Origin of the sequence: Natronospira elongata (assembly GCF_034931365.1) — a bacterium.
In the GTDB taxonomy this organism is placed as follows: domain Bacteria; phylum Pseudomonadota; class Gammaproteobacteria; order Natronospirales; family Natronospiraceae; genus Natronospira; species Natronospira elongata.
In genome coordinates this window covers 1-57671 of sequence record NZ_JAYGII010000017.1, presented here as the reverse complement: position 1 = coordinate 57671, position 57671 = coordinate 1, and the positions used below count along the sequence as shown (strand labels likewise).

The following is a 57671-nucleotide window of genomic DNA, read 5'->3' as shown; positions in this document are numbered from 1 at the left end:
AGAAGAACACAGCCGATGGCGGCCCGCAATCAACAGATACTCACGACTCTCCACATCGCCCGCATCACAGTTGAAGGAGCGACCCCATGAACGGAAAACACCCTGTGATCGACAACCAGCCGGTGATCATTCCTGCGAAAACCTGTTCACTACAGGCGCGTCTATCCGCCCCGGCCCAACTGGATTCACTCGCATTGATCCTGGAATCAGCCAGCACCAAACGGCGGGACATTCGCCACCTAGGCCAGGCGCTGAATCGCTTTGGCATTGCCAGCCTTAGTCTGGATCTCCTGGAGGGCTGCGATGCAGATAACGGGATCTCACCAGCATGGCAGCATTTCAACTTGCCGCTTCTCTCGAACCGCCTGCGGCATGTCATCGACTGGATTGAAGAGGAGCCCTCACTGACTGGACTACCCATTGCAATCGTCGCTTCCGAATCTGCTGCAGCCGCCGCGCTGGTTTGTGCGGCACGGCAACCACACCGAATTCAATCCCTGTTTCTATATGATAGCCGCCCGGATCTTGCCGGCAGTCACCTCGCCCGAGTCCGTGCCCCAATTCTGTTCGCCCAGGGCGAGAATGATCATGCCACGCGTCATACCCTGCAGCGCACTATCTCACGCCTCGAATGCTCATTCAGAAACGCCATATTTGCGGGCACGGGCCGCCTGACATCCAGCAAGATGGCCTGGCAAGCTCTTATGGAGCTCGCCTGCAACTGGTTATCGGTGCAGTCCCGCCATCCGCCCCCGCCGGCACCTGTCTGCAGAAACCCCCTGATCATGCTCGGCCCTCAGACATCCGCCCGGGAGAAGCTGGGCTATTCAGGAGATATAGCCAGATGAAAACCGGTCAAGCCTGTATCCGCAGTGTGGTCTGCATCGAGGCAGAGGCCTCCATCCGTGAGGCGGCCCGACTAATGCGTGAGCATCATGTGGGCAATCTTGTCATCCTCGGAAGCGGGACGGATCGTCAGCGCCCGGTGGGCATCATCACCGACCGTGACCTGACTGTGGAAGTTATCGCCATGGAGGTGGACATGGACAGTGTCAGTGCCGGAGATCTTTTCGCTTCTCCGAAGCTCATTACCGCAGGTGTCGATGAAGAGCTGGAGCAAACCCTGGAGATAATGCGACGGCACGGTATCCGTCGGGTGCCGGTAGTGGAAGCCGACGGCCGCTTGGCCGGCATTCTCGCTCTGGATGATGTGGTGGAAATACTTGCCGAGCAACTGTCGATGATTGTAGGTGTAATTTCCCGCCAGCCTGGTGTCGAGGCTCGCCGGCGGGGCTAAAATCAAAGGTGAACCATGCAGATGTTGATCGGTGATATCGGCGGAACACGCCTGCGGCTGCGCTTGTTGGAATCGACAGGCAGAGAGTGGCAGATTCGGCATGAATCCATTCGCCGGAGCGAGGAATTTGACAGCCTGGAAGCTGCCTTGCGGAGCTTTCTCGAAGAGTTATCCCGGAGCGAGCGAGCCAATATCGTTGAGGCCTGGCTGGCGGTGGCCGGCCCCGTGTCCAACGGCCGGGTGCGGTTTACCAATCTGCCCTGGGAGAGCGAGGCACGTTTGCTGGAAACGGCGCTCAAACTGCCCAGAGTTCACCTGATCAACGACCTGGAAGCCCTGGCGCACGCCCTCCCCCATATTCCTCAAAGGCAATTGATCCCCATTCAGAAAGGCCCTCAGGAAAGCGGCCCACGCCTGCTGGTATCCGTCGGTACCGGGCTGGGAGTGGCGATCTGGTTTGTGGAAGCGGGTGGGATTCGCGTGTTGGCATCCGAAGGCGGTCACATCGATTTCGCCAGCCAGTCAAGGGAGCAGCATGCACTATGGAAGTCTCTGTCGAAATACCATGGTCATGTCAGCTACGAGCGATTGCTGTCGGGCTCGGGCCTGATGGAAATCTACAAGTACCATTGCGAACAACAGTCTTGCATGCCCTTTAATGGCCACACTCTCACCGAGGACCCGGCACCGCTGATCTGTCAGCGAGCGGAGAACCGCGAGGACAAGGCGGCCAATGCTGCCATCTGTTGCTTCAGTGAGATTCTTGGTGCATTCGCCGGCAATGCCGCGCTGATCAGCCTGGCCACTGGCGGTGTCTACCTGGCCGGCGGCTTGCTTCGCCGCTTACACCCCTTCCTCTCGGACCATCACTTCATCCAGGCCTTTCACCGGAAAGGCCGCCTTCAGGCATTGATGCAGACCATCCCCATCCATGCCGTAACCACACCAGAACCAGGTCTGGAAGGCATCGCCCGCCTGGCCATCCGGGAAAGCCTTGCTGGCAGCGAGCGAAACACGGGGGGCCCGGAGCAACCCAGCAACGCTGGTATCCACGCGGGGGCGTATTATCGCCTGCCTTGAGCCCGGAACTCCCTCACTCTTCACCCACGGGCATCATCCACGGCCGTCCATGATTCGGAATTTACCGGCAGCGAAATCATGGCGCGATGATGTTCGCCCAGATAGGACTCCAGGGTTTGCCGATAAAGCGATTCATAGGCCAGTACACGCTCACCCCAGCCGAAGGACGAGGACTGGGCCATGGCGTTGGCAATGATTTGTCTCCAGTCATCTGGTGACTGCCAGGAAGCCAGGGCCCGGTCCACCGCATTCAGCAGTTTCTCGCTGTTGACCGCTTCCATTTGAAAACCGTTACCGCGCTTTGGATCCACACCGACATCGATCACCGTATCCAGCAATCCACCCACCGGACTGACCACGGGAATGGTGCCGTAGCGCATGGCACACAACTGGGCCAGACCACAGGGTTCGAAGCGGGAGGGCATAAGCAGCATATCCGAGGCAGCATATACCTGGTGGGCCAGGGCTTCATCGAAACCCTGCTTGAAGGCCACCCGTCCCGGCCAGCGATGGGCCGCCGCCTTGAGTGCCCGGCTGACAGCCGGTTCCCCATCACCGAGCACCACGACATCAAGGTCGTTTTCCATCAACGCCGGCAAGGCCGCCAGCAACAAATCCGTACCCTTCTGCTCGGCCAACCGCCCCACCCAGGCCAGCAGCGGGCGACCCGGCTTGCGCTGAACAATCAGACCCAGACGCCGCCGGAGTCGATCTTGTTCCGCCTGTTTTGCCTTGCGGGTCTCGTTCAGATCAGTGCCATCATAATGATGGCTCAGCGAGGGGTCGGTGACCGGGTTCCAGGCTTCAGTATCAATGCCGTTAAGGATACCCGTGAGCTTGTCCGAACGGGATCGTAGCAATCCATCCAGACCGGCACCGAACAGGGGCGTCTGTATCTCCCGGGCATAACCCGGGCTGACAGTCGTAAGCCGGTCGGCAAAAACCAGCCCGCCCTTGATGAAGGCCACATCGCCATGAAACTCCAGCGCCTCGGGGTCATGAAGATCATCGGGAAGACCAAGCCGGGCCAGTATCTCGGGCGGAAAACGGCCCTGATAGGAAAGGTTGTGAATGGTGAACACCGTGGGCCGTTCGCAGCCGTTCATCCGCATCCAGACCGGTACCAGACCCGTGTGCCAGTCATTGCAATGCACCAGATCCGGCTCCCAGTCCAGACCCAGCGCCCCACCCGCGATATCCGCCGCCATTCGGCTCAGATGACTGAACTGTACGGGGTTGTCAGCCCATGGCTTGCCGCTTCGATTCAGATAAGGACGCCCCTCCCGCCTCAGTAGAGCAGCGGTCTCCACCATCCAGACGGGAACCGCTCCATGACCATTCTTATAGGCAAGCAAGCGACCCTTGAAACCCCGCGCCCGAGCTAGAGGCCTGGCCTGTTTGGAAAGACGCGAAGAATAGGCCGGAATCAGAACGCGCACATCATGGCCGCGCGCGGCCAGTGCCCGGGGCAAGCTACCCATGACATCGCCCAGTCCGCCCACCTTGACCAGGGGCGCCATTTCCGCAGCCACCATCAGTATCTTGAGTCGTTTCATGATCCTTCCCTCCATTCCAGGTAAACGGCGCCCAGGGGTGGCAGACACAAGGCAGCGGACCAGAGCCGGCCCATCCAGGGCGTATTGACCGCTTGTACCTGCCCGAGATTGCCCACGCCACTGCCGCCATAGCTGTCGGCATCGCTGTTGAGCACCTCCCGCCACACACCCCCCTCGGGCAAACCGATACGGTAGTTCTCACGTACCACGGGGGTGAAGTTGAAGAGCGCAAGCACATACCGAGCTTGCGCCCCTTTCCTCCCGGGCTCCCGGCGCATGAAGCTAATCACCGACTGGTCGGCGTCATGGCAGTCAATCCACTCAAAACCACTGGCATCGAAATCACCCCGGTGCAGAGCCGGTGTGTCTCGGTAAAGCCGGTTCAGGTCCCGGACCAGCCGATACAGGCCGGCATGCTCCGACACCTGTCTGAGCGATTCTGGCAGGCTGCCTTCGTGAGACCACTCAGTGGGCTGACCGATCTCATTGCCCATGAACATCAATTTCTTGCCTGGATAAGCAAAGAGGTAGGCATACAGCAGCCGGAGGTTGGCGAAGCGTTGCCAGCGATCACCCGGCATGCGGTTCAGCAATGACCCTTTTCCGTGAACCACCTCATCATGGGAAAAGGGCAGTACGAAGTTTTCGCTGAAGGCATACAGAAGGCCAAAAGTCAGACGCTCGTGATGAAAACGGCGATGGACCGGATCATGAGTAAGGTACGCCAGTGTGTCGTGCATCCAGCCCATATTCCATTTCATGGAAAAGCCCAGGCCGCCCAGATGCACCGGTCGGGTCACCCCCGGCCAGGCCGTGGACTCTTCGGCAATGGTCATGCTGCCGGGGCATTCCCGGTGAGTCATGGTGTTCAGGGCCTGCAGAAAGGCGACCGCTTCCAGGTTCTCACGCCCGCCATGAACATTGGGCAGCCACTCCCCCGCCTCGCGTCCATAATCCAGATACAGCATGGCCGCCACGGCATCGATGCGAAGCCCGTCCAGATGGAACTCCTCCAGCCAGTAGAGCGCACTGGAGAGCAGGAAACTCATTACTTCATTGCGGCCGAAATTGAAGGCCAGCGTGTCCCACTCGGCTGTTTCACCCAGCCGAGGGTCAGCATGCTCATAAAGAGCAGTGCCATCGAAACGGCCCAGACCATGGGGGTCACGGGGGAAATGGGCCGGCACCCAATCCAGAATCACGCCGATGCCGGCCTGATGCAGACGATCGACAAAATAACGGAAATCATCCGGATTGCCGAAACGGCTGGTGGGGGCAAAATAACCGGTGGTCTGGTAGCCCCACGAGGCATCGAAAGGATGCTCCGTTAGCGGCATCATTTCCACATGAGTAAAACCGCTCTCCTCCAGGGCATGCACCAACGCATCCGCGAGCTGACGATAACCGAGAAAACTCCCATCCGCATTGCGGCGCCAGGATCCGGCATGCAGCTCATAGATACTGACCGGCGCATGACGCCAGTCCGGCCGCTCTCGCATCCAGTCGTCATCGCCCCACTCATGCCCGGGTTCGGCGGGGACCAGGCAGGCGGTACGGGGCCTGACTTCCCAGTGCCGGGCATAGGGGTCCCCCTTGTCGGCCACCTCCCCGTTCTGACTACGGATCTGGAATTTGTAATGAACGCCGGCTTCCAGGCTGGGAATGAACAGCTCCCACACGCCGGTATCGTCATGCACGGACATGGGATGACAGATGCCATTCCAGTGATTGAAATCCCCCACCACACTGACCCGCTCGGCATTGGGTGCCCAGACAGTGAATCGGGTACCACGGATGCCGTCGCGCACTGTTGGCTTCGCACCCATGATCTGCCAGGCCCGGCAATGGTGCCCATCATTGAAGGCCGCAAGGGCCTCCCGTTCCAGACTCAGCGGAAACTGGTAGGGATCATGAAGGCGGACAATCTCGCCATCGGCCTGCTTGCAGACCAGTACCCGGTGCCCGCTGTCGCCGATGCCGCTCTCCGGCAGGGCGCACTCAAACAGGCCAGCGGGGTTAACCGCCCTCATTGCCACTCGCCCCGGTTCAAGCCAGACCGCCTTTGTTCCCGGCAGCCAGGCTCGGTATCGCTTGCCCTGCTCTCCCAGCACGGCATGGGGCGAGTGATGCCGTCCCTGGCTCAGGCGCGTGACATCGTTGTCGACAAGCGATCGGGCTGGCATGGCTGGGTTCATCAACACGGGCCTTTTCATGTTCGGATCTCCCATCATCCAGCGGACCCGATACGCGGACGTTGACGGGCGTCAACACCTGAGCGGATGGGGGGTGCTCGAATGGAGCCACCGACCAACGGCAGGAGCGAGCAGAATGGTGGTGGAGAACAGCCCGGTCAGCGAACGTTTTGTCAGCCTGATTACTCGGGACACGCTGGCCCTGGTACTGGCCGGGGGCAAGGGCACTCGCCTGGGCTCCCTGACATCAGACCGGGTCAAGCCGGCGGTCCCCTTCGGCGGGCATTTCCGCATCATCGATTTCCCCCTGTCCAACTGCATCAACTCGGGCATCCGGCGTATCGGCATCCTGACCCAGTACAAAGCCCATTCCCTGATCCAGCACCTGCAACAAGGCTGGGGATTTCTGCGTTCGGAACTGGGGGAGTTCATCGAATTACTGCCAGCCCAGCAGCGCACCGGTGAGGCCTGGTATCGCGGCACCGCCGACGCGGTTTACCAGAACATGGACATCATCCGTCTGCACCATCCCCGATACCTGATGATTTTGGGCGGTGACCACATCTACAAAATGGATTACGGCGCCATGCTCGCTTTCCACGTTAACAACGATGCCGAGGTCACAGTAGGCTGCATGCCGGTGCCGGTAGAGCAATCCAGTCGATTCGGCATCATGGATGTGACCGATAACCATCGCATCACGCGCTTTATGGAGAAACCGGAACATTACGAGGGCATGCCCAATCATCCGGATCAGGCCCTGGCTTCCATGGGGATTTATGTTTTCAACACGGAATATCTTCTGTCCCGCTTGCTGGTGGACGCCAACAGGGAGGATTCCAACCACGACTTCGGCGAGGACATCATCCCCGGTGCTGTTCGGGAAACCGACTGCTATGCCTACCCTTTCCGCGACATGGCGAGTGACGGCCCGGGCTATTGGCGGGATGTGGGGGACATCGACTCCTACTGGTCCAGCAACATGGAGCTCGTCGGTCTCCGACCGGAGCTGAATATCTATGACCAGGATTGGCCCATCCTGACCTGGCAACGTCAGGCACCGCCCGCCAAGTTTGTGCTGGACGAGGAAGGTCGCCGTGGCGAAGCCCATAACTCCATGGTGGCCGGTGGCTGCATCGTCTCCGGCGCCCAGGTCAGCCACTCCCTGCTCTCCTCTTTCGTGACGGTGGATGAAGGTTCGGTGGTCGATCAGTCCGTGATCCTGACCAATGTGCACATTGGGCGTAACGTCCGACTCTGTCGGACGATTATTGAGATCGGCTGCCATATTCCGGACGGCATGCAAATCGGTTACGACCTGGAAAAGGACGGCCAGCGATTCGAGCTAAGCCCCGGCGGCATTGTGCTGGTGACCCCGGAAATGCTGGGGCAGGCGGTCCACCATGTCCGATAAAACGTTGCGGGTCGTGATTTGCTGGCATATGCACCAGCCCGAATACCGTGAAGTCTTTGGCGGCCAATTCCTGGAGCCCTGGACTTATCTCCATGCCATCAAGGATTACGCGGACATGGCCGCCCACCTGGAGCAAGTGCCAGGTGCCTGTGCAGTATTCGACTTCTCCCCAATACTGCTGGACCAGTTGGAGGACTACAGCGGGCGCCTCCAACGCCACCTGGCGGATGGCACACCCATCGGTGATCGTCTGCTGGATGCCCTGTCCCACCCGGTTTTGCCATTGGATGAAGATGCGCGCCGAGGGTTGGTGCGTGCCTGCTTGCAAGCCAACCGGCAGCGACTCATCGAGCGCTTCCCACCCTACCGGCGGCTGGCCGACATGGCCACCTCGGTGCTGGCGGAGGGCGACAACCTGGCCTATATGGAAGATCGCTTCATTCTCGACCTGCTGGTCTGGTTCCATCTGGCCTGGCTGGGTGAAACCCTGCGCCGGGACGACCGCCGCGCCGACCAACTTCTTAGCCGTGTCGGCAGCTTTAGTTACCAGGATCGACAATTGTTGCTGTCTCTTATCAGCGACACCCTGCGAGACTTGCTGCCCCGTTACCGGCAACTGGCCGAGAGCGACCGCATCGAATTGGCCAGTTGCCCCTGGGCCCACCCCATTTTGCCACTGCTGATGGACTTCAATACCGCCCGGGAGGCGCGGCCACAATCGCCCTTGCCCGTGGCCTCGCAATACCCCGGGGGCCGGGAGCGGTCAGCATGGCACCTGGAGACCGCCATCAAGCATCATCGCCAGTGTTTTGGCGATGACGCCCAGGGATGCTGGCCCGCGGAGGGGGCGATCAGTGGCGAGACGGTCAAGCTGCTGGGCCAAGCCGGGTTCAGCTGGACCGCCAGCGGCCAGGCAGTACTCTGCAACAGCCTGGGCCGCCCCCATCCCGATTCCGATGACATCCATCGTCCATGGCGACTCAGCGAGCAAGGACCGGCAATCTTCTTCCGCGATGACGGACTGTCGGATCTCATCGGCTTCACCTACAAGGACTGGCATGCCGACGACGCCGTTGCCAACTTCATTCACCACCTGGAAACCATTGCCGCGGAACCGGCAGAACCCGGCCGGGTAGTCTCGGTGATCCTGGATGGGGAGAATGCCTGGGAGCATTACCCGGAGAACGCCTACCATTTTGTCGGCACCCTCTACCGCAAATTAGTGGCTCACCCCGATATTGAGCTCACCACCTTCTCCCGTTGCCTGCGCGATCCCGCCGTGTCCATTCGACAGTTGAAGGGCTTGCGGGCAGGCAGCTGGGTGCATGGCAATCTGGATACCTGGATGGGCGATGAGGACAAGAACCGGGCCTGGGAAATGCTGGTGGCCGCCAAGCAGCAGTGGGACCGCTTGCCAGACGACATGCGCGAACGCACTGGCCGGCAGCTGGCTGTCTGCGAAGGCTCCGACTGGTTCTGGTGGCCGGGCGACTACAACCCCGAAATGGTAGTGGCACGATTCGAACGGCTGTATCGCCGCCACTTGGCCGACCTCTACCGCCTCATGGGACAGCCATCGCCGGACTACCTGGAACAACCCTTCTCCAGGGGCAGCGGCCAACCGGAGGGGGGCGGGACCATGCGGCCCGCCCAGTAATCATGGACCGCAACTTCGTCTTTGGCCGCCGTCGTGCCGGGGTACTGCTCCACCCCACCTCCCTGCCGGGTCCCGGCCCGGTGGGCACCCTGGGCAAGGCCGCCATGAGCTTCATCGACTTCCTCAGCGAGGCCGGCGTCAGCGTGTGGCAAACCCTGCCGCTGCTGCCGGTGAACGAGAGCGCCTCACCTTATCAGCCGTATTCCCTGTTCGCAGGGAACACGGCCCTGATTGATGCCGAGCAGGTGGCCGAGGATTTCGACCTGCCAAGTCCAGGGGTCGGGGCGGCCGGCCCGGAACTCATTACGGCCGCCATGAGCAAGATCAGGCACCAGGAAAACCGGGCCATGGGCAATGCCTTCGAGGCCTTTCGCCACCATCACCGTGAGTGGCTGCATCCCTGGTGCCAGTTTCAGGCCTTGCACTGTCTCTTTCGCGGCACGGCCTGGCCGCATTGGCCGGCCTCCTTCCGCCATTACGAACCCGATCCGGTATTGCCTCTGGACAACGGACTCCAGGACGCCATGGACCGGGAAGCCTTCTGCCAGTTTCTCTTCCATCAGCAATGGCGACGCCTGAAGACGGCAGCCAACCGGCGCGGCATCGCCTTGTATGGCGACCTTCCTTTCTACCCGGCTGCCGACAGTGCGGACACTTGGCAGTACCCGCAGTATTTTGATCTGGACGAATTCGGACACCCAAAACGAATTGCCGGCGTGCCCCCCGATGCGTTCAGCGAGACCGGGCAGAGCTGGGGCATGCCCGTCTACGATTGGACCCGCCTTCAGAACGATGGTTTTGGCTGGTGGCAGGAACGCCTGATGAACCAGCTGGAGCTGTTCGACATCCTGCGCCTGGACCATTTCCGGGGCCTGGAAGCCTGCTGGTCACATCCGCCTGATGCAGAAGCTGCGGACGGCGAATGGACGCCGGTACCGGGCGAGGCCCTGCTACGGCAACTCCACCGTACTCTGGGCGACTTCCCTTTGGTGGCCGAGGACCTCGGTCACATCACAGCGGCGGTGGAACAGCTTCGCGACCAGTTCGCCCTGCCCGGCATGCGCATACTGCAATTCGGATTCGATGGCAGCGACGGCAACCCCCATCACCCGGACAACCACGACAGCCATTGCCTGGTCTATTCCGGCACCCATGACAACAACACTCTCATGGGCTGGTGGTCAGAGCTTGCCGAGGACCAACGGGATCGGGTGCTGGCAGCATTGTCGGAGCAGGCGCTGGGCCCCGAACAGGCCTTGCACTGGCGACTTGTGAACTGCTGTCTGGAATCACTTGCCCAGTTGAGCGTGATCCCGATGCAGGACCTGCTGGGGCTGGGCAGCGAGGCGCGAATGAACACCCCGGGCACCATGGCGGGCAACTGGTCCTGGCGCATGAGCGGCAAGGAAGCACTGTCGTCCCTGGCCCCCTTTGTTCGGCAGCGAGTGACCGCCAGTGGCCGGGATGGGTCCACCATCACCCCTCAGTCGACGGCAACTCGGACAGCCACGCCATCTTCCCCATCTCAAAGGGATGGCTGAGCAGCTCATGGCGGGGATAGAGACGCACCCGTAATTGATAGAGGCCGTTCTCCGGCGAATCCAGTACCAGACGGAATACCCGTGCTGCCTCCACTTCTTCCTCGGTGGCGGAAAAGGCATGCGCCAGGGTTTCGGGCGTGTCCTCGTCACCACCCCGGGCACTGAGGAGGCATTCCAGCACCACGTCCCCGGGTTCGAGACCGTTCAGCCAGACCAGCACCTCCAGTGTCAGCTGCTCACCGGTCTGCATCGATGTGGGGGGTGGTGATCGCCACTGCATGTCCAGGTTCTCCCAGCATTCAGCAACCCTGGCCTTCCAGACGGCCAGACGCTCGGCCTCCACCGCCTCATTCGCCATCAGCCTTTCACCCTGACGCGCCGCCGGCACATAAAGACGCTGGGCATAGTCCCGCACCATGCCCTCGGCATTGAAGCGGGGCAGCACGCTGATCATGGAACGCTTGGAGCGGGCCACCCAGTCCGGAGAATAACCGCCGGGGCCGATGCGGTAATACTCGGGAATCACCTGCCCTTCCAGCAGATCCAGTAAATCCTCCGCCTCCACCCGATCCCGTTGTTCGGGAGACAGCTCACGATCATGGGGGGTGATGGCCCAGCCGTTGTCACCGTCATAGCCTTCGGCCCACCAGCCATCCAGGATGCTGAGGTTGATGACACCATTCATAGCCGCCTTCTGCCCGGAAGTACCGCTGGCTTCCATGGGATACTCTGGCGTGTTGAGCCAGACATCCACCCCCGTAACCAGCTTGCGCGCCAGGGCGATGTCATAGCCCTCAATCAGAAAGACCCGGTTCAGGAACGGGGGCCGGGCGGCAAACTCATGGATGCGCTTGATCAGCGATTGCCCCGGCACGTCCTGGGGATGTGCCTTGCCGGCGAACAGCATGATGACGGGTCTATCCGGGTCATTGAGCAGGCGTCCCAGTCGCTCGAGATCCTGAAAGATCAACAGGGCGCGCTTGTAGGTGGCGAAGCGACGGGCAAAACCGATGATCAACGGCCGGGTATTCTCCGGCGAGAAAACGGCCTCCATGCCCTCGATCCGCGAGCGGGGATAATTGTTGCGGCAATACTGGCGGAACAGACAGCCATGCAGGGCACCCAGCATGTCGCTCTTGAGTGACTGGGTGAGGCTCCAGAAGCGGTGATCGGCAATACTCCCCACCGCCTCCTCCCAGAAATCCACATCACCCAGATGCTGGCGCCAGTCCGGGTAACGCCCGTCAAAAAGATTCACCCACTCCCGGGCCATAAACGTGGGAACATGCACGCCATTGGAAACCCAGGTAATGGGGTTGTCCGCCGGATCCAGGTCCGGCCACACATGGGCTTCCATCCCGGCCGCCACGTCGCGATGCACCGCACTGACACCGTTGTGCCGGCGTGATCCACGCAACGCCAGGGCGGTCATGTTGAAGGCCTCCGTTCGTTGAGGCGATTCACCCAGGGCCAGCAGCCTGGCCATGGGTACGGACAGGGACTCGGCCAGGGGTTCAAGGTAGCGCTCGGCCAACTCGTGGGTGAACAGATCATGACCGGCGGGCACGGCGGTGTGCGTGGTGAAGACCGTCGCCGCCGCCACCGCTTCCAGGGCGGCCGGGAAGCTCATACCCTGACTCACCCGCTCCCGGCAGCGTTCCAGGATCTGAAACGCGGGATGGCCCTCATTGATGTGCCAGACCGTGGGCTCGAAACCCATGGCGCGCAGGGCGCGCACGCCACCCACCCCCAGCACCATTTCCTGTTCGATGCGCATCACCCGGTCACCGCCGTAAAGCTGATAGGTGATACGCCGATCCTGCGGCCGGTTGTCAGGCAGTTCGGTATCCAGCAGCAGCAGTTTCAGACGCCCCACATTGATCTGCCACAAGCGGATGGTCACCCGGCGATCCGCCAGTTCCACGGCCACCCGGATCTCCTCACCGTCCGCGTCTGTCACCGGCGTGACCGGCAGATCTTCCACCCGGAAGGGCCGGTAGATCATTTCCTGCGTGCCATCACGATCCAGGCGCTGGGTGAAATAGCCCTGCCGATACATCAGGCCAACCGCAAGAAAAGGCAGATCAAGATCGCTGGCCGCCTTGCAGTGATCACCCGCCAGAATGCCCAGGCCGCCTGAATAAAGCTGAAGGCTCTCGTAAAGCCCGTACTCCATACAGAAATAAGCTACCAGATCGCGATCAGCTTCCAGGCCACTGACCGCCTGCAGTGGTCGGTCCCGCTCCGCAGACAGATAACTGTCAAAGGCATCCAGGACGCTTTTGTACTGGAACAGAAAATCCGGACTCTTCGCCAGCTCTTGCAAGCGAGTCTGGGAGACGCGCCGCAGAAAGATCTTGGGATTATGCTCGCAACGGCTCCATAGCTCCGGGTCGATGCGGTGAAATAGCCCACGAACCCGGCGCTCCCAGCTGTAATAGAGATTACCGCTCAGTTCATCCAGCCGGGCCAGTGCTTTCGGCAGTCTTGGTCTGACTTCCAGTGAATGATCATGCCCTGCCATCGCCCTGCTCCCCGCCGGTGCAACCGGCTCAGCAACCTTGATAAGGATTTCCGCATTGCACTCAATGTAAGGAGCAGGAGCAACGATCATGTTGACCGCCGTCAATGCAGAAAGTGGTGCAGGCGATAAAGATGGAGCAATGATTCCTGCCAAGCCCCACGGGGGAGGAGACGGACATGGAAATCACACTGAGCGTACTCAAGGCCGATATCGGTTCCATCGGTGGTCACATCCAACCTTCCAGGGCACTGGCAGACAAGGTGCTCGAGGTGGTGCAGCACAAGGGCCGCAAGCACTTGCTGGACAGCCGGGTGAGCTGGACCGGCGATGACATTGCCATATTAATGACCCACCAACAGGGCCCGGGTGCCGCCGTCATCCATGAAATGGCCTGGGAGGCATTTCTGGCCGGTACCGAAGTAGCCAAGTTACAAGGCCTGTATGGGGCCGGCCAGGATCTGCTGTCGGATGCCTTCTCCGGCAATGTGCGCGGCATGGGCCCGGGCGTGGCAGAAATGCGTTTCCAGGAACGGGATGCCGAACCATTCGTGCTGTTTGCGGCCGACAAGACCGATCCGGGGGCTTTCAATCTGCCCCTGTACCGGGCTTTCGCCGATCCCATGAACACCCCCGGCCTGCTCTTATCCCCCTCTCTCACCGAAGGCTTCCATTTCGTGATCATGGATGTGGCCCATACCGGCAGGGACCGGGTGATCGAACTGCAGGCCCCGGAGGATCTGCACCGCATCGCCGCTCTCTTGCGCGACCCGGAACGGTATGTGGTGGAATCGATCTGGTCGCGCCATTCGGGCGATCAAGCGGTGGCTGCCTCCACTTCCCGCCTGCACAACATCGCCGGCAAATACACGGGCAAGGATGACCCGGTGATGCTGGTGCGAGTGCAGAAAGATTTCCCGGCCACCGGGGAAATCCTGGCACCCTTCAGCACTGGGCATTTCGTGGCCGGGGGCATGCGCGGGTCGCACAATATGCCGCTAATGCCGGTGCCTCTGAATGCCGGCACCAGCTATTTCGACGGCCCGCCCATCGTCACCGGGGCTGCCTTCTGCGTCCATGACGGAAAGCTCACCGACCCGGTGGATGTCTTCGCCCATCCCTTCTGGGACCGGATTCGCGATCAGGTGGCCGACAAGGCCGTGGATATGCGTCGGCAGGGCTTCTTCGGCGCGGCCATGCTGCCCATGGACGAGCTGGAATACACCGGCATCACCACCACCCTGGATGGTCTGGACGATCGTTTCCACGTTCGTCCGGATGGGCCGGAACCACTCCGTCAGGCCTTCTGAGCCGACCCGACGATGGCCTGAGCCGGCAGCAACACAGTCGGCCGGGGCTGCCCGCCCCGGCCGACTGGCATCCATCATATTTTCCTGATAAACTCCCTGTTTTGATCTAGAATGCTGGGTATCCGTTGCTCCCCATGGATTCGGAGGGCCGTCCATGGCGCAAGACGCTTCCCAGCCACATCAGACCGATCTGGATCAGCTGCTGCAGGCATTACCGGTTCTGGTGGCCCATATCAGCTCCGATTTCGAGATCCTATACGCCAATCATGGCTACCGAGACTGGTTCGGACTAGATCCAGCAGCCCAGTACGGCAAGCATCTCAAGGATGTCATTGGACGCCAGGCCTTCCGAGTCCTGCTACCCCATTTCAATCAGGCCCTGGCCGGCGAGCGTGCGGAATTCCACGGCGAAGTTCCCTATGTCCGCGGTGGTCCCCGGTTCATTCACGGAACCTATATTCCTAGCCACGACGACAGCGGACGTATCAACGGTTTTTATATCCTGTCGGTGGACCTCAGTCGTGAGCAGGCGCTGGAACGGCAATTGACCAGTACCACCCGCCGCGCCGAAACCATCATCAACACCGCCATGGATGGCATCATCACCATTGACGAAACCGGCACAGTGCATAGCTTCAATCCGGCTGCGGAGCGGATATTCGGCTATGGAGCCGGCGAGGTGATCGGCCAGAACATAAGGATGCTGATGGCAGGGCGAGACCACGACCACCATGATCAATACCTTGCAAACTACCTCAAGACCGGAGAGGCCCGCATCATTGGCATTGGTCGAGAGGTATGCGGCCGCCGCCGCGATGGCACACTCATCGACCTGTTGCTGTCGGTCGCGAAATTCGAAGAGGCTGGCCGGCGCATGTTCGTCGGCTTCACCCATGATCTCACCGAACGAAACCGGGCCCGGCTTGAGGCACAAAGGAATCTGGATCAACTCGCTCACCTGAACCGTGTCAATGGATTGGGTGAACTCGCCGCCAGCCTGGCCCACGAAATTCGCCAGCCACTGATGGCTATCCAGGCCTCGGCCCATACCATCTACCATAGCCAGGGCAGCAAGGACCAAGAACGCGCGTTCAATGAGGCCCTGAAGCGTATTGAACGCCAAAGCAGTCGGGCTAATGACATTCTCAAGCAACTAACCGCCTTTCTCCGGAAAACGGATGACAGCCCTGGTGAACAAGTCGACATTGCTTCCCTGGTTCGTGAGGTATTTGGGCTACTGGATCCCGACGCTCGCATGACGCAGGTGCGCGTCGAACTGGAAGCACCCGATCAACCCTGCCTTGTCACGGCCAACCGCGTGCAGCTCCAACAGGTCTTGTTCAACCTCATCAGCAATGCTCTGGATGCCATGGAAGTTATATCCACACCACATACCATTCGCATCCGCATTCATCAGCTTGATGGGAGGGACACCTGCCATGTGGAGGTCATGGATTCCGGTCCAGGCCTGGACGAGATGACCATGGATAAACTCTTTGATCCTTTTTTTACCACCAAGGTCCACGGCCTGGGCCAGGGCCTGCCCATCTGTCGTTCCATTATCCGTCGCCACGGAGGTGAACTTGAAGCAGGCAACCATCCTGAGGGAGGCGCCCACTTCCGCTTCACCCTGCCGCTGTCGGGAGATCAGCATGCGCGAGACTGACGGCACAGTCATCATCATTGATGATGATGTGGATGTGCGAGAATCGCTGGCAGCGACCCTGTCAGCCGAAGGCATAAGAACGCGATGCCACGCTTCGGGGGCATCCCTGCTCAGGCAGCCATTGCCCGATGGGCCGGCCTGCTTGCTATTGGACCTTCGGTTACCGGAGGAGAGCGGCATCCAGATTCAGGAGAAACTGCAGGCCAACAATTCCCGGCTTCCGGTTATTTTCCTCAGCGGACAGGCCGATGTGCCCTCGGCCGTCACTGCTCTCAAGCATGGTGCCTTCGATTTTTTGGAAAAAGGCAGCTTCACCCCCCAGCAATTGGTCTCACTGATAAGCGATGCACTGCTACAACACAAGCAGGAACTTGAACAGCAGGAACGTCAGGCGATAAAGCGAAGTCAGTTGGCAGAACTCACTCCCAGGGAGCGCCAGGTTGCCCGGCAGGTTGCCGATGGCAAGGCCAACAAGGTGGTGGCGGTGGAATTGGGAATCAGCGAAAGAACGGTGGAAGTCCATCGGCATAACCTCATGCAAAAGCTGGACCTTCGTTCAGTTGCTCGGTTGGCGAAGTTCGTGGGTGAATTCGACGAACTGAAACCGGATTGAAGATTACCCTCCGTGGCTTCCCGAGCCCAGGCCTGATCATGCTGGAATCCTCTTTCTGTTGACGCCGGTCACCACCTGATTGGTGTAGACCAGGTTAACTTGAAGGAGCCCATCCAATCAGATCTCAGAGCGACCAATGAAACCACAAATACACATCGTTGATGATGATGCAGATGTTCGCGCCAGTATGAGTGGCCTTGTTTCAAACCTCGGCTGGGTGGTAAAAACCTTCAGTTCCGCCTTTGCTTTCCTCCGTACCGAGCCCCATGAAAACACCAATCTTGCCTGTCTTATTCTGGACCTGGAGATGCCGATCATGAACGGCGCCGAATTACAGGCAACCCTGAAGTGGCAATCGGTCGACTTTCCGACCATTGTAATGACCGCCAACCCGGAATCCGTCCTGTCTCAACGGGCCCGGGCTGAGGGCGCCTGCGCAGTCCTCCAGAAACCGTGCGATATGAACAAGTTGGTCGCCCATATTCATGCCGCTACCGCATCACTAGGGGAAAATACCTAGTGGTAACCCCCTATGGGCGAAGGAATCATTCCGGCCTAAGCTTTTCTCCTGCGGTATAGGAATATGCCAACCTCACGGAGAATCAGCATGCAGGCGACCATCGAAAATACCGGACTGTTCAGTTCCCGTTTACTGCCGGGTGAATCGGCCACAGGCCGGACACCCCCCCAAGGCCCGCCTCTCACGGATACAATCACATCCTTCGTCGGGGCGAACACCTGTTTCGTACCGGAGATCAAGTAGATCGCGTTTATCGGGTGGTGGGCGGCATATTTAAAAGTTATTTCATCCATGAGGATGGTGATGAGCAGGTCATCGGTTTTCACCTGCCCGGTGACCTGATCGGTTGCGATTGCCTAGCGGACGAGCTCGCCGCCTTCTCCGTGGTGGCCCTCGATACATCCAGCGTCCAACGGCTCTCACACCACGAAGGGAATGGTGTGCCCGGCCTGGACCAAAACCAGCAGAAGATGATGCTGAGCTGGATGCAGGAGGAAATCCTCCGCCTGGCGCGCTTGCTACACATGGAACGAGGGGGCACCGATCCTCGCCTGGCCCGATTCCTGCTCGATTTCTCCGAAGCCCAGCGACGCCGCGGATTCAGTGCCCGAGAGTTTCACCTACCCATGGGGCGCCGGGATCTGGCCCGCTACATCGGACTGGCGCCGGAAACCGTGTCTCGAATTTTCAGCCGGCTGCGAGCACGCGGTGTACTGGCCGTTGCGAACAACCATGTCCGCATACTGGATCATGCCGCCTTGGAACAGGTCGCCCGTGGTCACAGCGACAACAGCGCCACTCCCCTGGCTGGATGATACCTGACTGGCTGATAACGAACTGGCACCCGTAAGGCATGAATTGAAGGGCCATTGACCCAGATCAAACACATTCCTTTCCACTCTGGGTAGTTTGAATCCAGCACATCGACACCTGGGAGGTGTCCTCATGTCTGGATCGACGGCACCGAGCCGTAAGCGGCAGGACCCAGACCCACAGGCTTTTTCCTGGGCCGAGGCTCGTGCCCGTCTGAGTGACCTGGGTGAGGGCCGGATCAATCTCGCCTTCGAGGCCCTGGACCGGCACATGGATGGTCCCGCCGCCGAACGGACGGCCTTGCGCTTTCTGGCCCGCGACAGTCTTGAGGCGCGGGATATCAGCTACCGCGCCCTCAATGAACGCGCCAATCGTTTTGCCAATGTGCTTGATGAACTGGGTATCCGGCCGGGCGAGCGGGTCTACGGCCTGTCCCAGCGCATTCCGGATCTGTACGCCGCCTTCTTTGGCGCCATCAAGCATGGCTGCGTGTTCACCCCGCTCTTCCCTGCCTTTGGCCCCGAACCCATCCGTCAACGGGTGGAGATTGGCGAGCCGACAGTGCTGGTCACCACCGAACGCCTCTATCGCCGCAAGGTGGCCGAATGGATCACCCAGACGCCCTGCCTGCGGGAGGTGTTGCTGATTGGCGATGTGAGCGATGTGGACGAGGCGCCCGAGAACACCCGCGATGCCGGGGCACTCATGGATCGGGCCTCGAGCCAATACAGCACCCGACCCATGGCCCCGGACGCACCAGTGTTGCTGCATTTCACCTCGGGCACCACGGGTACGCCCAAGGGCGCCCTGCATGTGCACGAGGCGGTCATCACCCACCATGTCACCGGCCAGTACGCCCTCGATCTCAGACCCGGCGATGTCTACTGGTGCACCGCCGATCCGGGCTGGGTAACGGGGACTTCCTACGGCATGATCGCGCCGCTCACCAATGGCACCACCCTGGTAGTGGACGAAGCCGAGTTCGATGCCGAACGCTGGTACCGCATTCTTCAGGACCAGGCGGTAAAGGTCTGGTACACGGCCCCGACCGCCATCCGCATGCTCATGCGGCAGGGGCCGGAACTGGCCCGGGCCCATGACCTGTCCACCCTGCGCTTTCTGGCCAGCGTGGGCGAACCGCTCAATCCCGAAGCGGTGCACTGGGGCCGGGAAGTCATCGGCCTGCCCTTCCACGACAACTGGTGGCAGACCGAAACCGGCGGCATCATGATCGCCAACCGGCCGGGTCTGCCCATCCGGCCCGGCTCCATGGGCAAGCCCATTCCGGGCATCGAGGCCGCCATTGCCCGCCAGGGTGAATCCGGCCTTCAAATCCTCCATGAGCCCGATCAGACCGGGGAACTGGTTCTGAAACAGGGTTGGCCGTCCATGTTCCGGGGTTACCTGAACCAGGAAGAGCGCTACCTCAAGTGCTTTGACGGCGAGTGGTATCTCACCGGGGACCTGGCCCGTCGCGATGCCGATGGCTATTACTGGTTCATCGGCCGGACCGATGATGTGATCAAGTCCGCCGGCCATCTCATCGGCCCCTTCGAAGTGGAAAGCGCCCTGCTGGAACACCCCGCGGTGGCCGAGGCCGGTGTCATCGGCGTGCCGGATGAAGTGGCCGGCGAGACCGTCAAGGCCTTTGTCACCCTCAAGCCCGGCCATGCGCCGGACAAGGCCCTCCAAAAAGAACTGCTGGGCCTGGCCCGCCAGCGCCTGGGCCCGGCCGTGGCGCCACGACAGATCGAGTTCCGTGACCAGCTTCCGCGCACCCGCAGCGGCAAGATCATGCGCCGCCTGCTGCGGGCCCGTGAACTGGGTCTTCCGGAAGGCGACCTCTCCACCCTGGAAGGGGGCAGCAATGACTGAGATCAGCCGGGCCCACAAGCCCAAGATGTCCCGCGAACATGCCTTCGCCCTGCTCCATCAGATGCTACGGATTCGCCGATTCGAGGAACGCTGCGTGGAGCTGTACACCCAGGAAAAGATTCGTGGCTTCCTGCATGTCTGCATTGGCGAGGAAGCGGTGGGCACCGGGGTCATGCACAATCTGCGCGCGGACGAGGCGGTCATCTCCACCTATCGCGAACACGGCCACGCCCTGCTCAATCGCATTTCCATGGAAAGGGTCATGGCCGAGATGTACGGCAAGCGCGACGGCTGTTCCCTGGGCCGGGGCGGGTCCATGCACCTGTTCGATGCCGAGAGGCGCTTCTTCGGTGGCAACGCCATCGTCGCCGGCGGCCTGCCGCTGGCCGTGGGCCTGGCCCTGGCCGACCGCCTGCAGGGCATCGAGCGGGCCACGGTCTGCTTCCTGGGCGATGGGGCCGCCGCCGAAGGCGCTTTCTACGAGAGCCTCAATCTGGCCGCCCTGTGGCAATTGCCCGTGCTCTTCGTCTGCGAGAACAACCATTACGCCATGGGCACCCCCATCGAGGTGGCCCATGCCGAGACCGCCATCCACCGCAAGGCCGAGGCCATCGGCGTGCCGGCCCGTCAGGTGGACGGCATGAGCGTGGTGCAGGTGGAAGCCGCCGCCCGCGCTGCCCTGGAGGAGATTCGCGGTGGCCAGGGGCCGCGCTTTATCGAGTGTGACACTTACCGCTTCCGCGCCCACTCCATGTTCGACCCCCAGCTTTACCGCGATCAGGAAGAAGTGGCGCAATGGAAAGAACGCGATCCCATCGATCGCCTGGCCAACTGGATGCAGCAGGCCGGCCTGCTTGACGAAGAACAGCAGGCCAGTCTGGACCGGGAAGTCACGGAAGAAGTCGAGGCCGCAGTTCGCTTTGCGGAAGACTCCGAATGGGAAGCGGTCACTGACCTGCATGAACATGTGATGGCGCCCGCCCCGGCCAGCCTTGAACCACCCCCCGAGGCCGAAAAAGGCGAAACGGAAATGAGCCTGCGTGAAGCCTTCGCCCGCGGGCTTGAGGAGGCACTCAGCCACGACAAGCGTGTCTTCATCATGGGCGAGGACATCGGCCGCTATGGCGGTTGTTATGCCGTTACGCGCGGCATGCTGGAGCACTTCGGCCCGGAACGGGTACGCGACACACCCCTGTCCGAGAACGCCTTTACCGGTGCGGGCATTGGTGCAGCACTTGGCGGCATGCGCCCGATCGTGGAGATCATGACGGTCAACTTCAGCCTGCTGGCGATGGATCAGATCGTGAACACGGCGGCCACCCTGCTGCACATGTCCGGTGGCCAGTTTCCGGTACCGCTGGTAATCCGCATGGCCACCGGTGCCGGTCGCCAAGTGGCGGCCCAGCACTCCCACAGCCTGGAAAACTGGTATGCCCATGTGCCCGGCATCCGGGTGCTCTACCCGGCCACCGTGGAGGATGCCCGCTACATGCTGTGGTCGGCCCTGCAGGACCCCAACCCGGTGCTGATCTTCGAGCATGTGATGCTGTACAACCACAGCGCCGAACTCACCCCGCAGCCGGATGGCGTGGACATCGACAAGGCGGTGATCCGGCGACCCGGTCGTGACATTTCCCTGATCACCTGGGGCGGCTGCCTGTACAAGAGCCTGGAAGCCGCCGAGTTGCTGGCCAGGGACGGGATCGAGGCGGAGGTGATTGATCTCCGGGTCCTGCGCCCGCTGGATCGCGACACCCTGATCGAATCCGTCAGCCGCACCCGGCGTGCCGTAGTGGTGGACGAAGGCTGGCTGACCGGCAGTCTGGCCGGCGAGATTCTGGCCATCCTTTCTGAACAGGCCTTCTGGGAGCTGGACGCGCCACTCGCCCGGGTCTGCAGCGAGGAAGTGCCCATGCCCTACCCCCGTCACCTGGAAGAATCGGCCCTGCCCCAGGTGGACAAGATCGTCGCCACCGCCCGCCGGATCCTGGGGGAACAGGCATGAGCGATTTTCGCATGCCCTCCATGGGCGCGGACATGGAATCCGGCAAGCTGGTGCGCTGGAAGATCCGGCCCGGAGACCGGGTCAAGCGTGGCCAGGTGGTGGCAGCGGTGGAAACCGCCAAGGCGGTGCTGGATATCGAGGTCTTCGAGGACGGCACGGTACGCGAACTGCTGGTGGAGGAAGGCAGCGAAGTGCCGGTAGGCGAGCTGCTGGCACGGATCGACGGCGACGAGCAAACGGCCGGCGAGACCGCCGAAGCCGCCACCGCGCCCCGGCCCCGCAAGGCGGCTCCGGAAAGGGCCGGCCCGGATGACAGCCACCTGCCCCGAAAACCCGCCCAGCCGACCAGACCCGGCCCCGGGCATGAGTCACGGCCTGCTGCCTCGCCCGCCGCCCGCCGCCAGGCCCGGCAGCGGGGCCTGGAGCTTAGCCGGCTCCGAGGCAGCGGTCCGAATGGAGCCGTCCTGGTGCGTGATCTGGACCAAGCCGACGACCGTACGGCCGCCGCACCATCACAGGGCTTTGAGCCGGAAGCCATGCGGAGCGCCATTGCCACCACCATGAGCCGTGCCAAGCGGGAGATTCCCCATTTCTATCTCAGCCAGCAGGTGGACCTGAACACCGCCGAGCAATGGCTGGAGAACTGGAATCATGACCGCCCCCCGGCCGAGCGGCTGTTGATGGCGGGCCTATTCATCCGCGCCACCGCCCTGGCGCTGGCCCGTTTCGGTGAACTGAACGGTCACTACGGGCCGGATGGCTTCCGGCCATCCAGCGACATCCACCTAGGCCTGGCCATCCACCTGCGCGGGGGCGGCCTGGTGGCCCCCGCCATTCTCCACGCCGACCGCATGAGCCTTGGCGAAATCACCGCCGCCATGCAGGACCTGGTGCAGCGTGCCCGGCGCGGCGGTCTGCGCGGCTCCGAGTTCAATCAGGGCACGGCCACCGTGACCAGTCTGGGAGAACGTGGCGTGGACCGGGTCATCGGCGTGATTCAGCCGCCCCAGGTGGCCATGATCGGCTTTGGCCGGCCCCGTCCCCGCCCCGTCGCCATCGACGACGCCCTGGCCGTGCACGCCACGGTGGACATCAGCCTGGCCGCGGATCACCGGGTCTGTGACGGCCATGTGGGGGCGCGCTTTCTCAACGACATCGACCAGCGGCTGCAGCACCCGGAGGGATTGTGAACAGAGACGCACTCAGACAGGCCATTCTCGAAGAACTCTCGGATATCGCCCCCGACATCGACACCGCCGGCGTAAAGGACACGGAAATCCTGCGGGAGGAATACGATCTGGATTCCATGGATGTCATGAACCTGCTGATCGCCATCCACAAGCGCCTGCAGGTGGATATCCCCGAACGGGATTACGGCCGCATGCAGACCCTGGGGGAACTGCTGGACTATATTGAGCGCCAATCCCAATAAGCGCATCCACAAGAGAGACTTGACATGTTCAAGACCGTGATGGTGCTGGGGCATTTCCGGGGTATTCGCCTGGAAGTGCACATCAGCTGGCTGGTCATATTCGCGCTCATCCTGGTGACATTGAGCACCACGCTGATGCACCACTATCCGGAGTGGCGCCTGCAGACGGCGGTGCTCACCGCCCTGTTCACCGCCCTGGCCTTTTTTGCCTCCATCCTGGCCCATGAGCTGGGCCACAGCCTAGTGGCCATTCGCCGTGGCATACCGGTCAAGGCCATTACCCTGTTCATCTTCGGCGGCATGGCCCAACTGGGCAAGGACAGCGACAACCCCGAGGACGAGTTTCATATCGCCATCGCCGGCCCCCTGGTCAGTTTCGGGCTGGCGGCAATCTTCCTGGCGCTGTCCTTCCTGTTCAGCCCCTTTCTGGAGCCCGCCTCGGTGGCCTTCGGCTGGCTGGGCGTGATCAATCTGGTGGTCGCGGTATTCAACATGATCCCGGGCTTTCCCCTGGATGGTGGACGGGTATTCCGCGCCGCCATCTGGCGTTTCACCGGGGATGCCCGCAAGGGCATTCGAGCGGCAGTCATGGGGGGCCGTGTCGTGGCCTACAGTCTGTTCGCGGTGGGCCTCTGGAATGGCCTGTTTCTGGGCAACCTGCTGGGCGGGCTCTGGATCATTCTGATCGCCTGGTTCCTGCTCACCATGGCCGATGTGCATGGCAAGCAATTCGATCTGCGCCAGCAACTCGTCGGCATCCAGGCCAGGGACCTGGCCGATTTTGAGTTATATCCCATTGATCCGACCACCAGCATCCGCGACTGGGTGGATCATTACCTCCTGCCCCGGAGTGAGCGAGCGGCCCTGGTGGGCAATCAGGACAGCATCCACGGTCTGATCACCCTGAGCGACATTCGCCGCATCCCGCCAGCGGACTGGCCGGATACGCCGGTGAGTCGAGTAATGACCGGGCTGGATCGATTGCGCACCGTCCGGCCGGACACCGGCGTGGAAGAGGTGCTGACTGTCATGACCGAAACCGGCTTCAATCAACTGCCGGTCATGGACACCGACCGGGTCATCGGCTGGATAGACCGAAACCGCCTGCTACGCGCCCTGGAGGTCCAGCTGGCCACGCGTCCACGCGGCAGTTGAAGCCACATCAACGCCTGCGCAAGTGGAAAACACTCTCGGTACCGCCCTCGAGACCCCGCTTGCGCAGGCCATCGTCCTCGCGCAGGCGGCTGTGATGGATTCGCTCGATGTCGTGATTGGCCGAGTAGAGCTGTTCGACCTCCTGGTCGCTGACATTGAAGGGCGGGCCCTGAAAGCCCGGCTGCTCGGGATAATCCAGAGTGATCAGCAGACTGCGTGTCGCCGGCCCGGTGATCGCTTGAAGGTGGTCCACATAGCGTTGGCGCATTGCAGGCGGCAGGGCAATCAAGGCTGCCCGGTCGTAGACCAGCTCCACAAGGCCTATATCATCGGCGGTCAGGTCAAAGAAATCCCCGCACCACAGCTCGATATCCCGATGGCGGTAGCAGGTAAAGCGCTGCCCCGAACTTTCCGCCGGTTCAATGCCCCGCTCGGCGAAGAAGGCCGCGCAGGCCAGGTCACTCAGTTCAACACCGATGACATAACAACCCTGGTCTCGTAGCCAGGCCAGGTCATGGGCCTTGCCACACAGAGGCACCAGCACCTTTTCGCCGGGACGGGCGTCAAGGTGCTGCCAAAATTGCCGCAGGTGAGCATTAACGTGCCCCTCGTGGAAACCGATCTGCTCGCTGTGCCAGCGCTCACGCCAGAATTCAGGGTCCATCTCAGCCCATGCCTCCCATCAGTGGTTCAGCGACCGCGTGCTTTTTCCGCTTCCCGCTCCTCCTGGCAGGGCCGACACCGCTTGGCAGTGGGCCAGGCTTCCAGGCGTTTTTCGGGAATCGGCTCTTCACAGACAATGCAGACACCATAATGGCCCCGGTCCAGCCGTCCAAGTGCTGCCTGAATATCCTCCAGCTCTTCAGCCTCAAGCATCAAGCCGGCCTGGCGGATCGTGGCCGTGGCCTCCTGGAAAGAGCCATCCTTGGTGTCCATGACTTCTCTCAGGCCGGCGGATTGCCGCGCGGCGGAGTCTTCTTCCAGATGGCGGCGAATATCCTTCAGAAGGGCCTCTCTCCGTTCCGTCAACCGGCGCTTGAAGTGGTCTGCATTCACCATTGCACTCGCTCCTCTGTCTACTTCACAAAGCCACAGCCAATTGTCGCCCGAATCGGCAGCATCCGGCTTGACCCGGATCAAGCCGGGTGGCGAGGAGCGGGCCATCTGGCTCACTGGAAACGGCAAACGCGTATACTGGAGAAGACCCTCTGCTTTGGATATCTTCGGCAGCCATGGCCAGACCCTTGCCCCGACAAAGCACACTGTCCTCTACCCTTCTTGCGGGCATGCTGCTTGCATTGCTTTCCGCATGCGCGCAACCACCGGAGTGGACCCGCTGGGACGACCCCGCGCCGCCGGAAGAAATGGAAACCGATGCGGAGGACTTCAGCGCCTCCCGGGTTCTGGGGCTGTTGCAGCGGGGCGAGGCCGATAGAGCGGCTGACAAGCTGCGGCGACAGCTTGATCACAACCCCGATGATCCTATCGCCCAGGACCTGCTTCGGCAGATTGAGGCCGATCCCGAGGAATATCTGGGCGCTGAGAGCTTCCAGTATTCCGTCCGCCCGGGGGAGTCACTCTCGGTGCTGGCCCAGCGTTTTCTGGGTGACCATCAGCAGTTCTTCATTCTTGCCCGCTACAACGATATTCAGGACCCTTCCCGCCTGCGGGTCGGCCAGCAGCTGAGCATTCCCGGCAGTTACCGAGAGGGACCGGGTCAGGCATCGGCTCGCATGGATCGCAGCCTGCAGGGGTATCGATACCTGGAAGCTGAGGACTGGCAGGCGGTGATGGCGCTCTATCAGGAAGACGCCGCCGACCTGGCCCTGGATGAAGCCGAGCTGCTCGGCCAGGCTCACCAGGGCCACATTCAGGCGGCGCTGGATACGGGAGAACTGGATGCCGCGGAATCACGCATTGCCGCTGCCAGCGACCATCCTGCAAGCGACCATTGGCGAGCCTGGTTGGATGAGCTTCGGGCGGAATGGCATTGGGCTCAAGGCCGTGCCCTCCGGGATCAGAAGCCGGCTGATGCTGCTGATGCCTTTCGGGAGGCCCTGACCCTGTCGCCGACCCATGAAGGGGCACAGCAGGGGCTTGAGAACCTGAAGGAAACGGTGGTCCCGGAAATACACCGGGATGCCGTTATTCGGTATCGAAACCAGGACCTGGAGGTAGCCATTGAGCTCTGGGACACGCTGCTGGCCATCGACCCGGACTTCGAGCCGGCTCAGCTCTACCGGGCCCGGGCCGTGGAGCTACAGCATCGCCTGGAAGGCATCGAACCCTAAGACCCCCACGGATTAGCGAGGATTTCGTCGGGTATCTTCCCGACCTTGCAAGGACTGTCGCCCACCCTCGGGCGGTCCCGCTGGCGAATCAGAGTCGCTTGTCGACTGACGCGTGGCTTCCAGCGTCTCAGCCATCAGATTGAAACGGGCAAAGAGTTCTCCGAATTCATCACGACGGCGTAGATGAATTCGGTGTTCCGGGTGCCCGCCAGCCAGGCGATCCATGGCACTGCCCAGCACCCTGAGCAGAATGCGCAAGCGACGGGACAGCACATAGGCTGCCAACAGCACCGTTAACAACGTGGCCAGCATCAGCACGGCCATGGCCATGACACTGGTCCTCAGCGTATTGGCCAGGGGCCGGGCGGAGATTCCCAACGCCAGCTCACCCACGACCCGGTCCCGAAAAAGTATGGGGGCTTCGAACAGGTAACGCTCGGCTTCCCCTTCCCGGTAGAAAGCCACCCGCCGACCATCCTCATCCCGAAGCTCAGTCTTGCCCCGCTGCAATTCGCCCACCGACTCACCCAGCTCGCCTTCCTCACTGCTGGCCACGACCTCCCCCCGGTGGTCGGAAAGGCGCAGGTAAGCCATCTGCCGATTGCGCTGCATATCGCTGACCATGGCCTGGAGCGCAATATGATCGCCCAGCAGAAGATCTTCGGCCGACTCGGTTGCGATCACATCGGCCATGCTGCCCCCATACTCAAAGACCAGGGAAGTCATGGCGGCCCGCTGATGCTGATACACCGCAAAACTGCCAACGACCAGGGTCAAGGCCACGGACAAGCCCAGCGCAACCGGCCAGCGGACGCTGAGCGGAATACGCCAGCGACGACCCGGCCGGGACATCAACTCGGCCTGGATGTCGCGCAAATCCGCGGCCAGTTCGGCACCGGATTGATAGCGGTCGGATGGCAGACGAGACATCAGGGTGGTGATGATACTCACCAGCGCGGCCGGGGTTTCCGGATCCCCTGGGCGCAAGCGGGCGGACTTGCCCTTGAGGATGGCTTCCAGTGTGGCGCGAGTGGTACGCCGGGCAAAAGGCAGTCTACCGCTGGAAAGGCGGTACAGCAGAACGCCAAGGGAATAGAGATCACTGCGCCCATCGACGGCCTCACCTCGAACCTGCTCGGGTGCCATGTAATTGGGCGTGCCCACCACTTCGCCCTCGTCCATTGCGGCCTGGCCGCCTGCCTGACGCAGTCGGGCGATGCCAAAGTCGGCCAGCTTTACCCGGCTGTCGTCGTCCAGAAGCATGACATTGTCTGCTTTGACATCCCGGTGGATTACACCGTTTCGATGGGCATAGTCCAGGGCTTCGGCCAGTTGCACACCAATGTCCAGCAGATGACTGACCGGCAAGGGACCCTCTCTCTCCACCCGCTGCTGCAGGGTCTCCCCCTGCAACAGCTCCATGGTCATGAAGGGCTTGCCCCCGGATTCACCCACATCATGGATGGTCACAATACCGGCATGGGAAAGTCTGCCGGCGGCATGGGCTTCGGACAGGAACTCTCTTCGATAGCGATCGCTGGAAGCGTATTCTTCCTTGAGCATTTTCAACGCCACGGGGCGCTGAAGGCGCTCATCAAAAGCACGGTAGACCACGGCCATACTGCCACGACCAATTTCCGGCCCCAGCTCGTATCGTCCCAACTTCGATGCCATGTCAGCTTTAGCGAAGCAGCAGGGCTGCGACAATCACCGCAATACCCAGCAAGGCGAGGCCCGTCGCGATCATCTTCTGACGCCGGCTGCTCTTGGCGGGTCGGAATGACTGGCCAGTGGTATCCACCTGCTCACTGGTGGCAAAGAGGAATGCGGCATTACCAAAGGCCAGGCGATCTCCATGCTTGAGCGCGGACTGGTGAATCCGTTCACCGTTGACGAAGGTGCCATTGGTGGAGAGAAGATTGACCACACGCCAATCGCCGCCAGAGCGAACAATCCGGGCATGTTCGAAAGACACACTGGGCTCTTCCAGGACCAGGTCATTATGGGCCTTGCGCCCGATTTGGGTACGTTCCGCCTGAAGCTGAAACCATTGATCCACGAACGGCGGGCTGAGCCCCAGCAAGGCCGGAGAATCAGGACTCACCGCCGCCTTATCCGCGGCCTCGTCCATCTCTGGAAGCTCATCGGGGGAAATGAAGACTGTCCCTTGGGGGCCTTGCTCCCTGAGACGCCTCGTTCCCTCGGTACCGGCACGTTTGTCGGTCACCGTCTGTCTCCCCTGCAAAAAGATACGTGTACGCGACCGGCACGGTTGCCGGCCGTCCCTTCCCCAGCCCCGCTACTCGGCAATTGCACTACTCCACATAGGATAGCAGGCTCCGACGGGGTATCAGAAACCCCTTGCACGGATGACAGTTGCCGTTGATCATGACGGAATGCGTCGATCGCTCCTTCCCACACTCTTCTCACTGCTTCTGCCGGGCCTGGCGGCACCCTGCCAGGCCGAGACGAGGCCCGATGTGGGTTTCATCCAGACGCCCGAACCGGTCGTGCGCGCCATGCTGGAAGTCGCGGACACCGCCCCCGGTGATCGGGTGCTGGATCTGGGCTCCGGAGATGGTCGCATTCCCATCATGGCCGCCGTGGAATTCGGTGCCGAAGGCCGGGGCATCGAGATCGACGGGCAATTGGTCAAACTATCCCGTCAGCGTGCCGAAGCCGCCGGTGTCGGAGAAGCCGTCCAATTCGAGCAAGGCGATCTGTTTGAAGCCGATCTCTCTGGCGCCGACATCATCACCCTTTATCTCCTCCCCGAGCTCAATCAACGCCTGAAGCCCAGCCTGCTGTCCCTGCCGAGCGGAACCCGGATCGTCTCCCACGAATTCGACATGGGACGCTGGCAGGCTGACGACTATCGGGCAGTCAATCAGCGAAAAATCTACTTCTGGCGGGTTCCGGCCGCCGTTGCCGGTGAATGGCGGGCAAGCAGGCAGGGAAAAGAGATCAAACTGCGGCTGGAGCAGAACTACCAGCGAGTGTGGGGCGAGGCAGAACTTGATGGCCTAATCACGGATCTGCGTGATGTGCGACTTGATGGCGACACGCTACGCTTCCGAATTCGAACCGAGGCATCGCAGCGGGTCATGCGTGCCCGATTCAGGCATGGCCGCTTGATTGAGCTGCAATCAGCGCCACCGCTCTCAGGCTTCAGCCCGGCGAGTCAATGGAAAGTAGCCGATTGAGTTCGGTTCACTGCCCTGAATGGCGCTCCCCCAGGACGATGCTCAATTCGAGGCTTCTCCCCCCACGAAAGACTTGAACCCTGGCTTCGTCACCGGGCCGAGTACCTTCAAGGCTGAGCAACAGTTCCGCCACACTGGTAACCGGCTGGCCATTGATGGCCGTTATGATATCGCCTTCCACTGGAAGCCGGTGAGGCCCATGGCGAATCATCCGCCCGCCCTGACCATCTCGAAGCCCGGCCTGCTGGGCATTGCCACCAGGGAGAACCCGGGTCACCAAAATGCCGTGTCGGATGGGCAAGCCAGCCTGATTGACCAGCCTGGGTGAAATCGCTATTCCCTGAATATCAATCCAACCCCGGGCAACCCGCCCTTCTCGGATGATCTGCCCGGCAATCCGGTGCACGGTATTGGAGGGAACTGCCAGGCCAATACCCACAGAGCCCGCTGCCGGGGAAATCATCATGGAATTGAGCCCGAGCATCCGCCCGCGGCTATCCACCAGAGGACCACCCGAGTTACCCGGATTGATGGCGGCGTCAGTCTGAATAAGATCGCGGATGATATAACCTGAATCGATCTGCAGCGGACGATTCAAGGCCGACACCACGCCAGCGGTAAAGCTCCCTTCCAGGCCAAAGGGGTTTCCCATGGCATAGACGGACTGTCCCACCTGGGCACGGCTGCTGTCAGCAAAGGGGATACGGGTAAGTGATCTGCCCTGGGGATCGAACTCGAGCACTGCCAAATCCATTTCCGGATCACTGCCCAGGAGGGTGGCCGGATAGTGGCTGCCATCGTAGAGCGTCACCACCAGGCGCTGCCCACCGGCAACCACATGGTGATTGCTAACCACAATACCCTTGCTGTCAATAATGGCCCCACTGCCCATTTCCATACTGGGGACGATTTCAATGCTGCGGCCGCGATGGGCGCTCAGGCTGGTCACATTGACCACTGCACGATGCCGCTCACGATGGACCCTGACCCGGTTGGCCTCCTCAGGCCCCAGATGCTCAGTATCAAGCTCCGGCAAGGGTGCTTCTGGTGGCACGCCCACCGTGAACAATGGCTCCATCAGATCAAAATACTCTGGCGCCGGGGTGGGCTCATGCAAAGGTACACAGGCAGCAACCGCCAGAAGGCACAAGCCCTTCGGCAGCATCCACCAGTCTGAGCGGGATTCGCTGGACATTCCGCTCAACTCCTCAGTCCGCGGGACATTCGGGCTGGCGTTGGTCGAAAACCATGAAACGATTGGCAGGAATATCCTCGCAGACGAGCGCCTCGCCATCCGGCCACTGAATCTCCACAGTAACGGACTCGGCTTCTCCCAGACCGAAATGAAGATCAGGCAGATCCTGGCCATTGAAGCTGCTATGGGCCATGACCTCCCGCATCTGCCGCTGCTGGCCGTGGCCGTTACCCACATCCGCCTCAACATAAACCCGGGCACCGAGTGCATGAGTATTGGGTGATTCCCCTACCAGTCGGATGTTGAGAAAACGCGCACCAGGACCGTGTCCCACCTGGTTTTCGAAAAACTGAATGCCACTGGAATTGTCCACCAACACGATGTCGATATCACCATCGCGATCATAATCGAAACAGGTCACACCGGTCCCTTGGGAGACCTCTTCCACATCCCAGGCCAGGGAACGCTCCGTAAACGTGCCGTCACCATTGTTGATGTAAAGGACCGGGCGATTGTCGGTGAAACGCCCGCCGGTGAGTTCTTCATACCAATCCGCCCAGGGAACATAGGGTGGCATGACACCGAAGCCATTGACGTGAAAAATATCAAGGAATCCGTTGTTGTTGAAATCCGCGGCACAGGCACCCCAGCCCCAGCCACCCTCTCTGACTCCCACTTCCTCGGTGGCATCCTCGAATCGAACATGGCCGTCTTCACTGATATTCCTGTAAAAGCGATTACCGCTGGTGCCCCAGTTGCCCGCGGGCTCATCGACCTTGTCGAATATTGAAGTCACGAACCAGTCAAGCTTGCCATTGTTGTCAAAATCCCCAACCACAGCGCCCATACCATTTTCGTCTGTAATAACGGAACGGTCGGTAATATTGCGGAAGAAACGACCAGCCCCGGGAGCATGAGCGAGAACGGAGCTGGTGAAAAAATCGGAAGCAATGACCAGGTCCTGCCCTCCACTGTCATTGAAATCAGCAAAGATGGGAGAAAAGTTGAAATTCTGATCAAGCTGGGCGGATGAAGTACCGCCAAATTCGTCGGCAGGCACCAGGCGATCACCCTCGCTGATCCACAAGGCCGGGGCCAGACCATCCACGCCCCCGGACCAGTGGGCCATGAAGATACCCGGCAGGCCGGAGCCGGTAAAATCCGAAAAGGCCATGCCCCAGGTGCTTCTCGACATGGGCAGTTCGGCGATTTCCTGGTAGCCGCCGGAATCATCCATGCCCAGCACCTTTACCCCTTCCCTGGGACTAAGGTTGCTAACCAGAAGCTCCTGGTAATAGTCGCCGTTCAGATCCATTACCGAGACATTGGTGAAGAATCCGTAGTCAGGGGCGTCCGGCGGCGCCAAGGCATCCGACTGCTCAAACCCAGACTGGCCCCCGAGGTTGCGGTAGAACACGAGCCCCTGTTCCTCACCGCTGGAAAAAAGCAGATCGGGCCAGCAGTCATCGTCCAGATAGGCTGCTGTGATCCCGCCCGCGAACATACGCATTTCCACGCCGCTTTGGCCGTCGATGGTCCAGCCGGCTTCCGAAAAGCCATGGGGCAGATCCAGGCCGAGATCATCCCGGAAGACAAAGGCCTGGCGATCCTGATTGCTCACATCCGAGGGACCACCAGTACAGCCCAGGGCCTCGGGGAAGCTGTCACGGTCCGCTCGCTGGGAATGATCCAGGGCGATGTATTCCGGGTAGGTTTCACCCCCACCTTCGCCATCATCTCCGTTGCCCGGAAAAGGATCATCTCGAACCAGGAGGAACCCATCCGGGTCATCTTCCCTGGCCGGAACCCAATCGCTCAGGCACTGACCATCTTCGACACAGGGATCGGTGAGCGACTCCAGAAAGGCCACCAGCTGATCCACGGCCTCCGAATCCGGCGCCACCGGCGGCAAGAACTCGCGACTGGCGGCGAAGCTGTCGTGTTCCTGCACCTCGGCAGTCAGCTCGGCGGCCCGGGGATAGAGCTCATGGACATTGAGCGAGTGAAACTGAACCAGACCGGCCAGCACTTCATCAATACGAGTCAGCCAGTATTCCGGGTCGGCATGCCATTTGATGGCGTCTTCCAGGGTCTGGAGGCTGCCGGCATGACCATACGGCCCCCGCACTGCAACGTTGAGCAGGCTGGGGACCCGAAAGGCAAACATGCCCGACGGCTCCTGGGTCACGCCCCAGCGACCGGAGTCCGTTCCCCCTTGGCGCTTGCCGCGTCCAATCTGGGGGAAACCCACATTGTGAAAGCTTTCATCGGTAAAGCGATCACCGCTATGGCAACTTATGCAGCCGAGGCCCCCTTCCTCGGGCATGGTCATGAACAGACGGGCCCCTTCCAGGGCATCTTCCGACAAGTCGGGCGTTTCCTCCTCGTCGGAAACGAGAAAATAGCGCCAGGGGCTGTCCACGAATGTCATTGATGCCTGAAAGGCACCCAGCGCCCGCTGAAGATTGCCCAGATTGATGGGGTCCGGATCCTCCGGGAAGGCGGCGGCAAACCGCTCCTCCCAGGTCGGACCCGGGCCCGGCTCGGCATCCTGTAGCCGCTCGATCAGATGCGCCCGATATTCTTCCGGCACCAGTTCCGGGTGGGTAAAGCCTCGCATTTCCTGGTCACTGAGCAGCGGAAACAGGGCCTGCACTTCGAGCAGATTGTCGCCCTCGCCCGCATGGGGGAGGTTGCCGCTCTCCGGGGTATTGAAGGTCTGACCCTGCCCGCCGGGGGCCACTTCCTCGTCCAGAACAAAGACCCGGCCATCGTGAAACAGGGCTCGATTATAAAGGGCCGTGTTGAATATGGTCTGGCTGTTGCGGGGCACATTGGGACCGTCGTCGGCCCGGGGGTCGAGGTCTTGCTCCGGGTCCAGCTCTCGATCCAGCCCCAGGCGTTCCGGTGCATGTGCTGCCACTCCGATGGGCAGGGACAGACCATCACCCATGGCAAGATCCGGATGGTGACAACTGGCGCAGGCCACGTCCCGGTTGCCGCTCAAGGTGGCACTGAAGAACAGCAGTTGGCCGAGCCGGACGAGCTCATCTTCATCCGGGCGGACTGGTGCAAGGCCCGGGCGGATATCGCCATCCAGGCCATGGTCCCGGGCGATGGCGCGAATCTCTTCTGCGAGAGCGGCGAGATCGTCTTCCTCTCCACCCGCGTCTCCATTCTGATCATCACCGTTGTCGGAGCCCCCCGGCAGATCCTGACCGCCGGGCAGGCCCCCATCGCCGTCGCTCAAGCAGGCTCCCAAACCGACCATGAGCAGCACCAGCAACACCGAACGCAAAAAAGTCCCCATTTACCACTCCCTGAACATCCCCAAATCCCAAATGCCGACACTCGGCCAATTCTCACCCTGCCTGCTGCATGCCCACGGCTTGTGCCGACTGCGCCAATCTGCTGTAGTCCCAGGCATGCCAAGACTCCAGAATATCCTTTTCAGACTACGATTGGCACCGTTCATTGCGCTGCTGATTGCCGGCTGTGCCGGCACGCCGGATGGGCTGCCACCACCGGTGGCGGATCACCACATCCATATCCGAAGCGAGAGCGGTGCACGAGCACTGCCCCGGGTACAGCTGGCCCGGGGTGAGCGCCCCGGCGATCTCAGCCGCGGCATACAGGATGCCGATATCCTGCTCCGCCAGATGGATCGCTACCGAATCGATCAGGCGGTGATCCTGTCGCTGGGCTATATGTACGCCATCCCCGAGATCCGCTTTGAGAATGAGTATCACAAGGTCAAACGGGAAAATGACTTTGTGCTCGAACAGGCCCGGCGTTTCCCGGAACGATTGGTGGCCTTCTGCGGCATCAGCCCCATTGCCGACTACGCCCTGGAGGAAGTGCAACGCTGCGCCGAGTCCGGTGCCACCGGTATCAAGCTGCACCTCGCCAACAGTGATGTGGACTTGCACGACGCTGAGGAACTCGCGGCTCTGGCGTCAGTGTTCGCGGCAGCCGAGCAGCAGTCACTGGCCATCGTGATCCATCTGCGGCCGCGGGGCTCACGCTATGGCGTCGAGGAAGCAGAAATATTTCTCGAGCATGTCCTCCCGAAAGCTCCCACCGTCCCGGTTCAACTGGCCCACCTGGGTGGGGGCGGCATTGTTGACACGGATACCTTGCGGGCCATCGAGCGCCTGGCCCGGGACCTCCCTCAACACGATAATCTCTGGTTCGACATCTCCGCAGCCTGGGCGCGGGACCGGGATTATGCCGGCGATACGGCCGGTCGGACCGCCCACCGACGCAATCGGCACAATGTGGCCCAAGCAGTCTCGCTGATCGGTGCTGAACGAATCCTGTTTGCCTCCGACTGGGACAGCCTCGAAGTGCGCGAGACTCTGCGGCCATTGCGCCGGGGCAGCGGCCTGTCCCGGGAGCAACAGCAGCAGATCCTGAACAATCGCGCCCCCTATCTCCCGGAAGCCCGCTAGTCAGAAACCCCGTCTCGGCAAAAGGCCGGGCTGCCGGTCTCGCCGGCAGCCCGGAATGGTTCCCAGGAAGAGGTCATGACCGCCGAAGCGGCCAGTGCTGACAGGAAAGGTCAACACCGTCATGGAATACGGCGGCCACTCCGAAAAGCTGCCATCAGAGGCCAATATTCTTTCGCAGGTCCATCAGGCTGCTGGTGTGGGTACCCAGATCGGGTTCACCGCAGTGCTCGAGAATCCAATCCCGAGCCTGGTCACGCAATTTCAGCGCAGCGTCCCAGTCATCCCCGTCAGGATGAATGGGCTTACCCACGGTCACCGACACACGGCCGGGGCGCACGAAAAAACTGAAACCTCGAAGCATGTCACGAGAGCCGCGGATGCTGACCGGTACCACCGGCACCCCCTTGCGCACCGCGGCCATGAAAGCGCCTACCCGAAAGGCCTGCAGTCCGGGCGCCCGGGTCAGGGTACCTTCCGGGAAGAACATCAGGCGCTCACCCGATGCCATCCGTGCCATGGCCTGCTCCAGGTCGGCAAGACTGCGACGATAATCAAAACGCTCCACAGGTGTTGCACCCGCCCGGCGCAACAACCACCACAAGGGTGGATTGCGCACGATTTCACGCTTGACCACGAATACCAGTGAACCGGGCAATGCAGCCCGCAGGCCGAAACCGTCCAGATAACTGGCGTGGTTGCAGACCACCACGCAGGGGCCGTCCGGTAGATTCTCACGGCCGCTCACCACCGGCCCGGCCCCGCTCAACAGCCCCAGCATCCCGGCGCCAAAACGGGATACCGCCGCCCGGAGACGACGACCTGGCAGCAGGGTCATGATCACGGCGAGGGGCAAGGCAAAGATCAGCACCAGCAGCCACAGCCAGAGGTTGAACAACCCTCGCCCGACCCGGCGCGCACCGCGACGCATCAGTTGCGGCAGCCCACGCCCCAGCAGGCGTAACAACTGAGCCCCCAGACGGTGCCGTTGTCCCAGGCGGCCCTGTTCAAACAGTGCCCGACAGGCCGGCCGCCGGATCTTGCCGCTGGAGGTCTTGGGTACCGACTGGGGCGGCACCAGGCTGATGACTTCCGGTGGCGTCTCCAGCAACTCCAGACTGGCATCCCGGACCGCCTGCTCCAGTTCCTTCAGTCGCTCCTGTGCCGTTTCCCGGGTCTCGGCCACCACCACCAGCCGTTCGGTTCCGGTGTCGGGGTCGGGGCTGGCAAACACCGCGACATTGTTGCTGCGAATCCCCGGAATCTGCGAGACCGCCTGTTCGATCTCATAGGGGTAATAGTTGCGGCCGCCCCGGATGATCAGGTCCTTGACCCGCCCGGTGAGAAACAGCTCCCCCCGGTCCAGATAGGCCAGATCACCGGAATCCAGCCAGCCATCGTCACTGAAAAGCTTCTCGCTCGCCGCCGGGTTCTGGAAATAGCCGCGAGTACAGGAAGGCCCACGGAACTCCAGCCGACCCTGGACACGATCCGCCACCGGCTTGCCCTTGTCATCCACCACTCGAAGCTCATGCCCGGGCAGGGCCTTGCCGCAGGCCACAAACAGTCGCGGGTGGGGGTCATCTGAATTGGCCGGCACCGCCTTGCCCCGGCGCTCAAAGGTATCCCGCTTGACCCGATCCACCCAGGGTCCCCGGTCCAGGGGCGGAAAACTCAGCCCCACCGAGGACTCGGCCAGACCATAGACCGGGCTCATGGTCCGGCGGGAAAATCCATGGGGCCCGAAACGCTCGCAGAAGCTTTCGAGGGTCCCGGGGCTGACCGGCTCGGCCCCATTGAAGGCAACTCGCCAGCTGGACAGGTCCAGGCCCTCAACGTCCTCGTCCGCCAGGCGCCGGGCGCAAAGATCGTAGGCAAAGTTCGGGGCGGCTGACAGGGTGGCCCGATGACGGTGTATGGCCCATAGCCAGCGCTGTGGCCGCGCCATGAACTGAAGCGGCGACATCAGGGTCAGGGGGATGCTGTAGTACAAGGTGCCCAGGCAGGCGCCGATCAGGCCCATGTCGTGATAGAGGGGCAGCCAGCTGACGAAATGGTCGTCGGAACTCGCCTCGACCACCTGCCCCATGCTGCGGATATTGGCAAGCAGGTTGCCGTGGGTCAGCATCACGCCCTTGGGCTGGCCGGTGGTACCGGAGGTGTACTGGAGGAAGGCCAGGTCATCAGACTTGCGCGGTACCCGGTCCGCAGGGGCTACCCCCCGTCGAAGAGCCGGGACGGTCACCACATGATCCAGTGCCGCTGCCAGCCCCCGCAACAATTGCCCTGCCCGAACCGTTTCCCTGGAAGCGATAAAGCAACGGGTCCCGGCGTTTTCCAGGACACCGCCGATACGGCGAAGATGGTCTTCCAATTGACTGGCCCGTACCGGCGGATACAAGGGAACCGGTACCGCCCCGGCCCACATCACGCCATGAAAGGCGAAGAAGAAATCCAGACCGGTGGGCAACATCAGTGCCACGGTGTCGTCCGGGCCGATACCACGCTCGCGCAGGCCGGCTGCCACTTCCGCCGCGCCCCGACGCAAGGCCTCATGGTCAAGGCCCGGCCCCTGGCCACTGTCATCGAACAGGGTCAGACAGCGGCGCTCTCCGGCACGGTTCGCATGCCAATCCAGAACCTCGGGCAGGGTCCCGGCCTGCTTCGGCTCGGCAGCGGCTGCCGTTGGCGCTGACTCCCGTGCTTCGGGCTCGGTGCTCACGGCAACCGGTTTGGCGCCACGCTCCTGCAGGGCCCGAATCAGATCAGCGGGTGTTTTCGCCCCGACCGCCTCCTCGTCCGGGACGCTGACACCAAAGCGTTTTTCCACGCGCAGCATCAACTCAACCCGCCCCAGACTGTCCAGTCCGGCTTCGGCTTCCAGGTCGGTGTCCCTGTCCAGCTCGGGTACGGGACGGCCCGGGTGGAGTTCGCTGATCACCTCGACCACAAGCGTGAGCAACCCGGCTTCCAGTTCCTCGCTTCGATCCGTCATACGCGGCCTCCGTGGCCCTCCCAGAGTTCATGGTCCGCCTGCCCCCCGGTCCCGGTCAAGCGTATTCGGGGCCATTGGCATCAGGCGGACGGAACAGCAACTTACGACTATACTGTGACAACTCAGGGAGTTAGGACATTGGAAAGGGTATGGACCACGGCAACATCGGCAAACGCCGAATCAGTGAGACTCTGCGAACCTCCACCATCTTCGCCGACATTGAAGGGGCGGTGGTGGAGTCGCTGGCCGGTCGAATGGGGGAAGTCCGGCTTGCCGATGGCCAGGATCTGTTTCAGGCCGGCGACAGCGCCGATGCCATGTATGTGGTGCTGTCGGGCGCCTTGCATGTGCTGGCCCCCAAGAGCGAGAGCGATGATTTTGAGGCGGCCCGCCGGGTCGGCCGCGTCATGCCGGGGGAACCCGTTGGCGAGATGGCCCTGCTGGTGGGTGGTTTTCGCAGCGCCACGGTCAGAGCCGTGGGCACCACGCTGCTGGCCCGCCTGCCGGCCGGCACCTTCGATGAAGCCGTGGCAAAGCATCCTCCGCTCAGGGCCGCCCTGGAAGCAGAAGTGCTGCGACGCATGCGGCACAATCAGATCGGCAAACTGATCCGCCGTTATTTCGGCACCCTGGAAGATGAAACCTGGCGCGCCCTGGAAGACCGTCTGAAATGGCAGCAGCTTGAGCCCGGCGAAATGCTCTTCGACCAGGGGGCACCGGGCGACAGCCTCTATATCCTGGTCAGCGGCCAGCTACGCATTCTTGGCAGCAATCAGGACGGTGGATTGCAGGCCATCGCCACGGTTACCGCGGGCGAGATGGTGGGTGAAATGGCGGTACTGCGTGACCAGCCTCGCTCCGCTCGCGTGGTGGCAACCCATGCCAGCACCCTGGTCCGTCTGACCCGGGTGGATTTCGATCATCTCAGCCGACGCCACCCCCAGCTGGCGCTGTCTGTAGGCCGCCTGGTGGTGGAAAGACTGGACCGGGCCCAACAGGGAAACGGCAATCAAACGGCTGCCCCAAGGGCCGTCTGCGTGATCCGGGCCGGTCGTCTGGCCGCGCCCAAGGTATTCCTGCTGCAACTGCAGAAGGCCTTGAGAAGCCACGGTGACAGCCTGCTACTGGATCCAGGCGAGATTGGCCGCCGCCTGGGCCGGGAAACGCTGGCCCACGCCGGTCCCGGCGATCCGGCCCATACCGGTCTTGGTCTGTGGCTGGAGCAGCAGGAGTCCCGCCATGAACTGGTGTTCTATCTGACCGACCCCTGTGACGCGGGTGAGCAGCCCAGCGCCTGGACGCAACGTTGTCTGGAGCGGGCCGATGAGATTCTGGTACTGGCGGACAGCGAAGACGACCCGGAGCCAAAGGGTCTGGAAACCCTGCTCTATCAGGAGCTCTCGGCCCGCCGCCAGTCCGGCGTGGCGCCACGGGTCCACCTGGTTCTGCTACATGCCCAGGAAACCACCCTGCCCCATCATTCCGACCGCTGGCTGGAGCCCCGCTCGGTGGATACTCACCACCACCTGCGAAGCGGTTGTCCGCGGCAGATGGCCAGTCTGGCGCGCCGCCTGACCGGCCGGTCCATTGGCCTGGCCCTGAGCGGGGGCGGCGCCCGGGGCATTGCCCATATCGGCGTCATCCGGGCCCTGGAGGAGGCGGGCGTACCGGTGGACCTGGTTGCCGGCACCAGCATGGGTGGGGTGGTGGGCGCCCTATACGCCCGAGGTATGGCCCCGGCGGACATCCTGGCCCAGGCAGAATGGGCCTTCGTCCAATCCAATCCCTGGCGGGAGTACACCTTGCCCGCGTTCAGTCTGCTCCGCAGCAAGCGGCTGGATTACGTCAGCCGCAAGACCTATGGCGATCTGCTGATCGAGGATCTCTGGCGCCCCTTCTGCTGCGTCTCCACCAATATCTCCCGGCAGCAGCTGACCGTGCATGAAAGCGGCTCCCTGTGGCGTGCCGTGCGGGCTACAGGCGCCATACCCGGTCTGGTGACACCGGTAATCAACAACGGCGAGATCCACGTGGACGGCGGCGTCCTGAACAACCTGCCCGGTGACCTGCTGCGACCCCGGGTGGCCCGACTGCTCACCAGCGATGTGCGTGCGCCTCGGGGCGTGTCTGCCACACGTGACGACTTCCCCTCTCCCTGGGTCAGTCTCCTGCGGGGCAAGCAGTATCGCAAGCAACGGGGTGTGCCCGGCATGATGGAAATACTCATGGATTCCGTGCTTGCCGCCAGCCACCAGGCTGCCGACCGGACCCTTGCCGACGCCGATATCCGCTTCACCCCGCCCCTGGCCGATGCCACTACCTTGGGCTTTCGCGATCTGGCCGGCATCGAACAGCACGGATACGACTATGCGCGAGGCATTATCGATGCCCTGGGCGTGGCAACAATCTGCCGAGTCGCGGTCCAGTAACCACTTGCGCTATGATTTGTTTGTGAGAAAGGAGCAGCGGACCGCCCCGACAAATTAGCCCAGGCAGGGAGGCCATCAGCCGCGACCACCTGCCACCGGCAAAGGGGGTATGCAATGCCAGGCCCGCGCGTCCAGCACATTCTGGACCTGCTCTTTCCGTCCATCCCAACGGCCTGGGAAAGTGATTTCCGAAACTACCAGCGTCAACTGGCCCGGCGTATTGGTGTGGTGGCGGCGGTGGCGGTCCTCTTCATTCTGCCCGCCTTCCAACTTATCGAGTTCCTGCTCTACGAAGACCACCACCGCATCGGCCTGCGGAATGCGCTGTGGCGATTGCCGGTCCTGATCCCCGCCCTAGTCATCCTGGTCCTGCGCTGGCGCTTTCCGCTGGGTGACTGGCCCCGGCCGATGCTCTTGCTCCTCGCCTTTGCCATGATGTTCATGATGGTGGGCATTTTTGCCAATGAGAAGGTCTATGACGGCGCCCCCGTGCAATACACTGCCCAGGGCTTGATCATGACCATTGGCGCCATGTCAGTGGCCGCCACCCGGGGGTTGAGAGATATCCCGGTCATCTATGGCCTGCCCCTGCTGGCGCTGCCGCTGCTACTCAGCCACAACGGCGTCGACCTGATTGCGGCCGCCGTCAATCTGATTTACCCGGCCGTCATGGTGGTCGTGGCCTGCATCCTTGCCGAGCTTCTTTACAATGGTTACGTGCAGAACTTCATCGCTGCACAACAGCTACGCCAGAGTGCCCTGACAGACCCCCTCACCGGTCTGCTCAATCGCCGCGCCATGGATCAGGAACTGGCCGCTGCCCATGCCCTATCCCGCCGACATCATCAACGCTATGCCGTGATCATGGCCGACCTGGACTATTTCAAACAGGTGAATGACAGCCACGGCCATGATGTGGGCGACGAAGTGTTGGTGGAACTGGCCCATCGTCTCAGTGCATCCGTGCGGGCTGAGGACCGCGTGTCCCGCTGGGGGGGCGAGGAGTTCCTGATACTTCTTCAGAATACGGACAAGGAACCCGCTTACCTCGTCGCCGAGAAGGTTCGTCAGGTGGTGGGAAATCAGGACTTCAAGACCAGTGCAGGACGGCTGTCCCTGACAATCAGCCTGGGGCTGGCCATCAATGAAGGCACCGAGGATGCCGAGGCCGTGGTCACTCGCGCCGACAAGGCTTTATATGAGGCGAAACGCAACGGCCGCAACCGCACCGAGTGCGGATGAGCAAGATTTTCCAGTAAGTGACATCCCGAAACCATCACTTCAAGGAGAACTACCTGATGCCAGACGACGCTCCAGGGCCCGCAAGGCTAACGGTGCAAAAACCAACCCGATACCCAGGGCCCATGCCATGGACCATAATGCCGGTTGCAGAAACGCCTCTCCATTGAGCAACCCTCGGGATGCTTCAGCCAACAAGGACACGGGATTCAGCTCAACTACGACCTGTAGCCAGGGGGGCATGGACTCAGTCGGGACGAATACATTGCTCACAAAGGTCACTGGAAACAGCGCGGTAAAACCAAATAACTGGACATGCTCCGGGTCCCGGGCAATCACGCCAATCCAGACCATTACCCAGGAAAATGCAAGGGCAAAGGTCAGCAGCAGCAATGACATACCCAGCAGCCCCATTACCGTACCCTCCAGACGATAGCCAAGCAGGAAGCCGATTGCCAGCAGGAGCAGAATGGACCAGGCCTGCTTCACCAGGTCCGCGGTAATCCTGCCCGCCAGTGGTGCCCAACGGGCAATGGGCAGGGCACGAAGGCGATCGAATACGCCTCGGGTCAGATCCATGTTCAGGCCGTGCCCCACATAGACCGTCACGAAGACCATGTTCATCACGATCACACCGGGTAGAATGAATTGCAGATACGCCTCCGTGGAGCCGGCGATGGCGCCGCCGAAGACATAGAGAAACAGCAACAGAAAGAGTACGGGCTGGATGCTGAAATCACCCAACTCCCAGGGGTTGTGCCGAATCTGAACCAGTGTCCGCCAAGCCAGCGTCAGGGTCTGGTTCAGGCCATCGAAAAAACGGTGATTGGAATCAGGCACCCTGATCGCCCTCCTCTGCCGTTTCTCCACTTTCCGCCCGGTGGCCGGTAAGCTTGAGGAAAACGTCATCCAGGCTGGCACCACGCAGGGAAAAATCCTGCAAGGCCAGCCCCTGCTCATCGAGGCGCCTGACCACCTGCGTCAGCAAGGCAGGATCCGACACCGGACAGGAGACAGTGCGCCCGTCAACATCCGGCATTTCCCCGATCAGCGCCGCCACCGCCTCAGCGATTTCGGCCAGCTGCAGCGGATCCCGTGGTCGCAGTCTCAGAATCTGCCCACCCACCTGCTCCTTGAGTGCGTCAGGCGTTCCCTTCGCAATCACCCGTCCCCGGTCGATGACCACGATGTCATCGGCCAGGGCATCGGCCTCTTCCAGATACTGGGTGGTCAACAAGACCGTCATCCCGGCAGCGACCATGCCTCGGAGTCGCTGCCACAGCTGCTTGCGGGCCCGGGGATCCAGGCCGGTGGTGGGCTCATCCAGGTACAGTATCCGGGGATTCCCCACCAGACTTGCCGCCAAATCCAGTCGGCGACGCATACCCCCTGAATAGGTCTGAACCGCGCGCCCCGCGGCCTCTTCCAAACTGAAATCCCGCAACAATTCCCTGGCCCTGGTCCGGGCCTGTGATCGCGATTGCCCCAGCAAGCGGGCGATCAGAATCAGGTTTTCCATCCCGGTCAGCTTGTCATCCACCGAGGCATACTGTCCTGTCAGCCCGATGACCCGCCGTACCGCTTGTGGATTGCGAAGGAGGTCATGGCCATCCACCATGATCCGGCCAGAATCCGGCAGCAGAAGGGTGGCCAGAATTCGCACCATGGTGGTCTTGCCGGCCCCGTTGGGACCCAGCAGGCCCAGCACCGTACCCGGTCTCAGCGATAAACTCACCTGATCCAGAGCCTGAGTTTCGCCGAATCGTTTGCTTACCGCTTCCGCGACAATGGCATCCATTTGAAGACCTCATAGTCGTCCGTTTGCCACCCAAACCACCAAGACTACTCGATGGGCACCGAGATCACATCCAGCATCAGTCTGGCCTAAATAACGCTCTCGAGGGGCGTGAAGGCACCATCGGTCCCGATTTTCCTACCACTCGCCATAAGTCCAAGGGTCAACTGGCTGCGTGGATGGTGTTTTCTCTTGTAAGCTCAAGCCCGACCCCACTGAAGGAGGCGGCGCTCTTGTCCTGCCAAGGCTCAATCAGGCTTCTTACCATAACGCGGAATCTCTCCGTGTTGTTCCTGTCTCTTGGTCTGCTCGCCGCCCCCGCGCTGTCGGCTCCGCCCGAGATGGATCCGGCCCTGGAATCCAAGCTTGATGACTACATCACCCTGTTTGAACAGCCTGCGGACGAACGGGCTGCCTTGTTGGCGGCTGTCATCGAAGAGCTGGACGGGGAAACACCCACGGCCACGCGCGTCCGTGCCCGTGGTTATTACATGCTGGACTTTCTTAGCCAGGAAGATGAAGACGCGGCCAGGCAAGAGAGCCGGGAGCTTGTGAGTCTGGCGGAGGATGACGGCCACCCCGATGTAATTGCAGAGGCCCTTGCCTTTCGAGCGGACGTGATGTGGCGCCTCGATGACAATGATGAAGCCATGACCCAGATCCCATTGCTCGAAAGGATTCTGCCTGAAGTCCATTCTCCACGGGTGCGCTACTATGCGCATAACCTCTCCGGGCGCCTGCTGCGCGCTCACAGTCAGTACGAAGACGCTCTTTCCCACTTCCTGGCAGCCTATGATGCGGTGCAGGAAACGGATGATGAGCGCACCCAGATAAGACGCCAGTTCCTCAACTACAGCATTGCCCAGATGCAGGCTGAATTAAGAAATTATGATCAGGCGTTGCGGATGGTACGGCGTGGTATCAGAGAGACCCAGGATCTCGACTACCGAATCTACCTCCCGGAGTTTTTCCTGCTCAAGGGCTACATATTTGCCCAGATGGAGGACAAGGAAGCCTCCATTCAGGCCCACGAGGAAGCCATTGACTGGGCAGAAGAGCTGGAACGGCCAGACATCATCGTCACCAGCCTCAACAATATCGGTTCTGCCCAGATTCAAATGGAAAACTTCGAGGATGCCCGCGAAACCCTGCAACGGGCACTCGCCATGGCAATCGATCTGGAGGACGAACACACACGCCCCCTGCTGGAATTCAACCTGGCTTATCTGGCCATCATGCTGGGCGAGGTCGATGACGCCATTGAGGAAATGGAAGCCGCCCACAGCCGATTGGCCGAATTCTACAGTGATGCCAATATGGCCGATCTCTTGGGCTACATGGCAGAAGCCTACAATGAAGCAGGTTTAATGGAAGAAACCATCGAAACCCTGAAGAAACAGCGGGAATTGAAAAGCAGGGTTTTTCAGGCAGAACGAGACCAGAGCCTGAGTGAGCTACAGACCCGCTACGAGACCCGTGAGCAGGCCACACAGATCGAGCTACTTGAAGAACGCAATGAGCTTCAGGAGCGGGTCATCGAGAACAGTCGCCTGCAGCAGCGCATTACCATCCTTTTCGTCATTGTTGTGATCATGAGCCTGATCCTCCTCTGGCAGGCCTACCGCGCTGCCCGACGAGCCAACCTGCGCCTGACGGTCGCCAACAAGCAGCTGGAATACCAGTCCGTGCACGACACCCTGACCGGCCTTCTGAATCGACGATCCTTCCAGAAGGAAATGCAGCAGCGTGGCGACGGCGGGAAGGAGCGACGCGCTCAGCTTCACCCTGATGCCCTCCTACTCCTGGATGTGGATTTCTTCAAGCGAATCAATGACCAATATGGTCATTCCGGCGGCGATGTGGTCCTGCGGGAATTGGCCGGTCGCCTCAAGGCGATTTCCCGAAGCTCCGATATGGTCATTCGTTGGGGGGGCGAGGAAATCCTGATGTTCCTGCGAAACATGGACCCTGCAGCCTTGCCGGACTACGTTGCTCGTGTACTGGAAGCCATTGGCAAGGACCCCATCGAAGTTCATGGCGCGATGCTAACGGTCACCGCCACAGGCGGCTTTATCCAGCTCCCATTCGCCGGCATCCCCGAACAGGAAATAAACTGGGAAAAGGCGCTCAACATTGCCGACATGGCCCTCTACCTCGGCAAGACCCACGGACGTAACCGTGCCATAGGCATCCTTGGCGTCAACCGCCCCTTCGAGGAGATACGCGACGCCCTCAGCAATGACCTGGCGAACGCCGTGGATCAGGGGCTTGTGGATCATACTACCGTCAAGGGTCCGCCAAGACAGTCACCGCCGTCCTGAAAGCGGCTTGGACCTCCCCTGTGACTGGCGTATAGTTCGGCTGCGTCAGTCATAGAGAACCAACAAGGTTCCGAAGCAGGAAGGGGGAATTCCATTGAACGACTTCATGTTCCTGGTCCAGATCGCGCTGGTCCTGATCATTGTCTTTGTATCCGCTTACAGCGTTGTCGGCTACCAGCGCAGGCTCCGTCGTGCCCAGCGCACCGCCAAGCAGACGCGGGAAGAGCTGCCCAGCCTGCGCCAACTGGACAGTCGTGAGCTGGACGCGCTGCGGGGCCAGCTCATCGACCCGACCCGCTCAGACCGAACCCTGGAGCTCGATGGCAACGAAGTTTATCGGCTCAGCGGACCTTTCGAGCGCCACGGCCTGGATACGGGCGGCCACACCACCTGGCACGATCAGATCGGTGGCGTGGAAGTCATCCTGCCCTATGACGCTGCCCTTTTCCTGAAGGAATACAACGAGGCGGAAGTCGCATTTTCGGGTCGCTACGCCGTAGTGATTTCCCTTAATGGCGAGTTCGACCTGCAGGGGGGCAAGGAACGTCAGCAGCGCCGGGAGGCCCAGGAAGACCAGTGGGAAGCCGGGGTACGAGGCGCGCTAAAGTGCGTTTTCGGCAATGACGGCCCCGTTGAGGATGGCAGTCCTCGTCAGGATATCCGCATCCTGGACCAGCGCCTGGAGACGCCCGCTGAAACCGAGGATCGGGAAGGCCGCGGGATCGGTTTTCTCTCCAGCATGGCCTGGATCGGCAGCTTCATCGCCCTGGCCATCGCCGCCGGAGTAGCCGGAGAAATCGCCCGCCAGATCTGGGTCACCGCAGCCGGGATCCTGGCATTGCTGGGGCTGTGGCTGTTCTGGCGACCCTATCGACCGGGCATGCCCGCCCGCGTCAACCGGGTCTCCGGTCCACTGGATATCTTCATGGTGCCGGCCCCCAATGGCGGCCCCGACCAGGGACAGCCCGCCCTCGGGGATCGCCTGCCCTTCTCGGTGCCCCCGCATTGGTTTCACAAGCTTGGTGGCCTGGTGGGCCGTACGGTGGAGGCCGATATCCGGGTCATGGATCGCTCCGCTGTCCGCCTCAATCACGACTTCAGCATTGATGCGGAAATGATCCAGTCCCGACCCCACTACTGGGGCAAGCACCTGAGCCTGACACTGGTAGCCTTGGGTGCTGTCGTCACCATGCTCCTCAATTCCCCCGGCCCCATCGGTGACATGGTCCTCGCCCAGCATGTCATCAGCGGCCACGAAATACGGGAGTATCATGACAGCCAGTCACTGGCCGAAAACCCACCGCGACAGGGCGATCTGGTGTCACTGTCCGGGCAAGCCCATTGCCAGGTGGAGACGCCCAGTAGCAATCAGGTGGCAGGACTTATCGACTGCTCCCGGATTCGCTGGGACGGGGAATTACTGCCCAATGAACCCGACGCCCTGCCCGACCACCTGCGCATGCTTGCACAGGGTGATTTTCTCGATGTCCGCGAACTGTCCGGTGTTGAGCAAATGCTGGTCGGCGGCCATGGGCGGCGGGAAATCCGGGTCATCTCCAACCCTGGCCACGCCGTGAATCTGGTGGAACAGGCTTGCTCAGATGCAGAGCGAGAGGATCGTGGCAATTTGTTCTCGCGCCGGTGCCAGGATACCCGGCGACTGCTGCTCTCCGACATGATCCTCGACATGGAGGAGGCACCGGAAAGCTGGGATGGGGTCCACGATCTATTTCAGACCGCTGACGGTGACGAGGTTCGGGGGCTCATGCTTCGCGATAACCTGGAGCGGTTCTACCTCCACGGGCGAGATATCAGTAACCACGCCATCCTGGATTACCGGGAAGTCCTGGCCGAATCCATTCTCGACCGCCAGCGGGGTGGGATACTTCTAGAAGTGACGAACGGCGGCGAGGCGGAACTGCCCTCCGTGCAGCACAGTCGTCGTGAGCTTATTCGCTGGAACGAACTGCTGAAACTCACTCAGAGATCCGAGGCCCAGCCCTTCCGCCTGGAGGGCATGGTGACCCGTCTCGGCGAAGACGCTAGCGGCGCCGTTCACTTACAGATTGATGCCTCGCGGTCACTGGACGAGAGCTGGCCGGCACTGATGCGCAGTACGTGGCTGAGCCTCGGCTTGCTGTTATTGCTGATCCACGTACCGCTGTTTGCCATCAAGCTGCGAGCGGCAAGGCGTCGAGGCCAACAACTGACAGAACAAGGGAATCAGAATCCGCGTTTCTAAGTTTCCCCAAGCGAAAGGGAGTTTCCAATGTCTCTGGACATGTTCAGAATCAGGGAACAGACTGTTCGCCGCCTGCGTGTGGTGTTCATTGTCTTGATTGCGACCGCAGTGATCGGCCTTGGTCTATTGCTGTTACTGGATTGGCTAGACGTCTTCAATCGCGACCATCCACTGGTTTTCGCCCTGGTGGCTGTGCTGGTGGTTGCCGGGGTGCTGGAGTTTGGTCTGGAATCCCTGCGCCAGGCTGGACGTCACAAAGACAGCTGGTGGCGACCCTAGCCACCAGCCAGTGATTGGACAGCCAGGCCACACCTTGGGACAATCCCCGCCATGGAACAGTGCCCGTACTGCAACACCGAAATCGAGGATGGTAGCGTCCACTGCCCCAAATGCCGGGCGGAGAAGGGCTATGCCATGCGCAGCAATGGCTCGGTGAGGCATGAACCAATTCCCCTGCCACTGGTTGCACTGCTGGTTCTGGTCAGTTCCGGCATAGGCGTTCTCATGATCTACACCGGCATCCTCGGCTTGCGGGAAGAAACCGATGTCTGGGGAATTGTCGTGATCCTGCTCGGCCTGCTCTTTCTGGCCCTGGCAGCCATGGGTCTTCGCCCTCAGCAGCCCAAATGGTTCCGTCCCTACCGTTAGGCCTGATTACCGGGGGCCATCACAAGGCTTCGGAAAGACGATTGCGGCCACCACGCTTGGCTGCGTAAAGCGCTTCATCAGCACGCTTGAAGGTCTCCGTTGGGTTGGCCTCGGGTCGATGCACGGCCAAACCCATGCTGAAGGTGGTCACCGGCTGCTGCTCCCGCCATCGTTCCAGCAATCGATCTGCAATCTGCCGGGCATGAGAAGCAGCCCTTGGCATGAGGATCATGAATTCCTCGCCCCGACCCTGAAAGGGATATCCCCTTCACGTAATTCTGCCCGGAGGAATTCCGCCAGGCTGATCAGCACCTTATCGCCCCCATCATGCCCAAAACTGTCATTGACCCATTTGAAATGATCCAGATCGATGAGCAACACCGCATCATCCGGCGCGACCTGTGGCAAGACGGTATCCGCAAGCCGACGATTTGCCAGCCCCGTGAGCGGGTCCCGCTCTGACTGATTCCGATATTCCAGGGCTTGAAGACGCTCGAGAGTATAGTGTTCGGCATTGGAAAGGGCCGCGCCTGCCTCCAAAGCGAGGGTCTCAAGCGCGGCCCGTCCCTCAACCGAGACAGCTGATGAATTCAGCCTGCCGACAAACAGAATGGCAGCTACATCGTCCCCGATGAATACCGGTTCGGCATGGACAGCACCGAAGTCGGATTCCTGTAACAAGGGGCAGCCTTCCTGTTCGATCTGATCTCGATACCAGCTGACCCCATGCCCTTTGTTCAGCACCCTTCGGGCAATTCCCCGGTCCAGGCTGAGACTCGCCTCCAGGATGGATTCCGGCATACCACTAAGGCTGGTTACCTTCACCTCTTGCCCACCGGACTGCAGCCGAATCATGCTGGCCGCATCGAAACCCAACTCACGGCAAGCTTCAACAATTTCATCCATCACATCCTGGCTATCGAGGGAATTGATCCTTCTGGCTGCCAGGGCAACCCGGCGGAAAATCTCTGCCTGTTGACGGAACTCATCCTGATAACCACGCAGAAGATTCATTGCAAAGCTGATGCCTTCACCCACCAGAAGACAGGTCGGCAATGCGACCACACCGGCCTGCAGCGCGGCAATATCATCCAGCTTCGGCGCTACATAGGTGAGAACCATCAAGGGAAACAAGGCCAGCGGTGCCCAGCGCGGGAGGACCAGGCCCACCCAGACATAAACGAAAACAAATGTCAGCGGATAGGTATAAGGGCTAAAACCAACCAGCAACTCGTAGAAGTAGATGAAGAGAAAGGCAACCGGCACCACGAGGGCGAAATATTTGAGCCGCCCCCGCTCCCATGGAAGGACGACGAGCAGCGCTGCAACCACGCATGCGGCAAGGGCAAAGCCAAGCCGAAGCATTCGGTCCTCAGCGGACTCCGCAAGCAGAATAGCGCCTAGCGCACTGGCAAAGGCACCAAAGAGAAACATTGCTGCCGCCATGCGAGCAATTCGCCTAAGGCGATGCTTCTTCGCGGTAGTTGCCTCCAACAAGGCTGCCCCGATTGTCGATTCCGTGGGCTTCATGACACCTCATTATAAATCAGCCGGGATACTCCTTATTAAAGAAATGGTAGTCGCTGGGAGTCTTGCTGCAAGTAAGTTTACTGAGATGAGCGGCGACGTGCTCATTGAACCGAAAGGGGTTCAATCCTGGATGGCAGTAAAAACTGCCCAATCCCGTATTGCCCTAATGTCCCGAATCTGTACTGCCTGCTCCTTTTTGAGTGGGTCCGGGAGCCGGTTCATGACATGGCAAGCACAACACCCAATAGGGAAAAGGATTCATACATGCGCAAATCAAAAGACAGCCAAAGCCCAATAACGCCCGGCCTTGTCACCGCCATCGCATTCACGATGCTGATGGCCGCGCCCGCCGCCTTCGCCGAAGAAAAGGCCTTTATCTGGACCCTCGACTCAGACGAACTGGAGTGGGGCCCCTGCCCGGAGTGGATGCCTGAGGGCTGCGGCATTGCGGTACTGCAGGGCGATCCCACCGCAGCCAATGCGGATGTGCTCTTTCGCTTGCCGGGGAACAGCACGGCCGACCATCACTGGCACAGCAGTGCCGAGCGCATGGTGCTCGTGGCCGGGGAAATGAGCGTGGATTATGACGGCCAGGACCCGGTCACTCTCCATCCTGGGACCTATGCCTATGGCCCCGCCGGGCTCCCGCACACGGCCCACTGCGTCTCCGAGGAAAGCTGTCTGCTCTTTATCGCTTTCGAGGATCCCGTGGACGCGCACCCGGTTGAAGACTGACAGGCTGAGCCCATTGCCAGCAGGCGGCGGCCGCACACGCCCTTTTGGGCCTAGGACGCCGCCTGCCTGGCGGGAGTCTGGTCGGCCTGGCGGACCGTTGGCGCCGCTTCCAGCCATTGCAGGAGCTGCTCGATGTCCTCGGGCTGTGCCTGTTTGGCGACGCGGGCCAGGGTTTCGCGCTGGCGGGCATCCCGATCCAGGGGCTCCTCGGGATCGATGTAGCCGTGCTCGCTGAGCCATTCCTCCAAGTCCTGTGCGCAGTTGCGGCGAAAGCGCGGCACTTCCCCGTCTCGCAGCGCGGCCACCAGGGCCTCGCCATCGCCCTGCAGCGATTCGGCCAGTTCACTGACCCGATCAATGAAGGCATCCGATACCGCACCGGATTCCTCCAGCGCCGGGCGATCCACCGGCCGGCCACGGCCGCGCTGCCAGGCCGCGATCCAGGCACGGGCGGCGGCACAGCGCCCGGCCAGTCGCTCGCGCATGGCCGCTTCCGGGATGGCGCTGTTGGCCGCATCGATTGCCAACAGGCCTTCCAGCTGGCCCAGGCTCGTCACCCGCCAGGTATCCATCAGGCGATGGAGCAAAACCAGGTCATCGCGCAATAGGTAGAACAAGGGCAGACTGCCGGTCGGCTGGCGCGGGTCGGCGGCGGGGACACCCAGCCGGGCCGCGTAGTCTTCCGGACGATCCTGGCCGGGTTCGGGCAGGGACTCGGCTTCCGGCAACTCGAAATCGGCCGCCTCGGCATCAGTCCGCCAGGCCCGCACCCGGGCAAGGTCAATATGATGGGGCCGCTGACCGGTGGCCCGCTCCCACAGCGCCAGCTCGTGGCGACGGGCGCTGAGATAGAAGACCTGCCGGCCCTCCTCCGCCGCCAACTGCTCCAGACTCTTGGCCACCACGGCAAAACGCGCCTCGTCACTGGTGGTCAGGGCCTCATCCAGAAACAGCGGCAGCGAGGCCCGCCCCTGCTCCTGCTGGCGCAGCCAGGCCAGGCGCATGGCCAGCAACAGTTGCATGCGGGTGCCCGTGGACAATGCGTCCAGTCCACGGCGGGCCTGCTGGCGACAATCCAGGGCGACCAGCCCGGCCTCATCATCCAGCTCGATGTCCCAATCCTGATGGGTGAAGCGCCGGAAGCGCTCGCGGGCATCGGCCAGGGTCTCCGGCTCGCTTTCCTTGCGATGTTCGGCTTCCACTTCATCCAGAAGAAACTGCCCGGCCTCGGCGAACAGCACTTCATCCAGGCGGTCTTCCAAGGCCGAGCGGGCCGCATCCACATCCGCCAATGCCGAGGCGAGCTTGTGATCGGTACCCGCCCTCTCAAGATCACGCCGGATCGTCGTGCGCTCATCCTGCAGCGCTGCCAGGTCGGCGGCTTCTTCCTCGGCCTCGGCGCGCTTGTCTTCCAGCCACTCGTGCTCGTCGGCCTCGACCTGCGCCAGCAACTCCTCCTCGCCGCCCAGGGCCGAGCGGCGCTCATTCTCGCGGCCCCTCGCATCAAGCAGTCGTTCGCGCTGAGCCTTCCAGGCATCCCACCGCTCAATACGCGCCTCCAGGCCACGGCGGTCCCCGGGCTCCAGGCCGGCCTCGCGGTAGAGCTCAGCCTCCTGGGAGCGGCGTTCGTCGATATCCTGTTCCAGGCGCTCGATATCCTTATCCAGTTGCGCCACTAACTGCTCGGCCTTTTCCGCCTCGCTCTGACGCTGCTCCAGCTCATCCAGCCTGGCCTTGAGATCCGCCAGTACCGTGTCGGACTCAATCCCCCAGACACGCAGAAACGCGACCACGGCCCCGGCCGCTGAATCCCGCGCCTGTTCGAGCTTGCCCACCTCGCCTTCCAGCTCGCGGCGCGCGACTACCGCCTGATGGTAAGCAGAGACAAAGCGCACAAAGTGGTCAATGCCCTGAGCCGTCAGGGCCGGGTCAAAGCCCAGGCGCTTCGCCAGCGCGGCACGCTCGGACTCCAGTTGCCTGAGGGTTTGCTCAAGCTCCCTCAAATCTTCCTTTGCTACCTGTTCACGGGCCGATGTCGTCCCGCCCCGCTGCCGGGTCAGCGCACTCCAGGCCGCCCCCGCCAAAGCCAGCAGACCACCAACCAACGCCACCCAGGCCTCGGCGACCAGTGCCGCGCCTGCCGCCAGTAGCCCGCCCAAGGCGGCCAGGAGCAATGGCAGGCGCCCAGCGTTGCTCGGCTCCTCACGGGGAACCGCATCCAGCCTGGCCTTCAGTTCCGTTTGCCGGCGCCGCTCCTTGTCCAGCCGGTGCGCAAACTCCTCGGCCTCGCTGACCGCCTCAGTCGTCAGCGTCGGGGCCTCCGACTGTCCGCCCAGGCGCTCCAGGGCTTCGGCCTCGGCGGCCTTCGCCTTGGCCACGGCGGCACGCTTGTCCGCCAACTGCTGGTCCAGGCGCTGGGCCTCGCCCAGCCGGTCCCTTTGTGCCCGCAGCTCGGCGACCTGCGGACGGCGCTCGGCCAGGCCGGTGGCCTGCAGGCCTTGCCGGGCATCGTCACGCTCCCGATGGGCAATCGCGAGCTGCCGTTCAGCCTCCACCCGTCGGTCAAGGCACTGCTCCAGGCGCTTGATCTCATCCCCGCGCAGGCGATCCATGCCGGCCGGAAAATCCGTTTCAAGCCCCGCCTCGATCCCGGCGCGCTCCTTGCGGATTTCCAGCAAGGCCAGGGCCTTGTTCAGGCGATCGGCACGTCGCCCCGCCTCTTTCGCCGAGGCAATCTCTTCTTCCAACGCCGGCAGGCGCCGTTCGGCATCGCGATAGCTCTGATATTCGGCCTCGACGTCGCGCAGCTTCTTCTCGCTGTCGCGCAGATCCCTGTTTTCCGATTGCCCCGCCCGTGGGCCAATCTCAAACGGCCCGCCCCTCAGCGCCGGCAGATCAAAGCCCTGGGCCAGATCACGCTTGAGCTGTACAACCAGCCGCTCATCGCTGGCCGTCTTCTCAAGCAGGTCTTCCATCTTCAGCCAGTAACAGCTCAGGGCATCGGCCTCCGGCAAGGGAGGTGCCTCAACCGGGCGTCCGTCCACTTCCCACTGCTGCTGACTGCCCGTGCGGCTCACACGACGCCGCTCGCCATTCTCGAATTCTGCTGACAGCACCAGGGCCTTGGGGTCGGACGCCGCGGGCTCGGCCACCAGATAGCGCAGTGCCCGAATCAGGCTGCTCTTGCCGATGGCATTGGGCCCCGTGACCAGGTTGACCCCGGGAGCAATGTCCTTGAGATGAAAATCGCCCTGAATGCCGGGCAGGGACGTAATCGTCAGACCCTTGAGCCTCATCCCAGATCCCCCCTGCTTGCCAGCATCCGTTCCAGCATCCGGGTCCCGGCCCGGCGCAGGTAATCCACCACCACCTGCTCGTCCAGGGAGTCACGGCCGATGCTGTCAGCACCCATGCCGTCAGTACCCAGGCCCCCATCAGCCAGGGCCTGCCAGCGAGACTCGCCCAGCCGTGCCTGCAGCCGACGGCGGCCCTCCTCGATCAGACGCTGCCGCGCACTGTCATCCGCGGGCCCATCCAGCAGCCGCAACCGCCTGGCCAGCAGACCGGCCGGGTGGTTGGCCTCGGCCAGCTGATCCAGAGGAATCTCGGGCAGAGCCTCAACCAGAAGCTTTTCCAGGAAATAATGCGTGCCCCGCGCTCCGCGAAACAGCGCCTCGTGAAGCGCCGGGCCCAGCGCCTCGGCCGCGGCCTCGGCCAGGTTGCTGCGGCCCACCAGCCGCAGACGAATACCCACCGCCTCCAGCGGCCTGTCACGCTCGGCCCAGTCCTCATCCAGGGCCCGGACCTCCTGCAAGAGGCGATCCTGCACCTGCTCTGCTTCCTCGAGGCCGGTCAGATCCAGATCCACCCGCTCCCAGCGAAGCGGGGCCAGCCGCCACTGCTCCATCGATTCGACACGGCCACCCTCAATGGTCAACAACCAGGGCCCGCGGGCGCCATGCTCGCCCGGGTCCATGCCCGTGAGAGAACCGAGATAGCCGGAGGGGTTGGGCGCGGTTAGCGAGTCCGGCTTGTGGATATGCCCCAGCAGCCAGCCATCCAGGCCGGCATCGGCCAGCTCCGCCGAGCGCACCGGTGCATGGCGGCTGCCACTCTGGTCCCGGTCACAGTGCAGCAGGCCCAGGTTCACCCCCGGCCCGCGCTCAAAGCGCTGCCCCTCAAGCGGACTAAAACGCACCACCTCACGGGGAAAGGACCAGCCCCAGAGCGTCAGCCGCTCGCCACTGGCCTCGATGGCGGCCGACTGCCATTGCCCATCGCGGCCCAGGAGCTCGAAGGCGGGAATCTGATCCGCCAGGCGCGGCAGCACCTTCACATCATGGTTGCCCACCACCCCCAGCACGTGGATCCCGGCCTCGGTCAGCCGGGCAACGCCACGCGCCAGCTCACCGTACCCTTCGAAGAAGTCCTCGGGCTTCTCGATCACATCCCCGGCCAACACCACGGCATCGACCGTGGCCTCAATGGCGGCCTCCACCGTCCGCTGCCAGGCCCCGGCCGGTCCCAGGGCATCACCGTGTTCTGCCAACGGCGCAGGCAGGCGCGACGGCCGCCGCCCCAGATGCATATCCCCCACCGCCAGCAATCGAAGACTCATGCCAAACTCCCTGTCACTCACACGCAGGCCAGAACGACAGCCAGGCGCCGCATGGAAAAATGCGGCCTCCCGGCAATTCGGGCCTCAGTGTAATCAGTCCACCCCATTGAAGCGAACGGGCCATGCAGCAACCGTGCATGGCGCCGTTCGGCGGCGTGGCATTCTAGGAAGCAGTTTAAACGCTGTCAGCGACAGGGATTGTCGTAGATCAGTAAAAAAGCCCGAGACCTCAGGCGCCGGGGCCACACTCCATGCATTGATCGACAATGGCCTGGCCAATGTGGAGCTTGGCGTTGAGGTCCCGCAATGCGGTTCTCAGACCCTCTTCGATTACCGGATGGTAATACGGCATCGCCAGCATCTCGCTGACGGTCATCTCCTTCTGGGCACACCAGGCCAGCAGATGGCCGATATGCTCGGCGGCCGGACCAAACATCTCCGCCCCCAGGAAACGCCCCGTCCCCTGCTCGCCATAGACCCGGATCAGGCCCCGATTGACGCCCATCACACGACTGCGCCCCTGGTTGTCGAAATTCAAAGAGCCCACCTCGAAACAACTCCGGCAGCGCTCATCCACCTGCTGGATGGTCAGACCCGCCGTGGCAATCTGCGGCGAGGTAAACACCACCGCCAGCGGCGTACGGCGATCACCCCGGACCACGTCCGGAAAGTGGGCGGCATTGCGACCGGCAATCCGCCCTTCATCCGAGGCCTCATGCAGGAGGGGCCGATCATTGTTGGCGTCCCCGGCAATGAAGATCGGGCTGTTGCCGCATTGCATGGTCAGATTGTCATGGGCAGGCATGCCTCGTTCATCCAGTTTCAGGCCGGTGTTCTCGAGACCCAGGCCGGATACATTGGGACGGCGCCCGGTCGTGGCCAGAAGATAATCAAAGTGCTCGGTGAGCAGCTCGCCCTGCTCGTCCCGGAACTGGATCACCACCGAATTGCCCTCGCGGGACACGGACTCCACCCTGGCATCCGGGTCCAGGGGAAATTCCTCGTTGAATGTCTCCAGGGCAATCTTGCGAATCTCCGGATCCTGAATCGGCCCCACACCACCACCAACACCAAACATCCGCACTCGCGCACCCAGGCGGGACAGGGCCTGGCCCAGCTCCAGGCCGATCACGCCGGGGCCGAAGACGGCCACCGAATCCGGGATGGAATCCCACTCGAACACATCGTCATTGACGATCAGGCGATCCCCTGCCCCTTCCAGCAAACCGGGCACATTGGGCGAGGAGCCAGTCGCAATGACGACTCTCTGAGCCTGGACCCGAGTGTGGTCGCCCACCACCAGGGTGTTGGCGTCCTCGAACTGGGCGTAACCCT

General features: G+C 61.8%; 42 protein-coding genes and 1 pseudogene (1 of these 43 running past the window's edge). 27 read left to right on the top strand and 16 right to left on the bottom strand.

Features of this window, described 5'->3' with window-relative positions:
• The 4 genes in view from VCB98_RS08970 to glk are tightly spaced (at most 15 nt apart) and all read left to right on the top strand, a layout consistent with a single transcriptional unit that may run on beyond the window.
• Positions 1-74, top strand: the final stretch of a protein-coding gene (locus VCB98_RS08970) for a phosphoribosyltransferase (RefSeq protein ID WP_346051871.1). It extends 637 nt beyond the left edge of the window; only the last 74 of its 711 coding nucleotides appear in the window; its start codon lies off the left edge, out of view; it ends in the stop codon at positions 72-74.
• A 12-nt stretch (positions 75-86) separates the two neighbouring features.
• Entirely contained in the window at positions 87-848 is a 762-nt protein-coding gene (locus tag VCB98_RS08965; protein ID WP_346051869.1) for a hypothetical protein, read from the top strand.
• Complete coding sequence (locus VCB98_RS08960) at positions 845-1297, top strand: CBS domain-containing protein (protein WP_346051867.1); 453 nt, start codon at positions 845-847, stop codon at positions 1295-1297. The genes VCB98_RS08965 and VCB98_RS08960 overlap by 4 nt, the downstream gene beginning before the upstream one ends.
• 15 nt (positions 1298-1312) lie before the next feature.
• Entirely contained in the window at positions 1313-2377 is a 1065-nt protein-coding gene (glk, locus tag VCB98_RS08955; RefSeq protein WP_346051865.1) for a glucokinase, read from the top strand.
• 20 nt (positions 2378-2397) lie between these two features.
• Here glk and glgA read toward each other — a convergent pair whose 3' ends face one another.
• Positions 2398-3933 (bottom strand): glycogen synthase GlgA, encoded by a 1536-nt coding sequence (gene glgA, locus VCB98_RS08950; RefSeq protein ID WP_346051863.1) that lies wholly within the window; start codon positions 3931-3933, stop codon positions 2398-2400.
• A complete protein-coding gene (gene glgB / locus VCB98_RS08945; protein ID WP_346051861.1) occupies positions 3930-6146 on the bottom strand; it encodes a 1,4-alpha-glucan branching protein GlgB in 2217 nt (738 codons plus the stop codon). Before glgB ends, glgA begins: the two co-directional genes overlap by 4 nt.
• A gap of 115 nt (positions 6147-6261) precedes the next feature.
• On the opposite strand from glgB, the gene glgC reads away from it, so the two are divergent.
• From glgC to malQ, 3 genes are read left to right on the top strand one after another with little or no spacing between them, the layout of a single operon-like run.
• Entirely contained in the window at positions 6262-7539 is a 1278-nt protein-coding gene (glgC, locus tag VCB98_RS08940) for a glucose-1-phosphate adenylyltransferase (protein ID WP_346051859.1), read from the top strand.
• On the top strand, positions 7529-9196 hold the full coding sequence (locus VCB98_RS08935) for a glycoside hydrolase family 57 protein (protein WP_346051858.1): 1668 nt from the start codon (positions 7529-7531) through the stop codon (positions 9194-9196). The genes glgC and VCB98_RS08935 overlap by 11 nt, the downstream gene beginning before the upstream one ends.
• A 2-nt stretch (positions 9197-9198) precedes the next feature.
• Entirely contained in the window at positions 9199-10737 is a 1539-nt protein-coding gene (gene malQ, locus VCB98_RS08930) for a 4-alpha-glucanotransferase (RefSeq protein WP_346051857.1), read from the top strand.
• On the opposite strand, the gene glgP is transcribed toward malQ, so the two are convergent.
• Positions 10673-13261, bottom strand: coding sequence for an alpha-glucan family phosphorylase (gene glgP / locus VCB98_RS08925; RefSeq protein ID WP_346051856.1), 2589 nt, complete (start codon positions 13259-13261; stop codon positions 10673-10675). The two genes, malQ and glgP, sit on opposite strands and share 65 nt — an antisense overlap.
• 176 nt (positions 13262-13437) lie before the next feature.
• Here glgP and fbp point away from each other — a divergent pair, with 176 nt between their 5' ends.
• From fbp to VCB98_RS08875, 10 genes are all read left to right on the top strand, one after another.
• The gene (gene fbp / locus VCB98_RS08920) at positions 13438-14568 is read left to right on the top strand and encodes a fructose-1,6-bisphosphate aldolase/phosphatase (RefSeq protein ID WP_346051854.1); all 1131 of its coding nucleotides are present in this window, start codon (positions 13438-13440) and stop codon (positions 14566-14568) included.
• Between the two features lie 154 nt (positions 14569-14722).
• The gene (locus tag VCB98_RS08915; protein WP_346051852.1) at positions 14723-16234 is read left to right on the top strand and encodes a PAS domain S-box protein; all 1512 of its coding nucleotides are present in this window, start codon (positions 14723-14725) and stop codon (positions 16232-16234) included.
• The gene (locus VCB98_RS08910) at positions 16221-16847 is read left to right on the top strand and encodes a response regulator transcription factor (RefSeq protein WP_346051850.1); all 627 of its coding nucleotides are present in this window, start codon (positions 16221-16223) and stop codon (positions 16845-16847) included. Before VCB98_RS08915 ends, VCB98_RS08910 begins: the two co-directional genes overlap by 14 nt.
• A 136-nt stretch (positions 16848-16983) precedes the next feature.
• Entirely contained in the window at positions 16984-17367 is a 384-nt protein-coding gene (locus tag VCB98_RS08905) for a response regulator transcription factor (RefSeq protein ID WP_346051848.1), read from the top strand.
• Positions 17368-17510: 143 nt separating this feature from the next.
• On the top strand, positions 17511-18182 hold the full coding sequence (locus tag VCB98_RS08900) for a helix-turn-helix domain-containing protein (protein WP_346051892.1): 672 nt from the start codon (positions 17511-17513) through the stop codon (positions 18180-18182).
• Between the two features lie 130 nt (positions 18183-18312).
• The gene (gene acsA, locus VCB98_RS08895; protein ID WP_346051846.1) at positions 18313-20055 is read left to right on the top strand and encodes an acetate--CoA ligase; all 1743 of its coding nucleotides are present in this window, start codon (positions 18313-18315) and stop codon (positions 20053-20055) included.
• Complete coding sequence (gene pdhA, locus VCB98_RS08890; protein ID WP_346051844.1) at positions 20048-22060, top strand: pyruvate dehydrogenase (acetyl-transferring) E1 component subunit alpha; 2013 nt, start codon at positions 20048-20050, stop codon at positions 22058-22060. The genes acsA and pdhA overlap by 8 nt, the downstream gene beginning before the upstream one ends.
• Positions 22057-23250: a dihydrolipoamide acetyltransferase family protein gene (locus VCB98_RS08885; protein ID WP_346051842.1), complete on the top strand. Its 1194-nt coding sequence runs from the start codon at positions 22057-22059 to the stop codon at positions 23248-23250. The genes pdhA and VCB98_RS08885 overlap by 4 nt, the downstream gene beginning before the upstream one ends.
• The gene (locus VCB98_RS08880) at positions 23247-23492 is read left to right on the top strand and encodes an acyl carrier protein (protein WP_346051840.1); all 246 of its coding nucleotides are present in this window, start codon (positions 23247-23249) and stop codon (positions 23490-23492) included. The genes VCB98_RS08885 and VCB98_RS08880 overlap by 4 nt, the downstream gene beginning before the upstream one ends.
• Before the next feature lie 24 nt (positions 23493-23516).
• Positions 23517-24647: a site-2 protease family protein gene (locus tag VCB98_RS08875; RefSeq protein WP_346051838.1), complete on the top strand. Its 1131-nt coding sequence runs from the start codon at positions 23517-23519 to the stop codon at positions 24645-24647.
• A 7-nt stretch (positions 24648-24654) separates the two neighbouring features.
• On the opposite strand, the gene tmpT is transcribed toward VCB98_RS08875, so the two are convergent.
• Both tmpT and VCB98_RS08865 read right to left on the bottom strand, forming a co-directional pair.
• A complete protein-coding gene (tmpT, locus tag VCB98_RS08870) occupies positions 24655-25311 on the bottom strand; it encodes a thiopurine S-methyltransferase (protein WP_346051836.1) in 657 nt (218 codons plus the stop codon).
• 26 nt (positions 25312-25337) lie between these two features.
• Positions 25338-25706: a TraR/DksA family transcriptional regulator gene (locus VCB98_RS08865; protein ID WP_346051834.1), complete on the bottom strand. Its 369-nt coding sequence runs from the start codon at positions 25704-25706 to the stop codon at positions 25338-25340.
• Between the two features lie 173 nt (positions 25707-25879).
• On the opposite strand from VCB98_RS08865, the gene VCB98_RS08860 reads away from it, so the two are divergent.
• Entirely contained in the window at positions 25880-26938 is a 1059-nt protein-coding gene (locus tag VCB98_RS08860; RefSeq protein ID WP_346051832.1) for a LysM peptidoglycan-binding domain-containing protein, read from the top strand.
• 12 nt (positions 26939-26950) lie between these two features.
• On the opposite strand, the gene VCB98_RS08855 is transcribed toward VCB98_RS08860, so the two are convergent.
• Positions 26951-28612 (bottom strand): serine/threonine-protein kinase, encoded by a 1662-nt coding sequence (locus VCB98_RS08855; RefSeq protein WP_346051830.1) that lies wholly within the window; start codon positions 28610-28612, stop codon positions 26951-26953.
• Between the two features lie 7 nt (positions 28613-28619).
• Positions 28620-29165 carry an FHA domain-containing protein gene (locus tag VCB98_RS08850; protein ID WP_346051828.1) on the bottom strand — a complete coding sequence of 182 codons (546 nt, stop codon included), beginning with the start codon at positions 29163-29165 and terminating at the stop codon, positions 28620-28622.
• 169 nt (positions 29166-29334) lie between these two features.
• Between VCB98_RS08850 and VCB98_RS08845 the strand changes: the two genes are divergently transcribed.
• Positions 29335-30141 carry an SAM-dependent methyltransferase gene (locus VCB98_RS08845; RefSeq protein ID WP_346051826.1) on the top strand — a complete coding sequence of 269 codons (807 nt, stop codon included), beginning with the start codon at positions 29335-29337 and terminating at the stop codon, positions 30139-30141.
• A 7-nt stretch (positions 30142-30148) separates the two neighbouring features.
• Here VCB98_RS08845 and VCB98_RS08840 read toward each other — a convergent pair whose 3' ends face one another.
• Together VCB98_RS08840 and VCB98_RS08835 are read right to left on the bottom strand one after the other, a co-directional pair.
• Positions 30149-31336 carry a S1C family serine protease gene (locus VCB98_RS08840; protein WP_346051824.1) on the bottom strand — a complete coding sequence of 396 codons (1188 nt, stop codon included), beginning with the start codon at positions 31334-31336 and terminating at the stop codon, positions 30149-30151.
• 13 nt (positions 31337-31349) lie between these two features.
• Positions 31350-34646: a cytochrome c peroxidase gene (locus VCB98_RS08835; RefSeq protein ID WP_346051822.1), complete on the bottom strand. Its 3297-nt coding sequence runs from the start codon at positions 34644-34646 to the stop codon at positions 31350-31352.
• 115 nt (positions 34647-34761) lie between these two features.
• Between VCB98_RS08835 and VCB98_RS08830 the strand changes: the two genes are divergently transcribed.
• Positions 34762-35787, top strand: a complete 1026-nt coding sequence (locus tag VCB98_RS08830; protein ID WP_346051820.1) for an amidohydrolase family protein — start codon at positions 34762-34764, stop codon at positions 35785-35787.
• A gap of 154 nt (positions 35788-35941) precedes the next feature.
• On the opposite strand, the gene VCB98_RS08825 is transcribed toward VCB98_RS08830, so the two are convergent.
• Positions 35942-38779 carry an AMP-binding protein gene (locus VCB98_RS08825; protein ID WP_346051818.1) on the bottom strand — a complete coding sequence of 946 codons (2838 nt, stop codon included), beginning with the start codon at positions 38777-38779 and terminating at the stop codon, positions 35942-35944.
• A gap of 149 nt (positions 38780-38928) precedes the next feature.
• Here VCB98_RS08825 and VCB98_RS08820 point away from each other — a divergent pair, with 149 nt between their 5' ends.
• Together VCB98_RS08820 and VCB98_RS08815 are read left to right on the top strand one after the other, a co-directional pair.
• On the top strand, positions 38929-41208 hold the full coding sequence (locus VCB98_RS08820; protein WP_346051816.1) for a cyclic nucleotide-binding domain-containing protein: 2280 nt from the start codon (positions 38929-38931) through the stop codon (positions 41206-41208).
• A gap of 114 nt (positions 41209-41322) precedes the next feature.
• Positions 41323-42450: a GGDEF domain-containing protein gene (locus VCB98_RS08815; protein WP_346051814.1), complete on the top strand. Its 1128-nt coding sequence runs from the start codon at positions 41323-41325 to the stop codon at positions 42448-42450.
• A gap of 39 nt (positions 42451-42489) precedes the next feature.
• On the opposite strand, the gene VCB98_RS08810 is transcribed toward VCB98_RS08815, so the two are convergent.
• Together VCB98_RS08810 and VCB98_RS08805 are read right to left on the bottom strand one after the other, a co-directional pair.
• Positions 42490-43287 (bottom strand): ABC transporter permease, encoded by a 798-nt coding sequence (locus VCB98_RS08810; protein ID WP_374729204.1) that lies wholly within the window; start codon positions 43285-43287, stop codon positions 42490-42492.
• Complete coding sequence (locus VCB98_RS08805; RefSeq protein ID WP_346051812.1) at positions 43280-44245, bottom strand: ATP-binding cassette domain-containing protein; 966 nt, start codon at positions 44243-44245, stop codon at positions 43280-43282. Before VCB98_RS08805 ends, VCB98_RS08810 begins: the two co-directional genes overlap by 8 nt.
• A 281-nt stretch (positions 44246-44526) precedes the next feature.
• On the opposite strand from VCB98_RS08805, the gene VCB98_RS08800 reads away from it, so the two are divergent.
• From VCB98_RS08800 to VCB98_RS08785, 4 genes are all read left to right on the top strand, one after another.
• On the top strand, positions 44527-46563 hold the full coding sequence (locus VCB98_RS08800; RefSeq protein WP_346051810.1) for a tetratricopeptide repeat-containing diguanylate cyclase: 2037 nt from the start codon (positions 44527-44529) through the stop codon (positions 46561-46563).
• A 94-nt stretch (positions 46564-46657) separates the two neighbouring features.
• Positions 46658-48805, top strand: a complete 2148-nt coding sequence (locus tag VCB98_RS08795; protein ID WP_346051808.1) for an IgaA/UmoB family intracellular growth attenuator — start codon at positions 46658-46660, stop codon at positions 48803-48805.
• 27 nt (positions 48806-48832) lie between these two features.
• A complete protein-coding gene (locus VCB98_RS08790) occupies positions 48833-49084 on the top strand; it encodes a hypothetical protein (RefSeq protein ID WP_346051806.1) in 252 nt (83 codons plus the stop codon).
• 51 nt (positions 49085-49135) lie between these two features.
• A complete protein-coding gene (locus tag VCB98_RS08785) occupies positions 49136-49453 on the top strand; it encodes a hypothetical protein (protein ID WP_346051804.1) in 318 nt (105 codons plus the stop codon).
• Positions 49454-49472: 19 nt separating this feature from the next.
• On the opposite strand, the pseudogene VCB98_RS08780 reads toward VCB98_RS08785, so the two are convergent.
• Positions 49473-50467 (bottom strand): annotated as a pseudogene (locus tag VCB98_RS08780) (GGDEF domain-containing protein).
• Positions 50468-51247: 780 nt separating this feature from the next.
• Between VCB98_RS08780 and VCB98_RS08775 the strand changes: the two are divergent.
• Positions 51248-51718, top strand: coding sequence for a cupin domain-containing protein (locus tag VCB98_RS08775; protein WP_346051802.1), 471 nt, complete (start codon positions 51248-51250; stop codon positions 51716-51718).
• Positions 51719-51768: 50 nt separating this feature from the next.
• On the opposite strand, the gene VCB98_RS08770 is transcribed toward VCB98_RS08775, so the two are convergent.
• From VCB98_RS08770 to VCB98_RS08760, 3 genes are all read right to left on the bottom strand, one after another.
• Positions 51769-55014 (bottom strand): hypothetical protein, encoded by a 3246-nt coding sequence (locus VCB98_RS08770; protein ID WP_346051800.1) that lies wholly within the window; start codon positions 55012-55014, stop codon positions 51769-51771.
• Positions 55011-56336, bottom strand: a complete 1326-nt coding sequence (locus VCB98_RS08765) for a metallophosphoesterase family protein (protein WP_346051798.1) — start codon at positions 56334-56336, stop codon at positions 55011-55013. Before VCB98_RS08765 ends, VCB98_RS08770 begins: the two co-directional genes overlap by 4 nt.
• 229 nt (positions 56337-56565) lie before the next feature.
• Positions 56566-57671, bottom strand: a 1106-nt coding sequence (locus tag VCB98_RS08760; RefSeq protein WP_346051796.1) for a dihydrolipoyl dehydrogenase, incomplete at its 5' end; no start/stop codon positions are given.

What these genes read in the sequence shown, in the direction of transcription:
- VCB98_RS08965 (WP_346051869.1), top strand. Translation starts at nt 87, where the DNA reads ATGAACGGAAAACACCCTGTGATCGACAACCAGCCGGTGATCATTCCT.
- VCB98_RS08960 (WP_346051867.1), top strand. Translation starts at nt 845, where the DNA reads ATGAAAACCGGTCAAGCCTGTATCCGCAGTGTGGTCTGCATCGAGGCA.
- glk (WP_346051865.1), top strand. Translation starts at nt 1,313, where the DNA reads ATGCAGATGTTGATCGGTGATATCGGCGGAACACGCCTGCGGCTGCGC.
- glgA (WP_346051863.1), bottom strand. Translation starts at nt 3,933, where the DNA reads ATGAAACGACTCAAGATACTGATGGTGGCTGCGGAAATGGCGCCCCTG.
- glgB (WP_346051861.1), bottom strand. Translation starts at nt 6,146, where the DNA reads ATGAAAAGGCCCGTGTTGATGAACCCAGCCATGCCAGCCCGATCGCTT.
- glgC (WP_346051859.1), top strand. Translation starts at nt 6,262, where the DNA reads ATGGTGGTGGAGAACAGCCCGGTCAGCGAACGTTTTGTCAGCCTGATT.
- VCB98_RS08935 (WP_346051858.1), top strand. Translation starts at nt 7,529, where the DNA reads ATGTCCGATAAAACGTTGCGGGTCGTGATTTGCTGGCATATGCACCAG.
- malQ (WP_346051857.1), top strand. Translation starts at nt 9,199, where the DNA reads ATGGACCGCAACTTCGTCTTTGGCCGCCGTCGTGCCGGGGTACTGCTC.
- glgP (WP_346051856.1), bottom strand. Translation starts at nt 13,261, where the DNA reads ATGGCAGGGCATGATCATTCACTGGAAGTCAGACCAAGACTGCCGAAA.
- fbp (WP_346051854.1), top strand. Translation starts at nt 13,438, where the DNA reads ATGGAAATCACACTGAGCGTACTCAAGGCCGATATCGGTTCCATCGGT.
- VCB98_RS08915 (WP_346051852.1), top strand. Translation starts at nt 14,723, where the DNA reads ATGGCGCAAGACGCTTCCCAGCCACATCAGACCGATCTGGATCAGCTG.
- VCB98_RS08910 (WP_346051850.1), top strand. Translation starts at nt 16,221, where the DNA reads ATGCGCGAGACTGACGGCACAGTCATCATCATTGATGATGATGTGGAT.
- VCB98_RS08905 (WP_346051848.1), top strand. Translation starts at nt 16,984, where the DNA reads ATGAAACCACAAATACACATCGTTGATGATGATGCAGATGTTCGCGCC.
- acsA (WP_346051846.1), top strand. Translation starts at nt 18,313, where the DNA reads ATGTCTGGATCGACGGCACCGAGCCGTAAGCGGCAGGACCCAGACCCA.
- pdhA (WP_346051844.1), top strand. Translation starts at nt 20,048, where the DNA reads ATGACTGAGATCAGCCGGGCCCACAAGCCCAAGATGTCCCGCGAACAT.
- VCB98_RS08885 (WP_346051842.1), top strand. Translation starts at nt 22,057, where the DNA reads ATGAGCGATTTTCGCATGCCCTCCATGGGCGCGGACATGGAATCCGGC.
- VCB98_RS08875 (WP_346051838.1), top strand. Translation starts at nt 23,517, where the DNA reads ATGTTCAAGACCGTGATGGTGCTGGGGCATTTCCGGGGTATTCGCCTG.
- tmpT (WP_346051836.1), bottom strand. Translation starts at nt 25,311, where the DNA reads ATGGACCCTGAATTCTGGCGTGAGCGCTGGCACAGCGAGCAGATCGGT.
- VCB98_RS08865 (WP_346051834.1), bottom strand. Translation starts at nt 25,706, where the DNA reads ATGGTGAATGCAGACCACTTCAAGCGCCGGTTGACGGAACGGAGAGAG.
- VCB98_RS08860 (WP_346051832.1), top strand. Translation starts at nt 25,880, where the DNA reads ATGGCCAGACCCTTGCCCCGACAAAGCACACTGTCCTCTACCCTTCTT.
- VCB98_RS08855 (WP_346051830.1), bottom strand. Translation starts at nt 28,612, where the DNA reads ATGGCATCGAAGTTGGGACGATACGAGCTGGGGCCGGAAATTGGTCGT.
- VCB98_RS08845 (WP_346051826.1), top strand. Translation starts at nt 29,335, where the DNA reads ATGCGTCGATCGCTCCTTCCCACACTCTTCTCACTGCTTCTGCCGGGC.
- VCB98_RS08840 (WP_346051824.1), bottom strand. Translation starts at nt 31,336, where the DNA reads ATGTCCAGCGAATCCCGCTCAGACTGGTGGATGCTGCCGAAGGGCTTG.
- VCB98_RS08835 (WP_346051822.1), bottom strand. Translation starts at nt 34,646, where the DNA reads ATGGGGACTTTTTTGCGTTCGGTGTTGCTGGTGCTGCTCATGGTCGGT.
- VCB98_RS08830 (WP_346051820.1), top strand. Translation starts at nt 34,762, where the DNA reads ATGCCAAGACTCCAGAATATCCTTTTCAGACTACGATTGGCACCGTTC.
- VCB98_RS08825 (WP_346051818.1), bottom strand. Translation starts at nt 38,779, where the DNA reads ATGACGGATCGAAGCGAGGAACTGGAAGCCGGGTTGCTCACGCTTGTG.
- VCB98_RS08820 (WP_346051816.1), top strand. Translation starts at nt 38,929, where the DNA reads ATGGACCACGGCAACATCGGCAAACGCCGAATCAGTGAGACTCTGCGA.
- VCB98_RS08815 (WP_346051814.1), top strand. Translation starts at nt 41,323, where the DNA reads ATGCCAGGCCCGCGCGTCCAGCACATTCTGGACCTGCTCTTTCCGTCC.
- VCB98_RS08805 (WP_346051812.1), bottom strand. Translation starts at nt 44,245, where the DNA reads ATGGATGCCATTGTCGCGGAAGCGGTAAGCAAACGATTCGGCGAAACT.
- VCB98_RS08790 (WP_346051806.1), top strand. Translation starts at nt 48,833, where the DNA reads ATGTCTCTGGACATGTTCAGAATCAGGGAACAGACTGTTCGCCGCCTG.
- VCB98_RS08785 (WP_346051804.1), top strand. Translation starts at nt 49,136, where the DNA reads ATGGAACAGTGCCCGTACTGCAACACCGAAATCGAGGATGGTAGCGTC.
- VCB98_RS08775 (WP_346051802.1), top strand. Translation starts at nt 51,248, where the DNA reads ATGCGCAAATCAAAAGACAGCCAAAGCCCAATAACGCCCGGCCTTGTC.
- VCB98_RS08770 (WP_346051800.1), bottom strand. Translation starts at nt 55,014, where the DNA reads ATGAGGCTCAAGGGTCTGACGATTACGTCCCTGCCCGGCATTCAGGGC.
- VCB98_RS08765 (WP_346051798.1), bottom strand. Translation starts at nt 56,336, where the DNA reads ATGAGTCTTCGATTGCTGGCGGTGGGGGATATGCATCTGGGGCGGCGG.